Source organism: Psychrobacter sp. PG1, assembly GCF_014897815.1.
In the GTDB taxonomy this organism is placed as follows: Bacteria; Pseudomonadota; Gammaproteobacteria; order Pseudomonadales; family Moraxellaceae; genus Psychrobacter.
Window position 1 is genome coordinate 88691 of the sequence record NZ_JABUZG010000052.1, and the last position, 57671, is coordinate 146361.

At 42.6% G+C, this 57671-nt stretch carries 56 protein-coding genes and 1 pseudogene (2 of these 57 running past the window's edge); 23 read left to right on the forward strand and 34 right to left on the reverse strand.

The window, feature by feature from the left end; all coding sequences use genetic code 11:
- From INT03_RS15020 to INT03_RS05940, 7 genes are all read left to right on the forward strand, one after another.
- Positions 1–37, forward strand: partial view of an FMN-binding negative transcriptional regulator gene (locus tag INT03_RS15020; protein WP_193008123.1) — the end only. The gene continues 215 nt to the left of window position 1, outside the view; the window shows 37 of its 252 coding nt (coding positions 216–252); the start codon falls outside the window, past its left edge; it ends in the stop codon at positions 35–37.
- 125 nt (positions 38–162) lie between these two features.
- On the forward strand, positions 163–603 hold the full coding sequence (locus INT03_RS05915) for an RNA-binding S4 domain-containing protein (RefSeq protein ID WP_193008125.1): 441 nt from the start codon (positions 163–165) through the stop codon (positions 601–603).
- Between the two features lie 206 nt (positions 604–809).
- On the forward strand, positions 810–1307 hold the full coding sequence (locus tag INT03_RS05920; RefSeq protein ID WP_193008127.1) for a low molecular weight protein-tyrosine-phosphatase: 498 nt from the start codon (positions 810–812) through the stop codon (positions 1305–1307).
- 134 nt (positions 1308–1441) lie between these two features.
- Positions 1442–2548, forward strand: a complete 1107-nt coding sequence (gene murB, locus INT03_RS05925; RefSeq protein WP_193008231.1) for a UDP-N-acetylmuramate dehydrogenase — start codon at positions 1442–1444, stop codon at positions 2546–2548.
- Positions 2538–3311: a YdcF family protein gene (locus INT03_RS05930; RefSeq protein WP_193008128.1), complete on the forward strand. Its 774-nt coding sequence runs from the start codon at positions 2538–2540 to the stop codon at positions 3309–3311. Before murB ends, INT03_RS05930 begins: the two co-directional genes overlap by 11 nt.
- A 125-nt stretch (positions 3312–3436) precedes the next feature.
- Positions 3437–3733, forward strand: coding sequence for a cbb3-type cytochrome oxidase assembly protein CcoS (gene ccoS / locus INT03_RS05935; RefSeq protein WP_193008130.1), 297 nt, complete (start codon positions 3437–3439; stop codon positions 3731–3733).
- A gap of 208 nt (positions 3734–3941) precedes the next feature.
- Entirely contained in the window at positions 3942–4844 is a 903-nt protein-coding gene (locus tag INT03_RS05940; RefSeq protein ID WP_193008132.1) for a sulfite exporter TauE/SafE family protein, read from the forward strand.
- A gap of 149 nt (positions 4845–4993) precedes the next feature.
- On the opposite strand, the gene INT03_RS05945 is transcribed toward INT03_RS05940, so the two are convergent.
- Both INT03_RS05945 and INT03_RS05950 read right to left on the reverse strand, forming a co-directional pair.
- On the reverse strand, positions 4994–6148 hold the full coding sequence (locus INT03_RS05945; RefSeq protein WP_193008134.1) for a DEAD/DEAH box helicase: 1155 nt from the start codon (positions 6146–6148) through the stop codon (positions 4994–4996).
- Positions 6149–6440: 292 nt separating this feature from the next.
- Positions 6441–6656, reverse strand: coding sequence for a cold-shock protein (locus INT03_RS05950; RefSeq protein ID WP_011513806.1), 216 nt, complete (start codon positions 6654–6656; stop codon positions 6441–6443).
- Positions 6657–7133: 477 nt separating this feature from the next.
- Here INT03_RS05950 and aroQ point away from each other — a divergent pair, with 477 nt between their 5' ends.
- A complete protein-coding gene (aroQ, locus tag INT03_RS05955; protein ID WP_045446432.1) occupies positions 7134–7670 on the forward strand; it encodes a type II 3-dehydroquinate dehydratase in 537 nt (178 codons plus the stop codon).
- Positions 7671–7811: 141 nt separating this feature from the next.
- Complete coding sequence (locus INT03_RS05960) at positions 7812–9113, forward strand: ABC1 kinase family protein (protein ID WP_193008136.1); 1302 nt, start codon at positions 7812–7814, stop codon at positions 9111–9113.
- 48 nt (positions 9114–9161) lie between these two features.
- Here INT03_RS05960 and INT03_RS05965 read toward each other — a convergent pair whose 3' ends face one another.
- Positions 9162–9992 (reverse strand): ion transporter, encoded by an 831-nt coding sequence (locus INT03_RS05965; RefSeq protein WP_045446426.1) that lies wholly within the window; start codon positions 9990–9992, stop codon positions 9162–9164.
- A 400-nt stretch (positions 9993–10392) separates the two neighbouring features.
- Between INT03_RS05965 and INT03_RS05970 the strand changes: the two genes are divergently transcribed.
- Complete coding sequence (locus tag INT03_RS05970) at positions 10393–11142, forward strand: YebC/PmpR family DNA-binding transcriptional regulator (RefSeq protein WP_193008138.1); 750 nt, start codon at positions 10393–10395, stop codon at positions 11140–11142.
- Between the two features lie 101 nt (positions 11143–11243).
- Here the strand turns inward: INT03_RS05970 and INT03_RS05975 are convergent, their stop codons facing one another.
- Positions 11244–11816: a methylated-DNA--[protein]-cysteine S-methyltransferase gene (locus INT03_RS05975; RefSeq protein ID WP_193008140.1), complete on the reverse strand. Its 573-nt coding sequence runs from the start codon at positions 11814–11816 to the stop codon at positions 11244–11246.
- A gap of 65 nt (positions 11817–11881) precedes the next feature.
- Positions 11882–12928, reverse strand: coding sequence for a signal recognition particle-docking protein FtsY (gene ftsY / locus INT03_RS05980; RefSeq protein WP_413469112.1), 1047 nt, complete (start codon positions 12926–12928; stop codon positions 11882–11884).
- Between the two features lie 731 nt (positions 12929–13659).
- Between ftsY and INT03_RS05985 the strand changes: the two genes are divergently transcribed.
- The 3 genes from INT03_RS05985 to INT03_RS05995 all read left to right on the forward strand — a co-directional run bounded on the left by INT03_RS05985 (position 13660) and on the right by INT03_RS05995 (position 17037).
- The gene (locus INT03_RS05985) at positions 13660–13824 is read left to right on the forward strand and encodes a hypothetical protein (protein ID WP_193008142.1); all 165 of its coding nucleotides are present in this window, start codon (positions 13660–13662) and stop codon (positions 13822–13824) included.
- Positions 13825–13908: 84 nt separating this feature from the next.
- Entirely contained in the window at positions 13909–15420 is a 1512-nt protein-coding gene (locus INT03_RS05990) for a M16 family metallopeptidase (protein WP_193008144.1), read from the forward strand.
- Positions 15421–15489: 69 nt separating this feature from the next.
- A complete protein-coding gene (locus INT03_RS05995; protein ID WP_193008146.1) occupies positions 15490–17037 on the forward strand; it encodes a M16 family metallopeptidase in 1548 nt (515 codons plus the stop codon).
- A gap of 154 nt (positions 17038–17191) precedes the next feature.
- Here INT03_RS05995 and INT03_RS06000 read toward each other — a convergent pair whose 3' ends face one another.
- Positions 17192–17767: a hypothetical protein gene (locus INT03_RS06000; RefSeq protein ID WP_193008148.1), complete on the reverse strand. Its 576-nt coding sequence runs from the start codon at positions 17765–17767 to the stop codon at positions 17192–17194.
- Positions 17768–17950: 183 nt separating this feature from the next.
- Positions 17951–18895: a D-Ala-D-Ala carboxypeptidase family metallohydrolase gene (locus INT03_RS06005; protein ID WP_193008149.1), complete on the reverse strand. Its 945-nt coding sequence runs from the start codon at positions 18893–18895 to the stop codon at positions 17951–17953.
- Positions 18896–19158: 263 nt separating this feature from the next.
- Here INT03_RS06005 and rodA point away from each other — a divergent pair, with 263 nt between their 5' ends.
- Both rodA and INT03_RS15125 read left to right on the forward strand, forming a co-directional pair.
- Positions 19159–20301, forward strand: a complete 1143-nt coding sequence (gene rodA, locus INT03_RS06010; protein ID WP_055124925.1) for a rod shape-determining protein RodA — start codon at positions 19159–19161, stop codon at positions 20299–20301.
- Between the two features lie 1193 nt (positions 20302–21494).
- Positions 21495–21836, forward strand: a pseudogene (locus INT03_RS15125) (septal ring lytic transglycosylase RlpA family protein); the annotation flags it as partial.
- A gap of 182 nt (positions 21837–22018) precedes the next feature.
- Here INT03_RS15125 and radA read toward each other — a convergent pair.
- The 11 genes from radA to INT03_RS06070 all read right to left on the reverse strand — a co-directional run bounded on the left by radA (position 22019) and on the right by INT03_RS06070 (position 33221).
- On the reverse strand, positions 22019–23458 hold the full coding sequence (radA, locus tag INT03_RS06020; RefSeq protein ID WP_193008153.1) for a DNA repair protein RadA: 1440 nt from the start codon (positions 23456–23458) through the stop codon (positions 22019–22021).
- A gap of 358 nt (positions 23459–23816) precedes the next feature.
- Positions 23817–24596, reverse strand: coding sequence for an LPS export ABC transporter ATP-binding protein (gene lptB, locus INT03_RS06025; RefSeq protein WP_413469108.1), 780 nt, complete (start codon positions 24594–24596; stop codon positions 23817–23819).
- 79 nt (positions 24597–24675) lie between these two features.
- Complete coding sequence (gene lptA, locus INT03_RS06030; protein ID WP_413469109.1) at positions 24676–25254, reverse strand: lipopolysaccharide transport periplasmic protein LptA; 579 nt, start codon at positions 25252–25254, stop codon at positions 24676–24678.
- A 90-nt stretch (positions 25255–25344) separates the two neighbouring features.
- Complete coding sequence (gene lptC, locus INT03_RS06035; RefSeq protein ID WP_045446404.1) at positions 25345–25929, reverse strand: LPS export ABC transporter periplasmic protein LptC; 585 nt, start codon at positions 25927–25929, stop codon at positions 25345–25347.
- Positions 25926–26492, reverse strand: coding sequence for a KdsC family phosphatase (locus tag INT03_RS06040; protein ID WP_193008238.1), 567 nt, complete (start codon positions 26490–26492; stop codon positions 25926–25928). Before INT03_RS06040 ends, lptC begins: the two co-directional genes overlap by 4 nt.
- A 99-nt stretch (positions 26493–26591) precedes the next feature.
- The gene (locus INT03_RS06045; RefSeq protein ID WP_193008154.1) at positions 26592–27584 is read right to left on the reverse strand and encodes a KpsF/GutQ family sugar-phosphate isomerase; all 993 of its coding nucleotides are present in this window, start codon (positions 27582–27584) and stop codon (positions 26592–26594) included.
- Between the two features lie 215 nt (positions 27585–27799).
- Positions 27800–28333, reverse strand: coding sequence for an RNA chaperone Hfq (gene hfq, locus INT03_RS06050; RefSeq protein WP_193008159.1), 534 nt, complete (start codon positions 28331–28333; stop codon positions 27800–27802).
- 565 nt (positions 28334–28898) lie between these two features.
- On the reverse strand, positions 28899–30047 hold the full coding sequence (gene miaA, locus INT03_RS06055; protein ID WP_193008161.1) for a tRNA (adenosine(37)-N6)-dimethylallyltransferase MiaA: 1149 nt from the start codon (positions 30045–30047) through the stop codon (positions 28899–28901).
- A gap of 86 nt (positions 30048–30133) precedes the next feature.
- Positions 30134–31990, reverse strand: coding sequence for a DNA mismatch repair endonuclease MutL (gene mutL, locus INT03_RS06060; RefSeq protein WP_193008163.1), 1857 nt, complete (start codon positions 31988–31990; stop codon positions 30134–30136).
- A 90-nt stretch (positions 31991–32080) separates the two neighbouring features.
- A complete protein-coding gene (gene tsaE / locus INT03_RS06065) occupies positions 32081–32605 on the reverse strand; it encodes a tRNA (adenosine(37)-N6)-threonylcarbamoyltransferase complex ATPase subunit type 1 TsaE (protein ID WP_193008171.1) in 525 nt (174 codons plus the stop codon).
- Entirely contained in the window at positions 32598–33221 is a 624-nt protein-coding gene (locus INT03_RS06070) for a 6-pyruvoyl trahydropterin synthase family protein (RefSeq protein WP_045446397.1), read from the reverse strand. The genes tsaE and INT03_RS06070 overlap by 8 nt, the downstream gene beginning before the upstream one ends.
- A gap of 396 nt (positions 33222–33617) precedes the next feature.
- Between INT03_RS06070 and INT03_RS15025 the strand changes: the two genes are divergently transcribed.
- Positions 33618–33740, forward strand: a complete 123-nt coding sequence (locus INT03_RS15025; RefSeq protein WP_020443648.1) for a hypothetical protein — start codon at positions 33618–33620, stop codon at positions 33738–33740.
- Between the two features lie 88 nt (positions 33741–33828).
- Here INT03_RS15025 and INT03_RS06075 read toward each other — a convergent pair whose 3' ends face one another.
- From INT03_RS06075 to INT03_RS06090, 4 genes are all read right to left on the reverse strand, one after another.
- A complete protein-coding gene (locus INT03_RS06075) occupies positions 33829–34161 on the reverse strand; it encodes a YnfA family protein (RefSeq protein ID WP_055125033.1) in 333 nt (110 codons plus the stop codon).
- A 12-nt stretch (positions 34162–34173) separates the two neighbouring features.
- Positions 34174–34980, reverse strand: coding sequence for a PhzF family phenazine biosynthesis protein (locus INT03_RS06080; RefSeq protein WP_055124933.1), 807 nt, complete (start codon positions 34978–34980; stop codon positions 34174–34176).
- A 73-nt stretch (positions 34981–35053) separates the two neighbouring features.
- Positions 35054–35383 carry a DHCW motif cupin fold protein gene (locus INT03_RS06085; protein WP_055124934.1) on the reverse strand — a complete coding sequence of 110 codons (330 nt, stop codon included), beginning with the start codon at positions 35381–35383 and terminating at the stop codon, positions 35054–35056.
- A gap of 61 nt (positions 35384–35444) precedes the next feature.
- The gene (locus INT03_RS06090; RefSeq protein WP_055124935.1) at positions 35445–35906 is read right to left on the reverse strand and encodes a methyltransferase family protein; all 462 of its coding nucleotides are present in this window, start codon (positions 35904–35906) and stop codon (positions 35445–35447) included.
- A 326-nt stretch (positions 35907–36232) separates the two neighbouring features.
- On the opposite strand from INT03_RS06090, the gene htpX reads away from it, so the two are divergent.
- Positions 36233–37147, forward strand: a complete 915-nt coding sequence (htpX, locus tag INT03_RS06095) for a protease HtpX (RefSeq protein WP_055124936.1) — start codon at positions 36233–36235, stop codon at positions 37145–37147.
- Positions 37148–37490: 343 nt separating this feature from the next.
- Here the strand turns inward: htpX and INT03_RS06100 are convergent, their stop codons facing one another.
- The 3 genes from INT03_RS06100 to INT03_RS06110 all read right to left on the reverse strand — a co-directional run bounded on the left by INT03_RS06100 (position 37491) and on the right by INT03_RS06110 (position 40853).
- Positions 37491–37856 carry a hypothetical protein gene (locus INT03_RS06100; protein WP_193008173.1) on the reverse strand — a complete coding sequence of 122 codons (366 nt, stop codon included), beginning with the start codon at positions 37854–37856 and terminating at the stop codon, positions 37491–37493.
- A 198-nt stretch (positions 37857–38054) separates the two neighbouring features.
- Complete coding sequence (locus INT03_RS06105; protein WP_055124939.1) at positions 38055–39329, reverse strand: saccharopine dehydrogenase family protein; 1275 nt, start codon at positions 39327–39329, stop codon at positions 38055–38057.
- 285 nt (positions 39330–39614) lie between these two features.
- Positions 39615–40853, reverse strand: coding sequence for a carboxynorspermidine decarboxylase (locus INT03_RS06110; RefSeq protein ID WP_193008175.1), 1239 nt, complete (start codon positions 40851–40853; stop codon positions 39615–39617).
- 90 nt (positions 40854–40943) lie between these two features.
- On the opposite strand from INT03_RS06110, the gene INT03_RS06115 reads away from it, so the two are divergent.
- Complete coding sequence (locus tag INT03_RS06115; protein ID WP_193008177.1) at positions 40944–41609, forward strand: DUF924 family protein; 666 nt, start codon at positions 40944–40946, stop codon at positions 41607–41609.
- A gap of 287 nt (positions 41610–41896) precedes the next feature.
- Here the strand turns inward: INT03_RS06115 and INT03_RS06120 are convergent, their stop codons facing one another.
- From INT03_RS06120 to lpxB, 4 genes are all read right to left on the reverse strand, one after another.
- Positions 41897–43126, reverse strand: coding sequence for a CAP domain-containing protein (locus INT03_RS06120; RefSeq protein WP_193008179.1), 1230 nt, complete (start codon positions 43124–43126; stop codon positions 41897–41899).
- A 304-nt stretch (positions 43127–43430) separates the two neighbouring features.
- Complete coding sequence (locus INT03_RS06125) at positions 43431–43583, reverse strand: hypothetical protein (RefSeq protein WP_193008180.1); 153 nt, start codon at positions 43581–43583, stop codon at positions 43431–43433.
- Between the two features lie 94 nt (positions 43584–43677).
- On the reverse strand, positions 43678–44532 hold the full coding sequence (locus tag INT03_RS06130) for a ribonuclease HII (protein WP_193008182.1): 855 nt from the start codon (positions 44530–44532) through the stop codon (positions 43678–43680).
- A gap of 73 nt (positions 44533–44605) precedes the next feature.
- Positions 44606–45913, reverse strand: a complete 1308-nt coding sequence (gene lpxB / locus INT03_RS06135) for a lipid-A-disaccharide synthase (RefSeq protein ID WP_193008184.1) — start codon at positions 45911–45913, stop codon at positions 44606–44608.
- 427 nt (positions 45914–46340) lie between these two features.
- Here lpxB and INT03_RS06140 point away from each other — a divergent pair, with 427 nt between their 5' ends.
- Positions 46341–47423: a 3-deoxy-7-phosphoheptulonate synthase gene (locus INT03_RS06140; RefSeq protein WP_055124944.1), complete on the forward strand. Its 1083-nt coding sequence runs from the start codon at positions 46341–46343 to the stop codon at positions 47421–47423.
- Positions 47424–47580: 157 nt separating this feature from the next.
- Here INT03_RS06140 and pepN read toward each other — a convergent pair whose 3' ends face one another.
- Positions 47581–50181, reverse strand: a complete 2601-nt coding sequence (gene pepN, locus INT03_RS06145; RefSeq protein ID WP_226950180.1) for an aminopeptidase N — start codon at positions 50179–50181, stop codon at positions 47581–47583.
- Positions 50182–50576: 395 nt separating this feature from the next.
- Here pepN and INT03_RS06150 point away from each other — a divergent pair, with 395 nt between their 5' ends.
- From INT03_RS06150 to INT03_RS06160, 3 genes are all read left to right on the forward strand, one after another.
- A complete protein-coding gene (locus tag INT03_RS06150) occupies positions 50577–51173 on the forward strand; it encodes a DUF6231 family protein (protein WP_193008188.1) in 597 nt (198 codons plus the stop codon).
- Positions 51174–51329: 156 nt separating this feature from the next.
- Positions 51330–51848 (forward strand): peptidoglycan-associated lipoprotein Pal, encoded by a 519-nt coding sequence (pal, locus tag INT03_RS06155; RefSeq protein ID WP_109590035.1) that lies wholly within the window; start codon positions 51330–51332, stop codon positions 51846–51848.
- 121 nt (positions 51849–51969) lie between these two features.
- A complete protein-coding gene (locus tag INT03_RS06160; RefSeq protein ID WP_193008190.1) occupies positions 51970–52770 on the forward strand; it encodes a 4'-phosphopantetheinyl transferase family protein in 801 nt (266 codons plus the stop codon).
- A gap of 119 nt (positions 52771–52889) precedes the next feature.
- Here the strand turns inward: INT03_RS06160 and INT03_RS06165 are convergent, their stop codons facing one another.
- The gene (locus INT03_RS06165) at positions 52890–53756 is read right to left on the reverse strand and encodes a hypothetical protein (RefSeq protein WP_193008197.1); all 867 of its coding nucleotides are present in this window, start codon (positions 53754–53756) and stop codon (positions 52890–52892) included.
- Between the two features lie 627 nt (positions 53757–54383).
- On the opposite strand from INT03_RS06165, the gene INT03_RS06170 reads away from it, so the two are divergent.
- Positions 54384–55142, forward strand: a complete 759-nt coding sequence (locus INT03_RS06170) for an IclR family transcriptional regulator (RefSeq protein ID WP_045446365.1) — start codon at positions 54384–54386, stop codon at positions 55140–55142.
- 80 nt (positions 55143–55222) lie between these two features.
- On the opposite strand, the gene mmsB is transcribed toward INT03_RS06170, so the two are convergent.
- The 3 genes from mmsB to INT03_RS06185 all read right to left on the reverse strand — a co-directional run.
- Entirely contained in the window at positions 55223–56158 is a 936-nt protein-coding gene (gene mmsB / locus INT03_RS06175) for a 3-hydroxyisobutyrate dehydrogenase (protein ID WP_193008199.1), read from the reverse strand.
- A 123-nt stretch (positions 56159–56281) separates the two neighbouring features.
- On the reverse strand, positions 56282–57511 hold the full coding sequence (locus tag INT03_RS06180) for an enoyl-CoA hydratase/isomerase family protein (RefSeq protein WP_193008201.1): 1230 nt from the start codon (positions 57509–57511) through the stop codon (positions 56282–56284).
- 62 nt (positions 57512–57573) lie between these two features.
- Positions 57574–57671, reverse strand: the 3' portion of a protein-coding gene (locus INT03_RS06185; protein WP_193008203.1) for an enoyl-CoA hydratase. 685 nt of this gene lie beyond the right edge of the window; the window shows 98 of its 783 coding nt (coding positions 686–783); its start codon lies beyond the right edge, outside the window; it ends in the stop codon at positions 57574–57576.

Sequence of the window (57671 nt, forward strand, 5' to 3'; positions counted from 1 at the left end):
AATGGCGATGAAAGTTGCCAATCAGAATAATGGCTAAGACGAGACTTTCTCTCTTTACCATAAAAATCTATTTTTAAACATTTTGATAGCGCAGGGCTCTTTCAATTTGCAAAAAAGCCACCATTATTATTATCTTACTTTATGGATATCGATGAGGTTTTGATGAGTAAACACAACAAAAACCACAATCAGCCTAGCCATAGCCAACCTGATGTCGTGCGTATGCGTCTCGATAAGTGGTTGTGGGCAGCACGATTTTATCGGACACGTAATCTCGCCAAAGAAGCCATCGAAAGCGGACGGGTACATTATGCGGGTAGCCGCGTAAAGACCAGTAAAGAGATTATGATTGGCGATGAACTACAGATTCGTCAAGGCTCAGCCACTGCCATGACTGAAAAGACCGTCATCGTTGAAGCACTAACGGCGCAACGTGGTAATGCGCTCGCTGCTGAAGTCTTGTATTCAGAAACTGAAGAAAGCGAAGAGCGCCGCGCTTATCATGCTGAGCAGCGCAAACTTGCCAATCTTGCACGGCCTGATAATAAACCCAACAAAAAAGAGCGCCGTGACCTTCAACGCTTTAAGCACAAACAAGAATAAGCTGGTCAAAGCACGACCTTAGATTATAAATAATATCATCGAAAATTCGTGAACATATGACCGTATTGTTTAGCTTCTACTCTTGCCATTCAAGGCATTAACCGTTACGCTGACAGCCGATTTACTTAATTAATTGCATGCTAATAAAAGCCGCACTAACATGCCGGTCTCTTATAGCATGTTTTTTTGTTATACAAGGTCATATTATGCTGCTGAAAACCTGTACCCCGTCTTCTGTATTATTGGTTTGTTTGGGAAATATTTGCCGATCACCAACGGCTGAAGAAGTCTTTCGTCAGCAAGCAGCGATTGCTGGATTGTCAATCAAAGTAGATTCAGCAGGAACGAGTGACTCGCATATTGGTCATGCGCCCGACACTCGCTCGCAACGCCATGCAAAAGCGCATGGTTATAAAATCAATAAACTGGTCGCCCGCCAAGTCAGTGCCGATGATTTTCGTAATTTTGATTTAATTCTAGCGATGGATACACAGAATTTAGCTGATTTACAAGCCATCAAAGACAGCTTGATAGAGACAGAAGACAATTTGGCCAAGTTGGCTTTATTTAGTGAGGAAGATCCTACTTATGGCGGCGACGATGTGCCAGATCCTTATAAAGGCGATGGCGATGACTTTGAAGAGGTAATTGAGCGTATTGAGTCAAGCGCACAAGCGTGGATTGAAAGCTGGAAAGCTTGCTAACGCTAAAGCTAACTTTCTGCCACCTTTATGTCTTTCATCCTTTATAATAAACACTGTGTAATCCATTATCTATCTGCCACATGGGCTATGTTATGACCTCAGTTTCACGCTTGGATTCTAGTACTCAATTTGCCATGACCACTGATTTGCCAGCAGGCTTATTGGCCCGTGAATTAGTCGATTTGTCACATGGTAATACCATGGCCTTAGCCTGTGTCGCGGATACTGTCGTGACACTGACGGCTGAAGCACAGCTTGACGATTTTATGGCAAATTATACAAAAGACATAGCGCAAAATAAGCCATTATTTGTGTTGTCTGGCGGTAGTAATGTGTTATTGCCAGCGCATCTGAATGCTATCGTATTGCAGCCCCAAATGCGCGGTATCAGCCTAACCGCTCAGACAGATAGTTACGTCGATATCGCAGTAATGGCAGGCGAAAACTGGCATGACTTGGTGGTATATACGGTCAGTCAAGGTTGGTATGGGCTAGAAAATCTGGCACTAATCCCGGGGCTAACTGGTGCGGCACCCGTACAAAATATCGGTGCTTATGGTGTCCAACTAGAAGACTGCTTACAGTATGTACGAGCCTATCACTTACCCACTCAAACTTGGCATCATCTCACAGCCACGGACTGCGAGTTTGGCTATCGTGACAGCATTTTTAAACGTTCGCCTAATACCTGGCTAATCAGCTGTGTTGGATTCAGATTACATACCGATGCAACCAAAATCCTAGCCAGCTATGGTGATGTGCAAACCGTTGCACAACGCTATGCCGAGCAAGACGATCGTACGCAGCCAGTGCCTGCGGATATCATGCAAGCGATTATCGATATTCGTCGACAGAAACTCCCTAATCCCAAGCAACTGCCAAATTGTGGTAGCTTTTTTCAAAACCCCATTATTCCTCAATCGCACTTTATTGCTTTACAATCGACCTACCCTACTATCGTCGGCTACGCTATGCCTGATGCCATGGTAAAGGTTGTGGCAGGCTGGTTGATTGAACAGACAGGCTTAAAAGGTGGTGGTATTGCACCGATTTTCACCCATCAGCAGCAAGCCTTGGTGCTGACCAATCATGCCCCTTATCACGCCACTCAAGATGATGTAGCAGATGCCCAACGACATATCGTCGATACGGTCTATGAAAAATTTGCGATTCAGTTAGCGCGTGAGCCAGTTTGGGTAAATACTGATGGCTCTATTGGGTATGATGAGCATGTGGTCTAAGCGGCTATTATCTAAGCGACTATGGCGTTATTACCTGCGTTCAGCTGAGCGTATGATAAAGCTATTTCGTATTATTAATATTACCTTTTTACTTGGCTCAACGACTGTTATTTTAGTACTCATCAGCCTATTCACGCCGCTGTTCTCCCAAGCGATTGTTTATCTATTTACGCTTTTGCCATTGCCCAGCCTACCCTCTGCTGCCTTGAGTTCACCGCCTACCGCTTATGTGGTTTTAGGCGGCGGACTAACCAATGATCATGACAATCAGATTATTCTTAATAGCTACAGCCTCAACCGTGCCCGTACCGCTGCCAGCGCTTATCACGACTTACCCCTACCTATTGTACTAAGCGGTGCTGAAGCGCCGTGGCTCGGTCAATGGCTCATTGAGCATGGTATTGATGGGCTGATAAGTGAAAATGCCAGTATGAATACCTGCGAAAATGCGCGTTTTACCGCCAAACGTATTCCACTGCGTCATGTGTATCTCATTACTGACAGCTACCATATGGCACGTGCTCGTAGACAGTTTGCCTTAAACGGTATCAATAGCACACCACTTAGCGCCCCTTTACCAGTGAGCCGTAACTGGATGAAACCTGCGCAAAACTTAAGTCATTCTCGACGCGCTGTTTATGAAGTTGCCGCTTATTTACGCGATGTGATACGTCCTCAAATGAATTGTCGTCATGCCAACGACGTGACTTCACAGCAGCTGTTAACCCCTAGAGGTAACGCAGCAAAAAAACCTGACGAATAAAGTTCAATACAAACAGGTAGCCAGTTCAATATCTTTTGAGAACTTACCCTAATCACTACCGGTCATCCACTATACTTGTGATGAGTGTATAATAATAAAAGAAAATGCTATTTAAGAGAGTTACCATGCTCAGTATATTTTTGTTAATTCCATTAAGTCTCATGCTGTTTGTGGTTGCCATTTGGGCAGTACGCTATGCGGTCAAATCAAACCAGTTTGAAGATTTGGACAATGCATCACAGCGCATCATATTGGATGATCGCCAAGAGCGACGGCAAACCATACAGGCTCATGATTACTCAACGCCTATTTCGCAAAATGACGATACCACGGTGACTGATATAGTCGCTGATGATAAGGTGATCCATCCTGATATAGAGTCAATTGATCATGCTGACCTTGATAAACATCCAAAAATCTAGCATTGAGCCACCTTATCTATAGTACAAGCTATTGAAAGTGTGAATATATGGCAACCGAGCGCAAATAGTACGACTTAGTACATTGAACGAGGTGGATGCCGTAACCACTTATCAAGGCTTGTACTATCTGCGCAACCTACTGTTAAGTATTGGTTAAATGCCGATTGTATGCGTAGGTTTGCTTTTCATTTTTTAGGAGAATCGCCCCATGACCACCGCTTTACTTATTGCGGCACTACTGATGGGATTTTTTGGTTCACCGCATTGCTTAGGCATGTGTGGCGGTCTGGTGACAGCATTTGGGCTATCGATGAAAGACGTCAGCCCTACCAAACGCCGTGCTCTTGTGGCAACTTATCATTTAGGGCGTTTGACCAGTTACGCATTTTTAGGTTTGATGGCAGGCCTGATTGGCACCACTGTGCTAGAACCCTTAATGAAAGGTAATAGTACGCCACGTATCTTGCTAGGCTTGGTGTTAGTATTCGTCGGCGTGACCATGCTTGGCGCACCATTTTTAAAAAATCTTGAGCGTTTTGGTATGCGATTTTGGCAATATCTCAGCCCACTTCGTCAAAAAGTATTTCCACTCAATACCTTTCCGCGAGCATTAACGGCTGGACTGCTTTGGGGATTTTTGCCTTGCGGATTGGTTTACGGTGCATTATTGATTGCAGTAGTCGCTCACAATCCACTAAGCGGTGCAGCACTCATGTTTGTGTTTGGCTTAGGAACCGTACCGATGCTAGTCGCCACGCACGAAACCGTTGGCTGGTTGCGTGACAAGATTGGACGTTTTCGCTTGAGACAGCTTAATGGCGCTGTCATGGTATTATCTGGCTTAGCCGTTGTGTTTGTCCCTATAGCAATGTCTAGCATGCATGGGGGCCATGATATGTCCAATATGCAAGGCGATCATATGCAAATGAGCGATCCACAAATGACGGATATGCCGATGGATACAAATATGGATTACAGCAGCCATCATATGATGCCAACTGATAACAGCACACACCCCCAAGGTATGGATCATAGTATGCATGATATGAGTGATGGCGCGATCAACATGAACCACGATGAACATTCTGAAATGATGGAACAAGCTCAATAGAATCATCGATAATAGATATTGTTAAAATATAAAATCATTTAACATCAAAATCTGCCATATAAAAAAGCCCTTAACATCAATCATGACGTTGAGGGCTTTTATGATTCCGACAGCTGTACACTATAGTAGAACTGATGGCTTATAAATCACTATTCTTGCCACTGCTCAAGGGTAAACTTAGTATCTAAATGCTTCTCTAGCGCTGGTATATTAAAAGCATCATCTTCACTCACAAAACTAATGCTGATGCCTGTTTGTCCAGCACGACCCGTACGGCCAATACGATGCACGTAATCATCTGGCTGATCAGGCAAGGTATAATTAACCACGTGGCTAACATCATCGACATGGATACCGCGTCCTGCGACATCAGTTGCCACCAAGACAGAAGCATGACCATCTTTAAAACGCTGTAAATACTTTTCGCGTTTTTGTTGAATAACATCGCCTGACAACATCACAATTTTATGCGCTTGACGCAGCTTATGATAGAGACGCTTGACTTGGTCTTTACGATTGGCAAAGACAATCACTTTATCCACTGCCGTATCACTGATGATACGCTGCAACGCTTCTAATTTTTGATCTTCTGTCAGTAAATAAAAGTGCTGATCGACCAACTCACTGGTTTTATGTTCTGGCTCGATTTCAACAAACTGCGGCTCATGCAACCAGCGATAGGCTAGATTCATCACATCTTGGTTAAAGGTGGCAGAAAACAGTAAGCTTTGACGGTCTGTATTGACTGGCATCCGACCGACCAAACGCTTGATGTCTGGGATAAAACCCATATCTAGCATGCGATCTGCTTCATCTAACACCAGTACTTCCACTCGATCTAAATAAACCATGCCCTTATTGGCAAGATCAATCAGACGACCAGGTGTCGCGACCAAAATATCGACATATTGACGCTCAAGCTCATGCTGCTGAGTCTCATAATTGGTGCCACCCATAATACAAACGCTGTGTAGCGAAGTATATTTGGTCAAAGCGATACAATCATCAAATATTTGCTGAGCAAGCTCGCGAGTGGGCGCCATAACAACGGCACGTGGCTCACCCAAATAACGCTCTTCATCATTGGTAAAAGGACGTTTAAGCAAGGCTTCCATAATAGTCAATAGAAAGGTTGCCGTCTTGCCAGTACCCGTCTGCGCCTGTCCAATAGCATCTTGATTTGCCAGCGTATGCGGTAATATTTGTGCTTGGATGGGCGTTAATGCCGTAAAACCTAGATCGCTTACGGCACGTAAGGTCGGTGCTGAAAGTGGCAAATCAGTAAACGTGGTAAAATTACTCAAAAAAATATCCTTTTAAATTAATCACTTGTTCATTACTAATAATAAGTAGACTCATGATAAATAAGCTCATGATAACCCGTTATATTGCTGTCTAAATTAAGCAGCAACAATAATATGAAATCTATATATAGCTGACTGAGATACGGGCATAAAAAAAGCCAAGCCTAACGCTTAATCCCACCAAACATGCTGATTTTGACTCAACATGGGTAAGATAAAACGGGCTTGACTCAGTAGTATATCAGTAGTGTCTACAGACATTATAGCTAAACCGCTCTAATGACTGGATAGATTACTCTTCTACTTTTCTGACTTCTTCAGCTTGAAGGCCTTTATCACCTTCTACCACACTGAATTCGACTTTTTCGCCATCTTTTAGAGAACGATAGCCATCACCTTGAATCGCGCGGAAATGGACAAAAATATCTTCTCCGCTGTCACGTTGAATGAAGCCAAAGCCTTTTGAGTCATTAAACCACTTAACGATACCTTGCTCACGAGCTGACATAATATTGCTTCCTAAAAAAGTCCGCTTAGCCCCAAATTCCTTTGCAACATTGCATATAAACGGGATCTAAGATGATGAGATCAAAAACTTAAGAGTACTATAATCACTACTATCACCTACATACCGCATCTATAGCAAATAATGGTATGTAGCAACACAGTGAGTATTTACAAACATAACGACTGTCTTACTAATTGCTCTACTTCGGCAGTAGCAACAAACTTGCAATAATTATTGCATAAAAAATATCATAGCACGGGTTTTTAGCAACATAAAGACTTTTAACATGATTTTTTGGCTTTAGCTTTATTTTTCATGTAATTTTTTTATAACCTCGCCATCAAGCTGTTATCATAAAGAGAAAGGTTTGATTAAACTGTGCAATTTTACGCTTATGCCATTTCATGCTTATACAGTATCTAAACCTTATAACAAATAATAAATCCTCAACCTCGTTCCATCGTTATAGAGACCATTATGACCTCTCCTTCTCAGTCTATACCAACCGTCACGCCTTCGAAGCAAAATGCCGATAAAACACTCACTCATAAGTTATTGCTGGTTAATGGGGTCAATTTGAATTTATTGGGTAAGCGCGAACCTGAGATTTATGGTCATACGACACTAGCAGATATCGAGGAACGTCTGATCGCACGTGCAGCTCAGCACGGTATTGAATTGATATGTATACAATCCAATCATGAAGGTAAGCTGATAGATGACATCCAATATCATGGACTTTTAGCAGATACAGCACTGCAAGTAGATGCCATTATCATTAACCCCGCCGCCTTTACTCATACCTCGGTTGCATTACGTGATGCGCTCTTAGCCACACAAAAACCGTTTATAGAGGTACACTTATCCAATGTGCATGCACGCGAACCTTTTCGCCATCATTCTTATCTAAGCGATGTCGCCGTCGGTGTTATTTGTGGTTTGGGGCATCTGGGTTATCAAATGGCATTGTCCTACTGGCTTGATAGCCTCTACTCTGTCACAATCAGCGATTAATGCTTAATTCTTAATCCTGATAACCGAAAACCATGAATTGTATAACTATGCTTTATCAATAGCACACGAGTTAAACAGCAATTGTTTGACTAAAATACTAAAATTATGGCTGAGCAAACAACCCACTATATGGTGATATGAATGGCAAAATCGTCTGGAAAGCGCTTTATGAAATTGGCTGGCATGACAGCAAGCATTGCCGGCAAAGCAGCTAAAAACTCATTTAAGCACCTCTCAAGTGACGAAGAAAAACGTTTGCAAGCACGCTCAGAGCTGATGCAAGATGTGGGCATTCAGATAGCCGAAACGTTGGGTGAAATGAAAGGCGCGGTGATGAAGGTCGGGCAAATTGCCTCGCAATATAAAGACGTGTTCCCACCAGAAGTGGCGACAGCATTAGAAAAGCTGCAAAAAGATGCGCCGCCCATGCCGTATGCGCAGATACGTGCACAAATCGAGCGCGAGCTTAAAGCGCCTGTTGCAGAATTATTTAGCGAATTTGAAGAAACACCGTTTGCGGCGGCTTCCATCGGTCAAGTGCATAAAGCCGTTTTGCCATCTGGTCAAAAAGTGGTGGTTAAAGTTCAATATCCTGATGTCGATGAAAACTGTGATAGTGACCTCAAACAAGTACGCATGGCACTAAAAATCGCGGGTGTGCTCAATATGAGCAAACAGTTGCAAGAGCAACTATTCAACGAGATTCGCCAAAGTTTACATGATGAATTGGACTATATTAAAGAAGCGCATAACTTACGAGTTTTTGGCGCATTTCATGCAGAAGACAAAGGTCTTATTATTCCTAAAGTCATTAGCAGCCACTCTTCTAAACGGATTTTAACCCTAACAGAAGAGATGGGAGAAACCCTAACCGTCGCGGCGACTTGGGACAATGAGATCAAACAAGACATAGCCAAGCGTCTGTTCCACTTTACCGCAGGACAACTATTTGGCTTATACCGTATGCACTGTGACCCACATCCTGGCAACTTTGCCTTTCGCAAAGATGGCAGTGTGGTGGCTTATGATTTTGGCGGCATTCGTAGCTATAGTGACAGCGAAGTTCAATTGTTCCGCCGTTTTGCCAAGCATGCCATTAAAGGAGATGTGACTGCCCTTGAGCAGGATCTCATCGCTCTTGATATTCGCCGTGATGACGATAAAAATATCCCCGGAGAGTTTTATGAGAAATGGCTATCCATTGGGCTAAAGCCTCTGTCTATTCAACCTTATCAACAAGGCGCTTTTGATTTTGGTCAAAGTCAGGTTCATCACGAAGTCATTGCTCAAATGCGGACGTCGTTGAAGTACTTTGGTCAATTCCAACCTTCCGCAACCACCATGATGCTAGATCGCACAGTGTCAGGACAATACTGGAACTTGGTCAACCTCGGTGTTGAGATTGACTTATCACCACTCGTTAGTGAATACATTGATGTATAACGATATAAAATATAAATATTTACGAAAGCAGACAGCGCACAAACACTACTAAATATGCAAAGCGTGTCCACAACGATCACAGAATTCTGCTGCAATGGCATGACCGAACTTGCCACAATTAGGACAGGTGACGGGATTGAGTTGCGGACGCATATTACGTGCCAGCTCAGAAGTAAAAATCCCCGTTGGCACTGCAATGATCGAATAACCCGTAATCATGACCATACTCGCAATCGCTTGACCTAGCGGTGTTTTGGGTGACATATCACCGTAACCGACCGTGGTCATGGTGACGACTGCCCAGTAGATAGACAGCGGAATACTGGTAAAGCCATTTTCAGGACCTTCTACCACGTAAATAATCGAGCCGAAAATCGTGACCAATAATACCAGCGACAAAAAGAATACCGTGATTTTTTGCTGACTGGTTTTAAGCGCCGACGCCAAAAATCCCGCTTGCTGCATATAAGCTTTGAGCTTGAGTACGCGAAACACACGTAAAATACGCAAAACCCGTATCACTAATAGATACTGTACCCCCACAAACATGAGGCTTAGGTAACTTGGCAGCACAGACAATAAATCGACTACCCCAAAAAAACTAAAGACGTAACGCACGCGGTTAGGCGCTGAAAACAACCTGAGCGCATACTCTATCGTGAATAAAATGGTAAAAAACCATTCAGCATAAAAGAATATAGTGCCATATTGCAGGCGCATGTATAGCACACTGTCCAGCATGACCACAGCCACACTGGTCAAAATCGCAATCAATAATACAATATCAAAAAGTTTACCCAAACGGGTATCTGTGCCTTCAATAATAATATGAATGCGGTTACGCAGGTGGGTAATGGCTTCAGCCGTCGGTTGCTTCATATAGTCAGTAGTATCGAGTCAGTAGCGATATAAAATAATGGCTTGATGGCAACCAATGATTTAAAATACGCTGGATAAGGCCAAGTTAGTCAAAATAGATAAAATTGGTTTATAATATTGTTCACAGGTCACATGTGAATACAATCACTAAGTTGCCACAGTGTAGCAAAAAAGCACTCTCAACAAAATACAAATCGTTAACGTGTCGGTAGCTCTGTTACTTCAAAGAGATAGCGCAAGCTATATCATAGAAACAGGTGATCTGAGGTGTGTCATCATGCAGATTGAAAAATCTTAAAATGTATAAATACTCTTATTCATGACACACTCATAGTGAAAGATTGTTATTAAATACTTGTTTTAAGCACAATAAATAATACGCAAAACTTAAGGATGTTATATGGCAGGCCATTCAAAATGGGCAAATATTAAACACCGTAAAGCCCGTCAGGATGCGGTAAAAGGTAAAGTATTCACTAAAATTATTCGTGAAATTGTCTCTGCTGCCAAGCAAGGTGATCCTGACCCTAACAAGAATCCGCGCCTACGTGCTGTCATTGAAAAAGCCCTATCTGTCAATATGACACGAGATACCATCAACCGTGCAGTAGCTCGTGGTACAGGCGGTGATGACAATGACAATATGGACGAAGTAAGCTATGAAGGCTATGGCATCGGCGGCGTTGCCGTACTTGTCGAAACCTTGACTGACAATCTTAACCGAACAGTCAGTGAAGTACGCCACGCCTTTACCAAAAATGAAGGCAATCTGGGTACTACTGGCTCGGTCGCTTATCTATTTAATAAGCGCGGTGAAATCATCTTTAATGATACAAGCCTAGAAGATGAAGTCATGCTAGTGGCATTAGATGCAGGCGCGCTTGATATCGAGAATGATGGTGAAAGCTTGCTCGTCATCACTGAATGGGAAAATTTCGGTCACGTCAAAGATGCGCTTAATGCTGCAGGTTTGGTCTCTGACAATGCTGAAGTGACCATGGCACCGTCTACCAGTGCTGAAATAGACAATGTCGATGACGCACTAAAAGTCATGAAAATGATTGATATGTTAGAAGATATCGATGATGTGCAAGAGGTTTATAGCAATGTGAACTTCTCAGATGCGGTAATGACCCAACTTGAGCAATAGTTTTATCCCGCAACCCTTTATGTCTCACACATCAAAAAGCCAAACGTTTTAAATGTTTGGCTTTTTTTGTTTAGTATTATGTGACGAGCGCTTCGCTCCTACTAAGTTTTGCAAGTGACACCTTCGAGAGCTAGCAAGTATGTTTTCTTATCCAGTCCACCTGTATAGCCACCAAGCTTACCATCGCTAGCAATGACCCGATGACACGGAACGATAATACTAAAAGGGTTTTTACTATTAGCATTAGCAACCGCGCGAAACCCTTTGGGACTATCGACATTTTGTGCCAGGGTCGCATAGCTTATTGTTTCGCCATAGCTAATATCTTGTAATGCTTGCCAAACTCGTTGCTGAAACTTGGTTCCTAAGCTGATATCTAATGGCAAATCGAATTCCTGACGATCACCTTTAAAATACGATTTTAATTGCGCTATAGTCTCTATGAGTAGCGCTTGGGCAGGCTCATTTTCGCTTAGGCTGTCCTCATTGATAAACGTAAAGCTCTGATCGACAAGCCCATAGTGTTTCTTAAGTTTGGGAATAGATTTTGAGCTATGCCAAGAGTCACCTGCTAGCAGCCAATTGACTTCTACCAGCTTAGGGCTACTATGCTCATTGACACTCGCAATTAACGTTAGCTGGTGTGCGCCAAAAGCGGCTGTGGTGACTATCATGATGCTTCCTTTCAAATGATGATATTTTCAAAAATCGTTCATCGACTAAAACAACCTATCGAGCGCTACTCTTTATCATCGGTCTCAAATAAGGCGGCGACAAATTGTTTTGGACTAAAGGCACGTAAATCATCAATCGACTCACCGACACCAATATAACGAATAGGAACATCCGTCGTTTCAGCGATATTGAACACCACACCACCCTTCGCCGTACCGTCTAATTTGGTGATGGTAATACCGGTTAATGGTACGACCTTGTTAAAGAGTTCTACTTGATTAATCGCATTTTGGCCCGTGCCAGCATCGAGGACAATCATACCTTCGTGCGGTGCGCTTGGATCAGCTTTACGCATGACGCGTACCACTTTTTCAAGCTCTGCCATCAGGTGGGTTTTATTTTGCAAGCGCCCAGCCGTATCAGCGATTAACACATCGATATTTTTTGCTTTGGCAGACTGCATCGCATCAAAGATAACAGAAGCACTATCAGAGCCGTGACCTTGAGCGACGACTGGAATGTTATTACGCTCACCCCAAATTTGTAGCTGTTCAGTAGCAGCGGCACGGAAGGTATCGCCAGCAGCCAGCATAACGGATTTACCTTCGCCTTGTAGACGCTTGGCAAGTTTACCAATCGTCGTGGTTTTACCGACACCGTTGACACCCACAACTAAAATCACAAAAGGTTTTTTGCTGGTATCAATAATGAGTGGTGCGACTTTTGGCGTTAAGATATCAACCAGTTCAGTTTGCAACGCTTTATATAATGAATGCGCATAAATCAAATCGCCACGGTCTGTCTGCTCGGTCAGACTTTTGATAATACGATTGGTCGCATTGACACCGATATCGGCGACCAGCAGTTGATCTTCGACTTCTTCCAATAGCTCATCATCAATCTCTTTGCCACCGATCAAAATACTGACCATACCTTCGGCAAGATTTTTACGCGACTTACTTAGCCCCGTTTTCATGCGGTTAAACCAGCTGCCTTTTTTCTTGTTTTCTTGCAGCTCTGTAGATTCGATTTCTGGTTGAGTGGTCACTTGTACCGCACTACTCGCAGGACTGACATTTGGGCTATCGCCAAGTTGCTCTTGTAGTGGCATGGTTGGGGCAGTAGAAATAGTGCTAAGCTTAGTATCAATATTTTTATTATTATCGTTATCAGTTGAGGAAGCGCTTATAAAGCTTTCAGAGGCGTTTTTAGACGTGCTTTGCTCTTCTGTCCTCACAATTGGCGCACCCAAAGCAATGTTTTGTGCCGCATCAGCACTTGAGACATCTTTGTTTATTGTGCTGTCTTTTTTCTGATCTTCGATGCTTTGATCATTGGGCGCTTGGATAGAGCCTGCATCTTCTTTCTCATCGATAATGGGCACAGATTGCGAAGGCAGACTGGGTAAGGTAATATCATCGTCATCTAAGTCATCAAGATTGCCATCGAGATTAATGATTACACGACTGCTATTATTGGAGTTATTCATAAGCTTGCCCTAAAAGTTATCACGGTCAATTATTTGATTATTTTAAATGGGTTGGTATGTCGTCATGTTTTTGTCATGGATCATGACCTACGACAGTCAATTTTTAGCCTAGTTTATCATAATTCGAGTTGTGCTCAGACCTTACCATCATAGCCTATCGTCAATTTTTGCAAATCTGGCAAGTCATACCATCCCTTTAGAAAGTTTCGCTTAAGATTTGGCAACAAAAATCTGACCTTACACATGCTAAACTTCGCCTACTCTACCAGAGTTTATTGTAGAACAAGCCTTATTCCAAAGCTTACCAATTACTTCACTATCGCTCACTCAACCCTCATTTTTAGGAATTATCTATGCCATCACTATCTAATACTGACAAAACGTACGGAAACAAAGCAATCAGCATCAGCGCAGCTTTATTAGTAGCAACACTGGTACTATCCGCGACAGGCTGTAATACCACCCAAGAATTTAAGCCAACAGCCAGTGTGATGGTTGGGGCACATAAATCTTTATAAAACCTGCTACCTATCGCTAGTATTGAGAGTGTTCTAACCACTGATCAATTTACAAGTTGCCATTTTATATAAGTAGAATATACCATGCCACTGCCTTTATCACCGTCGCACTTACCTGCCGCCTCTCTACGTCTTGCCTGTGCCTTAGCAATAGCAACGACTCTTGCTGCTTGCCAAACCAGTACTATCAGCACCAACACATTGTCGACTGCTCAGAAGCCAGTCATTGAAAATACCTTGGGTAAAGATGAGCTAAACACAGCTAAATCAGGTCAAAACATTCAGCCCTCATCAGCATTGACCATGGATATGTCAGGTCGACACGAATATCAATTAGAAAACGGTCTAAAGGTAGTGGTAAAAGAAGACCATCGCGCACCTGTGGTAATGACTCAAATCTGGTATCGAGTTGGGTCAGCAGATGAGCCACTGGATAAAGGGGGCATCTCGCATTTGCTTGAGCATATGATGTTTAAAGGCACTACTAACGTTTCGAGCGACGACTATGAGCGCTTGATTGCTAAATTTGGCGGCGTCAATAATGCGTTTACCAGCTACGACTATACGGGCTATTACGAGCTATTCCCTGCCAACCGTTTTCCTTTGGCATTAGAGCTAGAAGCGGATCGTATGAAAAACCTACTTTTTAATGAGCAGGAATTTACCAAAGAGCACCAAGTGGTCATGGAGGAGCGCCGCCAACGCACTGATGATAATCCACTTGCTAAGGCTTATGAGTCATTTCGCTTATTGGCACTCCCGAATAGTCCAAAAGGCGAATCCGTTATTGGTCCGATGGATGAGCTTGAATCCATTACCCTTACAGATTTAAAAGACTGGTATAAAACATGGTACGCACCAAACAATGCAACGTTAGTCATCGTTGGCGACGTTAAGCCGCAAGAAGTGTTGGCTCAAGTCAAACGTTACTTTGGTGAGCTAACACCAAGCGATCTACCTAAACGTCCTGCCGTCAGTCAAAAAGGCTTCCGTGGCTATCAGCAAGTCGACTCCGAGCAAGCCGTACAAGTGCCAGTATTGTTAATGGGTTATAACGTACCCAGTCTCGTCACTGCTGGTGCAGCTAATGAAAAACAAGCTTATGCGCTCTCACTGGCTCAAGATGTATTAGACGGTGGTCTCTCTGCGCGCCTTGAGAGTCGATTGATACGCGAGCAAGGTTTACTTACCACAGTGGGCACTTCATATGACTTGCTAGATCGTGGCGATGGACTGTTTTTGATACAAGCGACTCCACGTGAAGGTGTCAGCTTAGAGCAAGCACAACAAGCCATTATGGCTGAAATAGAAAAGCTAAAAACCGATCCCATCGCCGCCGATGAAATCGAGCGTGCCAAAACCAATACGGTCACAGGGCTCGTCTATGCGCAAGACAGTATGGAAGGTCAGGCGCAGATGATTGGCTCCTTACAGTCTATCGGTCTTGACGATACGCTGCTTGCCAAATTGCCCACCAAACTCGATAGCGTGGCGATTGCTGACATAGAAGCTGCTAGCAAAAAGTATTTGGTAAAGGACAATTTAACAGTGATGCATGTCATCCCACCTAAAGACCAAGCAGCGACAGAGAAATAATCGCGTCGTGTTAGCTCTTTATTCGATACAAGCGCCAATCATAAAGACCTTATTTATAAGAAGAAAACCATGACTCAAAATAGTGATTTGTTGCAAAATAGAAAAAAAGCATGCAGCTCAATACCATCAGCAACCGCCACCATGCAAAAACTGTCGCATCTTAGTCTTTGCATCTTGCTAGGTCTAACAACGTTGACAGCACAAGCAAACACAACAGGTGCTGAAGAATATCGTGGCTCTGCGGCCGTGGATACCAGCGCACCGATTGCCGCATTATCAAAGCTAACCAGCCTTGACGATGATAAACCGTTAACCGTTACTATCCCAACAATTCAGCAGTTCAAAACCAAGGCAGGCGTTCCCGTACGTTTTGTACAAACAACAGCCTTACCTATTGTCGATATCGACTTGCGTTTTAACGCTGGTAGCGCCCGTGATGGCAGTATTAGTAGCACAGGCTTTGGTATTGCTAATATGACTGCCACTATGTTGACACAAGGCTCTAAACGCTTAGACGAAAATGAATTTACTCGCGCTGTCGAAACCTTGGGCATCAATCTAAACAGTAGTGCTTATAAAGACATGTTTATTGTCTCGCTACGTAGCTTATCTGATGATAAGCATCTACTTCCAGCCGTTGATTTAATGACTCAGATGCTCAGCGAACCTGCCTTTGACGACAGCATCCTAGCACGTAATAAAGCACGATTATTGGTTGGTTTACAGCAGCAAAAACAAGATCCCAACAGCCTTGCTAGCATTGCATTTAGCGAAGCATTGTATGGCGAGCATCCTTACGCCCATCCATCAGCGGGTACGCTTGAAAGCGTTCCTACTATCGAAAAGCAACAACTGATAGATTTCAAAAACCGCTATTTGGTCGCAGCAAATGCCTCTGTTGCCATCACTGGTAATCTAACCTTAGAACAGGCAAAAAAACTGGCGGAAGATATCACTAGCAAATTACCGAAGGGTCAGCCTGCAACTGAGCTGCCTGAACCAAAACCACTGAGCCAAGCCAAGCACATTCATATTCCCTTTCCAAGTACTCAAACCACCGTACTCATGGGACAATTGGGAGATAAGCGCGCCACCGATCCCCAGTCTCAGCAGAAGCAAACCAACTTTGCGGTTGGTAATGAGGTACTTGCAGGCGGTGATTTTAATGCGCGACTCATGACTGAGATTAGACAAAACTTGGGCTACACTTATGGCATATCAGGCTCTATGAATCCCATGCTGGCACGAGGACCGTACCAAATCGGTTTTTCAACGCGTAATGACAAGGCGCGCGCGGCCATTGATGCCAGCTTAGCCGTTATCAATGACACTTTAGAAAAAGGAATTACCAGCACTGAGATGCGCTTAACGACGGACAATCTTAAGAATAGCTTTCCGATGGGTTTTGCGAGCAATGCAGGAATTAATGGCTTACTTGGGATGATGAATTTTTATCAATTACCAAACAGCTATCTGACTGATTATGTCAAACGTGTTGATCAAGTAAAGCTATCAGAAGTCAATCAAACCATGCAAGATACCCTTAAACCTGATGATTTCCTGATTGTCACCGTTGGACAAGAGGATCCTTGGAAAGATAAAAAGACCAATAAATAGCCGCACAAAGAAATGCTGGGCAACACTATTTAGTATTGCCCAGCATTTCTTTATAGGTTGGCACTCTTTATGAGTGGTAATAAATTATGAGTAGCACTGTTTATGAGTGGTACTAAAAGTCGATAATGGGTTGTCCATACAAAAAATAATGCTCTTAACCAGAAATAGTCACTGCCACGTCATACATGAAATTTTCAGGCTTATAAGTTGCACCATTATAGGTCAATCGAATCACGTGCTTGTCATAAGAGTCTACTTGATAATCACCATTGGCGAAATCATGCAGGGCTGGCACTATTAGTAGCGCTTCAATTTGACTGTCGTTAATGCTAACCGAGATTTGCTGACCACTGCGTGGGTATAAAAAATAATCACAATGATTATTCACCATCACTTCTGCAGTACGCTCAACGACCTGACTGCCTATTTCTTCTTGTATGAGTTTTGGACAGATATCTGAGCGCTTTGAAGCCAGCCGAGCGTAAGAGTTCTTGATATTATCTTCAATATCTTCAACGTCCTGTAAGTTTCTATCAGGATCAGTAGCAGAATCTTCGGCTGTTAGAGAGCCTTGTTCAGAAAACGTTTCTGGGCTACAAGCACTGATCAATAAAAGAGATAGCAAGACCGAACCAAACAAAGCCATATACGTGTTATTTGATTGCAAAAACGCTTTTTTTGGCTTATCAGACTTATGTGTTTTCACCATGGTTGAATACCGCTTCTTCATAAATCCTACTTACAATAGACGCTATGTTATTTCATAAACTAAATGATCATTAACCATAGTTTTGTAATGCTAAACTATTTATCATTTAGCGCTGCCTTTCATCAGTATTATTATAGCGCTTTTACTCTAACTTAATTAGCTCTGGCTCATATTTATTTGATTTTTTGATAGATCATAGATGACTTAATAGCGGCACGAAGATGAGCTGCTGGCGTGATTGAAGCCCCATTTACGGTAACCATCCGTGTCTAGATGTATCGCACCCGTAGCATATAGCCCTAAACCAAAATTATGAGATTGCCCCTGATATTGCCAAAACTGGCATAAGCCATCTTGCATCGTACTGAGCCGCCATAAGTTATCTTCATACTCTGGCACCCAGATGTCGATAGCACTGGCATTCATATGCTTGCTACTATCGGCACCGCCTGCACAGTCATTAAGACCAGGACTGCGATATACCGAGCGTATTTCACTACTGATGGGTAGAATTCCTTGATGCTTCAATTCGCCGTACAAGCGTAATGTTGGGACGATATTTGCCCATAATTCTTGCGGTGGTAACTGATAAGGCTCATAACCACATTTGCTCCAGCTTCGCGCTGTTGTGAGCAACTGCGACATAGGCGGTACATTTTGTGCGCCTACCCGCGAATTTAGGTAGCGTTGAAAATCTGCTACTTGCCTAGCACGGTAGCTATTGCTATTCAACCACGCGTTAAAATCCATACTAATAGAATCAGTATAAGTACTATTGTAAGTATTATTCGCAGTGCTGTAGCTGTTATTACTGTAAGTTGTATTATAAGCAGGCGCGCGCCGATTGACATTCATGCGCTTATTTTCTTCAATAGACAGACTGTCATCGAAATCAAAATCACGCTGCTTTTGAGCAATCAATCCTTGCATGCTATCGCCACTCAGCATGGTAACGCCAGAATTATAGCTTGTAGTATTCGTCGAAGGTCTGATGTGAGCATTACTGCTACTACCCTGACGTACTTGGATACGGCGTTCACTATTGTCGCTGATAATAGCGGCATGAACAGAGATGCTACTGGCACACATGAGTAGTGCAAGCATAGGCTTGTGAATCTGCCTATAAGAATATTTTTTTGTATTGGTCATTGCAACAAGCTACCGCTAAAAACGTTTTATCGATACTATCAAATTTTCAGCAAGCAAGCTAAACTATCGCCTCTAATCAGAGGCGTGTTATTGGTAATTAACACTTATCCTTATAATTTTTATAATTATGTGACTTTATTTCTTATGTGTTACTTTATCTACGATATTTTACTTGCATAGATATAAATATGGTGCGATTACCTTTAAATGTTGATTTGATTTGAAACTTCCCTCTTACCTCAATTGCCAGACACACTTTGCCTATGTCTTCTAATCCGCAATACCGTTTTTCACGTCAGAGCCATCATTTAGGCCAAGGTCATGCACCATCGTTATGGCAGCGTATACATATCGATCCATGGTTGACCCTCCTCTTATTGACGGTTTGCTGCATTGGTTTGACAATTTTATATAGTGCGGCTGGTCAAGATGTCGGTATGGTATTACGTCAAATGGTCAGCTATGGTGTGGCCTTTACGGTTATGTTTATCATGGCACAGATACCGCCTAGCCTTTATCGCACTTTTACACCCATCTTCTATGTAATGGGATTAATTTTATTGGTATTGGTCGATATCATCGGTGAAGTACGTATGGGTGCTCAGCGCTGGATTAATTTACCAGGGTTTGGCAGTGTGCAACCCTCAGAATTTATGAAACTTGGGATGCCAATGATGTGTGCTTGGTTTTTATCCAAGCGTGATCTACCGCCCTCTCTATCTAGCATCGTCATTACCTTAGCCTTAATCATCGTCCCTGTATTATTAATTGCAAAAGAACCTGATCTTGGGACGTCGCTATTGGTGGCAGCCAGTGGTATTTTTGTGCTTTTTTTGGCAGGGTTGTCTTGGCGATTGATTTCAGCTGCCGCCATATTAGCGATACCGCTTATTGCGATTGCTTGGAATTTTCTATTACATGATTATCAGCGTACCCGTGTCTTAACACTGCTAAATCCTGAAGCTGATGTACAAGGGGCTGGGTGGAATATCATTCAGTCAAAAACCGCTATCGGTGCGGGTGGGCTCACTGGTAAGGGCTATTTAGAAGGCACGCAGTCGCATTTACATTTTTTACCAGAGGGTCATACTGATTTTATTATCGCGGCTTTTTCAGAAGAGTTTGGCTTGTTGGGCGTGATTTTATTAATGTTCATTTATTCCTGTTTGCTCCTGCGCGCCTTATACATCGCTTTCACCCATCCTGATGTATACAGTAGATTACTAGCGGGTGCAATTGCCATGTCTTTCTTTGTTTATGTATTCGTTAATGTGGGTATGGTTGGTGGTATTCTACCCGTCGTCGGCGTTCCTCTGCCCTTCATTAGCTATGGCGGTACTGCGATCGTCACTTTGATGGCAGGATTTGGACTACTTATGTCCATTCACACTCACAAGCCCAGTTGATGCACAGTTACTAGTGATTCTCTAATGAACATTCAAACTTTACCTTAATGCTATTCATGTTAAAAATCAAAAAATACAGGCTATATAAAAGTCGTAAGGCGGATGAACCAGCCAATTAAAGTCTTCATTTAGAGTGTTGTCACATGCAAAATGGTCGAAAATAAATATAAATCAACAACAAATTAAGAGTTTCTAACAAATTTTATTGTTTCATCATTTTATGGCAAGTCCTATAACTTGCCATAAAAATCCTCCTATCTACTTTTAATAATAAATACAAGCCATTGATTTAATTGAAATAATTAAAAATACCCTCATATTTCTTCTCATTAAAACACTTCGTTGCCAATTGGTACTGATAGATTTTAATCCTTGTTTTTTACAAATAATTGCGTTAACCTCGTTTTACTGTACTTTGATACATAACCCGTACATAGCTACTAATAAACTTTGCATTTAATTATATTTTGGTTGTAGCTCGGACGTATAGTTAGCGAATTGTAGATTCCAAGCTTTCAAATACACTACTTAATTAACGGTTTAATAACAAAGACACACGCAATACCTTCTAAAACCTTTATTAATTTAGCAATGTTAGAAAGCTTGTAAATAGCACATATAGCGGACTCGGTACTCAACCTTTGTATTCGGATTGGGTGTTATACTAATATCGTTAGCTGTCATTTGAGCGTTTCATAAGTATCTTTGGTCGTATTATCCTGACCCGCTTATGATAATAAAATGAAAAATTACCATACCTTAAAATCTATAAAAGCCATGTTTAATATCAATAATTATATGAAAAAAATATTGATGATGCGGCTTTAGAGTTTGTGACGCTGTTAGATTGGTCTAACATTGCCACGCTCAGTCTAGAACTATTAGAGTTAGATTTTAAAGTATAAGTTATAGAGGTATCTATGAATAAGCGTTTATCTGGTTTACTTACCATGTCAGCAGTATTGTTTGCGGGCTCCGCAGTTGCTACTAATGCAAATGCTGTAGAAGCAAAAAGCTCTCTTGCGATGATTTCACAAGATAACGCCTCCCATATCGATCGTGTACTTGGTGAGCTTAGCCGTCAGCATGATGGCGCATCAAGTTTGGTGAAGTCAGCACGCCAACCAACTTCATTGGCACTTAGCAGCTCGCTGTTAGCCAGTGACACCTCTCAACTGACCAATGATGAAGATGTATTAGAGCGTCTGACAGCTGTAGCCTCTAACTCGGTCAGTAAATTTAAGCAAACAGGCCTAGCCTCTTGGTATGGTCGTAAATTCCATGGTCGTAAAACAGCTAGTGGCGAAACATTCGATATGAATGGTTTGACAGCGGCGCATCGTTCACTACCATTGAATTGCTATGTTAAAGTCACGAATAAGACTAATGGTAAAAGCGTCGTGGTAAAAGTGAATGATCGTGGTCCATTCCATGGTAACCGTGTGCTAGATTTGTCTTATGGTGCTGCCAAAAAACTCGGTATTACGGGTAAAGGTGTGGGTAATGTTGCTATTGAGCGCGTTTCAGGACCATAATTCTAAAAAAACAGTCTATTTGCATTAAACCATAAAAAAAACCATAAAAAGCGCCTAACACATCAGTGTTAGGCGCTTTTTTGTAGTTTCAGTTTATTGTATCCATTAGGCTACAGATAAAGCTGTAGCGCTTAGCAATGACTTATAAAATAACCATAATCAAAATGATTAACCCTTACACCTTATAGTTCAAATGCACTCTCAATGGCATCATCGAGACGTTCAACGGCAATCACATTGATGCCTTTAAATTGAGGAGCATCCTTAGCAGGCGCATTGGCTTTTGGAATAATGGCATACTTAAACCCATGTTTCATCGCTTCCTTTAAACGTTCTTGACCGTTCGGTACAGGACGGATTTCACCCGACAATCCCACTTCACCAAATACAGCCAATGATGATGGCAAGGCTTTTTCTTTAATACTTGAGGCACAAGCCAACAATACTGCTAAGTCAGATCCCGTCTCTATGACCTTGACACCACCGACGACGTTGACATACACATCTTGTCCGCTGGTATGAATACCGCCATGACGATGCATGACGGCCAGCAGCATGGACAGGCGCTGAAAATCCAATCCTAATGCCATTCGTCTAGGTGAGCCTTGCGAATCATCGACTAACGCTTGTACCTCCACCAACAAGGGTCGTGTGCCTTCGCGGCTGACCATGACAACAGATCCAGCAACGGGTTTGTCATAGCGACTCAAAAATATCGCTGATGGATTGGCGACCTCTTTCAGTCCCATATCTGTCATACCAAAAATACCTAATTCGTTAACGGCACCGAAGCGGTTTTTGACGGCACGAATCATCCGAAAGCGTGAGTCTGATTGACCTTCAAAATATAAAACCGTATCAACCATGTGTTCAAGAACGCGCGGCCCTGCGAGCGTGCCTTCCTTGGTTACATGACCCACTAAAAATAGCGCGGTGCCAGTCTGTTTGGCGTAGCGAGTCAAGATGGCCGCAGACTCTCGAATTTGACTGACGCCGCCAGGTGCAGAATTGATTGCATCCGTATAAATGGTTTGAATAGAGTCAATAATAGCGATGGCAGGCTGCTCTTGAGTCAAGGCGGCACAAATAGTTTCTACATTGGTTTCGGCCAGTACGCGTAATCTATCAGCCGGTAAATCTAAGCGCCTAGCGCGCATAGCAACCTGTGCCAATGATTCTTCACCAGTCACATACAAGGCGCTACCTGCCAATGAGTCGGCACGTGCCATATTAGTCGCAGTTTGCAGCAAAATCGTCGATTTACCGATACCAGGATCACCGCCGATTAAAACGACTGAACCAGCAACCAATCCACCACCAAGTACACGATCAAACTCACTAATACCAGTTGGTAAGCGTGTGTCTAGCGTTACGCTCACGGCATTAAGCGGCATGACCGCACTATGCGTACCCGAATAATTTCCTGCTGGTGCACCACCTGATTCACGAGATGCTGATCGATTTGCTGCTGGTTTAGAAACGTTTTTATTGTGATGCGGCATGCTCACATTTGGTGCTTCGACCAAGCTATTCCATTCACCGCAATCAGTACATTGCCCTGCCCACTTGCCAAAATGCGCGCCGCAGTGCTGACAGACATAACTACTCTTATTTTTTGCCATAACGTATGAACCTTATTCAAGTGTCCAATCAAGATTAATTGATAAAATATCGTGACGCTCTGATAAGCGTTAATTTGAGAATGATCTTTGAGATAAATTAGCCATCAGTATGATGGACTAAATCTTATAGAAGAGGTGATGCTAAATATGATGAATAGCTAGATATAGGAAAAGTAGCAAGCGCTGTCTTGAGAACTTAATGGAAATTATAAGTCTAACAGACAGCGTAAATAGTAGCGCGAAAAACACGTTAAGATATTAGGTGTGTATTGAACATTTAAAAATACGCAGAGCTAATCGATGCGCATTTGGCAAAAAAATGTATTCGAGACAAGTCCAATGCTCAACACATCCTCATTTATACGTGAAAGTCTTTACCCAAATAAACGGCTTTCACCAATTCATTTTCTAACACTTCACTAGAAGTACCCTCAGCAATAATAGCACCTTCTGAGACGATATAAGCTTTCTCACAAATAGCCAAGGTATCGCGAACGTTATGATCGGTAATCAAAACACCAATACCACGATTTTTGAGGGTCAAAATAACGTCTTTGATATCACCAACAGAGATAGGATCCACGCCTGCAAATGGCTCATCTAATAAAATGAACTTTGGGTCAGCCGCCAATGCACGGGCAATTTCACAGCGACGACGCTCACCACCTGATACGCTCATGCCTAATGATTTTCGTACATGCTCTAGATGGAATTCACCGATTAGTTTTTCCAGCTCTTGCTTTTGCTCGCTTTTACTCAATTCTTTACGAGTTTCTAAAATAGCCAAGATGTTGTCTTCGATAGACAATTTACGAAAGATAGACGCCTCTTGTGGTAAGTAACCAATTCCTGCACGCGCACGCTCATGCATGGCATATTTAGACAGATCCATTTTTCCTAAAGTGACACGGCCTTTATCCATATTGACCAACCCTACCACCATATAAAAGCTGGTTGTCTTCCCTGCACCATTTGGACCTAATAAACCAACGACCTGCCCTTGTTCTACGGAGAAAGAGACATCTTTCACAACCCAGCGCTTTCCATAGCGTTTGCCTAGATTTTGCATTGATAGTCGCGTCGCAGGTGCTGCGTTATCGTTGGTTGCCAAAGGGTTTGTATTTTTATTATCACTCATAACTTACTCATACGGTTGCAGAATTCAAGCACTAATACACTAAGGGGTGTTGATACAGTTACATTAACCATTCAGCTTTTTAGCGGATGCTACTTTGGCTACTATTACTACTGGGCGGAAACACCAACTCTACGCGCTGATTACCGCCAGCAGTTGCTTCAACATCACCAGCTTTTAGGCTATAACGAATGACATTACCCGCAAAACTTGCGCCATTTTGAACCAACTTAGCATTACCCGTCAAAGTAACAATACCAGTGACCGCATTATAATCAATCTTATTGGCTTGACCTTTCGCCAGCCCTTTTTCTTGTGTGACTACCTGTTGCATGGTTGCAGGGCGTCCGGTCGCTACTGCCGAGTTGATACTGCGACCCTGTGATAGGTTAACCGTGATGTTATCAGCGGTCATTTTAAACGTACCTTGAGTGATAATGACACTACCCGAATAGCTGGTAACGCCTGTACGCTCACTATAGGTCGCTTTATCTGCCAATAGTTTGATTTCTTGATTGGCATCTGATGGCAGCGCATGACTGTAAAGTGGCAGTGCCAGCAGCATAACCGTTGGCAGCACATGTAATTGACGCAAGCGGCACGATGTTAGATTGAAGCGTGCTAATGATGAGCGTAAAGTAGGCAAAAATTTAGATGTCATAAAAATCACTCGTTTTATAATGGGTAGTAGGATTTGCAAACTTTATGCTAGCTGCTATTTTTATTACATAGTCAATAAGAGTTACTGCGATCAAAACAATGCTTTGTCTTGGCGTTCAGCTGGAGTAAAAGCGACAGCCACTTGACCAAACTCATATTCACCGGTCTCAAGGTTGGCGGTCATGCTAGAAGCTTCAAACCGATTCATGCCTTGTTCAATCTTGACAGGCGCGTCACTATATACTTGCCCTGATTTGGTATTGCCTTTAAGGATACTACCTGTCACCTTTATCGGTTCAATATCTGGCGCGTCTTTATTGCCTTCACTAACCAGTGAAAAGCCCCCTGACAAGCTGAGTTCACCCGTCTGCTGACTGATAGCAGCACTACCCGCTTCAATACGATAACGCTGCTCTGCCGATGGCTCCCAATTCATAGTGATGCCTGACATCTCGTCTAAATTGGTCTCTGGATTGTGCGTCAATGTTTTGGCAGTCAGCTCATACTCAGTTTCGCCTTTCTCATTAGTCTGTACCGCTTTGATATCTGTTGCTTCATAATCAACATCGGTCGCTTCCATACTAACTGGCGGCGCTATCTCTCCTTGCTGTTGAAAAAACCAACCTGCAATACCAGCGATAATCAAGGCAAGAACTATTAAAACACGAGTATTCACGACAAATCATCCTGAGTTTTTGCTGCATCAAGCGTATAGTGCGCGATGAAGTCTTGATAGTGTCCATGACCTTTCAAAATGAGGTCACATACTTCACGTACAGCGCCAGTGCCACCTGCTCGGGTGGTGACCATGTCACTGCGATTAATGACTTCAGCATGCGCATTGGGCACTGTTGCAGCAAATCCAACGGTCTGCATCGCTTTAATGTCTGGTAAATCATCGCCCATATAAGCGCAATCAGCAGCCGTAATATTGAGGGCTGGATCAAGTATGGTTAGCAGCTCATTTAAAGCAACCAGCTTATCATCACGACCTTGCACCACATAATTAACGCCCATTTCCGCGGCGCGCTTATCTACCATAGCACTGCTACGACCTGTAATAATAGCCGTCAAAATGCCATAACGTGCTAACGACTTAACGCCTACGCCATCATGGACAGAAAAGGCCTTGGTCTCGATACCATTGGCATCATAGATAATTTGACCGTTTGATAAAATACCATCGACATCCATTATCAACAGCTTTACTTGTCCGGCTTTTTTGATTAAGTCTTGCATCATATCCCTCTTTCTTAAGGCTATTTTTTACATTTTATTGTTATAAATCGATACTGTGTGAATCTATACTGTATGAACCGATATCTTTATTAATTCTATTTATTTTACACCGGCTTGTAGCAAATCATGTACCGTAATAATTGCTTCTAAACGATCTTGGTCGTCAATAATTAGCAACTGGCTAATACCATTTTCATTCATCACACTGAGCGCATCTGATGCGCGCATGGTCTTGCTAATGTGCCGTGGATTACTAACCATTACTTCACCCATCGGCGTTTGCAAATCGATGCCTTTTTCTAGACCACGGCGTAGGTCACCATCTGTGAATACCCCAACCACCTTATCATTATCATCGGTCACCACCGTCATTCCTAAGCGCCCAGCAGACATAGTAAAAAGCGCTTCTTGCAGTGGCGCTTGCTGATGAATGAGTGGTAAATCTTCCGACTTAGTATGCATTAAATCTTCAACTCGCGTTAGCAGCTGACGACCTAATGCGCCTGCTGGATGCGATAATGCGAAATCCTCTGAGGTAAAGTTGCGCGCATGGACTAAGACAACGGCCAATGCATCGCCAAGCGCTAAAGTCGCCGTGGTACTGGAAGTAGGAGCAAGATTAAGTGGACAAGCCTCTTGCGATTTACCGAGCGTCAATACAATGTTCGCGGCACGAGGCAACATACCGCGCTTATCACGGCTAATACTAATCAGTGGAATATTTAGGTGTTTGACCACTGGCAGCAGCATCTTAATCTCATCGGACTCACCAGAGTTAGAGATAGCAAGCAGTACATCACCTTTTACCAACATGCCTAAATCGCCATGCCCAGCTTCACCAGGATGCATAAAAAAGGCTGGCGTGCCAGTAGAGGCAAACGTCGCCGCTATTTTACGCCCAATCAATCCTGACTTACCCATACCAGTGACCACGACTCGACCCTTACAAGCTAAAATAATATCGCATGCTTGTGCAAACCTATCGTCTATCTGCTCTGTTAGTAAAGCCAATGCCGATATCTCAGTGTTAATCGCTTCGATAGCCTTACTAATAAACTGCTCATGGGTTAGATTGATTTGGGTATTACTCATGGATTCGCTCTATTTTATAATGAATCAATACTGTATTTTACTATACTATGCCCAATATTAATAATAATCTACGAAACCAATCGCTAACAGCGCGGCACGTCATTTTAGACCATTATTATACGTTTATTTATACAAAAAAAACCCACTATAAAAAGCAGGTTTTGATCGGATAAATCACGTATTAGTAATGCACCTTCGATAATGAATCTTGCTCTCTAACCATTGTTATCATTAGATCCATCGTTTGGCTTTTCCTCAAAACCCGTATTTTCTGCTGGGTTTTCGAAACCACGGTCTTGACCAAAACCGCCACGCTCAAAGCCACGCTCCTGGCTCTGACCAAAGCTACCACGTTCAAAACCACGATCTTGGCCTTGGCTAAAGCCGCCACGATTAAAACCACTGCGATTAGACGCAAAGCCGCGCTCTTCAAAGCCACCTGTGCTAGCAGGATTACTACCGCGTTCAAACCCACCACCTTGATAACCTGCTGGAGCAGCGCTTTGCGGTTGAGTGCTCGTACCTGTCGTTGTCGTACTGCTACGTGGATTACGTGCCGGCACGACGGTTGAGATAGCGTGTTTGTATACCATTTGACTGACAGTGTTTTTGAGCAATACCACGTACTGATCAAATGATTCAATCTGACCTTGCAGCTTGATACCATTGACCAAAAAAATAGAGACAGGAATGCGATCTTTGCGCAGCGAGTTCAAAAACGGATCTTGTAAAGTTTGTCCTTTTGACATGAGAGCTCTCCTAAATATTATTAATTATGTTTTAGTGCCAACTATTTTAAGTTTTAATTTAATTATAATGGCTAACGGCAGATACAATAATAAATTTTCTTTATAAAACGTATCTAAATAAACGCTACTTATTCTTAAGTGATTCCACTTTATCGCGAATACATTATTATTGTAAATAATTAAGTAACTAGTTGTTTCATTAGTTATTTTTATCAACAAACGTCAATTAATATTGATTAAAAACACAGTTAGGCTAATATTACACCTACTATTTTGATGAATTTAAATTATAACAGCTATCTACGATATAATTTGATACTAATTGTCATTACTTTCTAATAGTTGCATAGAGCTTTTTGCAATACTATAATTTTAGTACACCATATTGTATTTATAAGGTATTCACTCATACCATATTTTGGGGCGATAGTGGTTTTGCTATAACTGATGGCTCTAAGGCGTGGCGTGTCCTCATTTCCATCGATTAACCTCTAAATGGGCTAACAATGGCTAAATTTTGTCACCATTTTTAAAATAAGGACACGCCCTAGTATCATTGAGAGATTTAATACAAATAATCTCTTGCCTGCGCCATGGTGGTGAATGCTTTTACCATCATATTGCGGTCTATAGAATATCCTTCCTCGCTAGAGGTATCGGCTGCTATCGCCCCATCCATGGAAGTACTAGGCAATTGCATGACTTTGCGTAACCATGTGTACTGACGTTTTGCCAATTGTCTTGTCGCATATAATGCCTTATTTTGCATTTGCTGACAAGCAAGTGCCTCGGTCGCACCATCAGATAAGCTTGATTGACCTGAAGACTGGAGTACTTCAAAAGCACTGTAAAATTGCGCGTTGTCTAGATGCGGCTGTTCAAATACTGGGTGATCGATGTGTACTAGGTATTCTAGTACTTGTCGATAACCAACGCAGCGCATGGATGGTAGATTTGGTGTTAAAGGATAGCGCTCCAGCAGACCAATGACCTCAGTCACCAACCCGTCATTCCACATGATATCTAAACGTTGCTCGATACGTGTATGCAACCATGGACGATCAGGCATGACTGTCAATGCGTGCCATTGCTGATTGGGATTATTTGCCAATGCCTGCTTGGGCTTTCGCTGCCAGTCACTTATAGGAATATCAGTTTGCAGATAAACTTCAACTGCTCGGGTAATACGCTGAGTATCAGTCGCATTAAGGCGCTCATGGCTGATCGGATCTATCTCACCTAAATAGTCGTAAAGCGCACTAATGCCTTTATCTTGCCGCCACTGCTCCACACGTGCGCGAACACTATCATCACTGTCAGGTACTGGAGATAGCCCGTCTAGCAGCGCCATGTAATACATCATAGTACCGCCAACCAACAACGGTATTTTGCCATTCTCGTGACAGCTATCAATCAAACCGGCAACGTCATGCACAAATTCGGCGACGCTATAGCTCTGCATAGGATCGATAATATCAACCAAATGATGTGGATAACGCGCCAACTCAATAGCGGTTGGTTTTGCCGTACCGATATTCATATCACGATAAATCAGCGCTGAATCTACTGAAATTAGCTCATAACGCCCTGTATCATATAACTCATAAGCCAGTGCAGTCTTGCCACTTGCTGTCGGCGCCATCAAACACACCACGCTATTATCCGCTAAATTGGCGTTTAGGCGATAAGATGAGCTGTCAGATGAAAGTTGCATAGTCTTGCCTTTATTAATGATATTAGTAGCAATAAATAAACTTGAGCGGTGTCATCGCTAAAACTTGCTTATTATATTTTTTGTCGTTATAGCTGTCTTGACTCAGGCGCAGATAATAGCATCAATGTTGCTAGTTGATTACCATCTATCGCTTTAATCGCATGCTGGGTCAGTAACGCGTCGACATCACCCAAGAACACCATCAAGTCTTGCTTTGACATTTGCATGCTCACGGCAGCAAGTTGTTGATTAATGTCATTTGCACTGTGCAACCATTGATCTTTTTTACCTGCCCTATTACTAAGTAAACTTGACTCAAATAATGAACGCATCTTTGATTGCCAATTCTCTGCACCGATCAATACACATTGGCTTTGATGATAAAACAATAACCAAGGCAGTGCTTTATTCTCAATATATGTCGTGCCAACAGATTTGGTTAATGCCTCATTTAAATGAGTAACAACATCTAGGCAATAAGGCAAAGATACCGAATGTATTGCGACATCGTTAGCGATACCTCTGGTGTTTTGACTTATTTTCTCAGAAACACTTGGTATGTTTAAGGTTTGAGGCGAATACCTATTTTCTGACAACTGATAGGGTTGTTTGGGCGATTTTACCTGATGGCTTTTGCTTGAATGAATGGTCGTTGATGTGTTTGGCATTACAGTAGCGAATGCATTATCGATAGACAAATTACTATCTACTATCTGACTATTACCTAGTATTTGAATAGTAGCATTAGCATTAGCATTAGGAGATCTGATCGTCTCTGTAGTCACTACCGTCTTAAGTTTTGTCCGAATCGCATGGCTTACATGCGCCATAATATTATTGATCGGACTTATTTTAATACGCTGTTTAGATGGATGCACATTGATATTGAGCCACTGAGTGGGCAAATCAAAATAAAGCGCATAGCCAATTCCTACCAACTGAGCAGTTTGGGCAAGTTGGCGTAGCTGATTGCTTATCAATGCTTCTTTGACCAGTCTTCCATTCACATAGATTAACTTTGGTAAGGTATCCTGCGAATCAGTGATAGGCCATAACCAACCATTAACGCTCGCTTGATCGCCAAAGCTATTATTGGCATACTCTCTGGATGGCTGCATTAAACTGGTGAGGTCTATCGCTATTTCTAACGCCTTCTTGGTTAACGACAACCCAGTCGCTTGCTCAAGACGTGATAATGGCAAAGGATTGCCATTATTATTGCCATTAGCATTTGTAGAAACGGCACTTAAAGACTTTGAATTCGAAAGCCTTGTAGCTGAAGACATCGTACTTAAAGACATCGCATTTGAAGAAAGTGACAACCGTTTTTTATTATCATGAAACAGCGTCAGCGCCACATCTGCTCGCGCCAAAGCCACTTCGCGCACAATCGTTTCGATATGACCGAACTCCGTCGCAATAGATTTCAAATTGCCACGGCGTGCTGGTACATTAAAATATAAATCCTTAACCGTAATGGTCGTACCACGATGATGCACAACTGGCATAAGCTTTGGCGCATCATCTAACACACCCGCGACTTGCAACTGGCGACCGATGCCACTGTCATCATGGCTACTGGTTAAAGTCAGCCGAGATACTGCCGCCGTCGCTGCTAGTGCTTCCCCGCGAAAACCCAACGTCGTAATACCGTGTAAGTTAGCGACATCCGCGACTTTACTGGTTGCATGACGGGTAATTGCCATGACCATATCATCGGGATGAATGCCCACGCCATTGTCGACCACTTCAATCATACCCATGCCGCCTTGAGTAATATGTATCTCAATATTGGTCGCACCAGCGTCAATGGCATTTTCTAGCAGCTCTTTGACTACGGCTGCTGGGCGTGTCACTACCTCACCCGCTGCCAATTGATTTATGAGCAGCGGCGATAGTTTTTTGATGCGAGTATAAGAATGATTGTCTGGGATTTGCGGCATTAAGAGGTATCGTTGTTTTACGTGATGATAAGTAGTACTGGCAGATATTGATGACTTATATTAAGGTCTGTTGAACATTCAAATATATAATTAAATCTTAACAGAGGATAAATCCAAGCCTTGCGCTTGTCCAGCCTTCGATAGCCGCAGCTTAACTTGACGCAACTCGCTATCCTTGTCAGTACTAGTAGCTTGCGTCATATCAATAAACAAGGTGGGCGTCGGTAAATAGCTGTCTGCGCGGCTTGCCCATTCGATGATAACCAACGCGTTTGGCTCATCCAGATATTCATCAAAACCGATAAAAGACAGCTCTTCTGGGTCTTGCAGACGATACAAATCCGCGTGATAAACTGGCTTGATTGAGCCGTCTGTTTGCTCGATGCTATAAGGCTCAACCAAGGTATAAGTTGGGCTTTTGACGGCACCTACATGCCCGAGCGCCTGCAACCAATAGCGAGTCAGAGTCGTTTTACCTGCCCCTAAATCACCTGCCAACCAGACACTACCTGTCAAGGGTAAAGCTGCCAATTGCGCAGCCAAACGTTGAGTATCAGCTTCTGTATACAGTGTCAGCGTCTTAGCGTTTTTGTCCTCTGTTGTACTATTAGGCATCAGGCTTACCTACCTGCACTTGCGTCTGTACCTGCATAGTCACCGTTGGGTTAATAAAGCTTTCACCGCGGATCAATTTGGCATATAGCTCAGGGTCGTGCCACTCGGCACTGACTTGATCGCTAAACTCAAACGCTTCTAAATGAAGCTTACCCATTTGCTCATTCGCCACATCATCAGCAAAGCACTGCGCGTAACCGGTAGCGGTTTCGTGTGCAATCACCGAATAAACGCTGACATCAGATTCACCGTTTTGCATTTGGGTTTGTTTTAAAATTTCTTGCGCCCAAAAGAATATCACGCGTGAAAACTGCTCTGCCGATGGCGATACTGGCAAGCTTATCCAGCGCGCACTGAATTTTTTACAGGCAGCGACATACTCAGGGTCGTCTTTATTCCAAAAACAAATCGCATGATCAAAGCTATCGATAATGTCCTTGATAGACGATTTTAATAAGCCAAAATCATAGACCATTTGTCCGTGATCCAAGCGCTTAGCCTCAAGAATCAGTTCAATCTGATAACTATGACCATGGATAGAGTGTTTGCAGCGCTCAGAGCTACAATTACGCACAATATGTGCATTTTCAAATTTAAAAAGTTTACGGATACGCATAACAATCAACCAAAACAGTAAGCATTTTTATGCTAAATATGAATATTATAAAAGTTTGCCGCGACAACTTATCGGCTTGTGGCTTATTATAGCAAATCGTGATGACTCCGTAAGTAAGCACTTATTAATAGCAGTATTGACTAAATAAATCCATGGCATCGAAAATCTACTTATACAACCCATTTATCAGACAAATTTTTAGAAGTAGCATTAAACAAGGGATGAATACAGGATTGACTCGAATCGTAGGTGAATTGTGCTAGTGCTATCTATTGCGACACCTTAAGCATATACTCATTGCAGTACGCACTATTTGCGTCATCAGCATTAATCTAACCTTCCAGCTATTTACACTGGCTTAAAAGGTATTACGGCTTATCTCAAGAGGAAAAAACCATGAGTAAAGGTCAAGACAGTAAAAAGAATGTAAAAAAGAAACCGCTATTAACGGCAAAAGAGAAAAAAGCCGCCAAACAATCTAAGAAAGACGACAACGGCAGTATCTTAGGTAAACATTAATATTTAGTGCATCATTGTGCCATTTAAAAAATGCCAATCGAACCTCACGGTTTGATTGGCATTTTTTATGCTAGGTGCGGTCTTTATGCTAAGCACCGCGCGGCGCAAACATAATAATTGCCATGCCTAATAACGCAACCGCAGAACCTACTATATCCCACGTGGTCGGCCTGATACCATTCACCGTCCACAACCATAAAATAGCCATCGAAATATACACGCCGCCATAAGCCGCGTAGACTCTACCAGCTGCGGCAGGATGTAAAGACAACAGCCAAACGAAAGCGACCAAGCTTAGTACGCCAGGGACAAGCAGCCAAATAGACTTACCTTCTCGCAGCCATAGATAAGGCAAATAGCAGCCCGCAATCTCTGCTAATGCGGTCAGCGCAAACAGTCCAACGGTTTTTAATTCAGTCAAAACCATCTACTCCTAAACGGTGATAAAACCTGTCATATACTGTACGGCATTGCCAGAAATCATTACTCTGTCACCTGCGACGACACAGTCTAAAATACCGCCTCGTTTTGATGCTTGATAAGCGACCAAGTGATTTTTACCCAAACGCTCAGCCCATAATGGTGCTAAAGCAGTATGAGCCGAACCCGTCACTGGGTCTTCATCGCCACCATTGGCTGGCCAAAAATAACGTGAAATAAAATCATAGTTTTTGTAGTCAGCAGACTTAGCCTGACAAGTCACCACCACATCTAAAGGCGCAAGCTGTTTTAGCTGCTCGTTATCACGCGCTACTGTTAATACGTCGGACTCAGCATTATAAATCACAAAATAGGCTTGAGCATTTTTATAGACTTCAATGGGTGCAATAGATAGTCCTGCAAGCAAGCTATCAGGGATACTGTCAACTTTCTCAGGCTTAGTATTAGGAAAGTCCATTTGTATTTTGCTATCGTCTGTTTGCACAATGGTCAATATACCAACCGCTTTGGCTGAAAACTTAATACAGTCTAAATGAGGGTTTTTGTTAAATAACACAAAGGCTGACGCCAAGGTTGCATGCCCGCAAAATGCAATCTCAGTGAATGGTGAAAACCAGCGGATATGATAAATGCCTTTATCATCAAGAACCATAAAAGCTGTCTCGGATAAGTTGTTTTCAAAAGCAATAGACTGCATCAAATCATCAGTGAGCCAGTTATCAGTGATAACAACTGCCGCTGAATTTCCTTTAAAAACGGTATCAGTGAAAGCATCGATGACATTAATTTCTAGTTGCATTTTATGTTCTCGCTTTATTTTTATAGATCTATGGTTTTATAGCTTTATGAATTTTATGGTGTTACTGGCAATATCAATCAACAATAAATAGCTTAGCGCCTATCTTCGTTGACGAACGATGTGCAATCGTATTGTCCGCCACTTGATAAGTCATGCCCGCTGTTAAGGTGAAAGTACGACCATCTTTTAGTTCGGTGTTCAGCTCGCCCTCAACACAGAATAAAATATGTCCTTTATCGCACCAGTGATCGGCAAGGTAGCCTGCGGAGTACTCAACCATATGCACATTGATATTGTTAAATTCGCAAGTCTTCCAATACCCCGTGCCCGTTTCACCTTTATTTTCTACCGCTTCTACTGTCGTCCAATCGGTAATAGCAAAAGGTATATTTTTCATTTCCATAATGTCATCTCCCTGATTTTATTGTTCATTCATTTATCATAAAATCTTTACTTACTATACCTCAAATCCAGCGCCGCACTTTATTTAGATAATCCTGATAAGTTTTGCCGAATTTTCGTGCCATCATCTGCTCTTCTGGCTGGATTTGAAAGCGCGTCATATAAAGTATAAAAATAGGCAATAATACAAACGCCAGAAAGTGAGAAAGATAGAACGCCCAGCCTAATAGTATAAGCACCAAGCCAACATACATCGGATTGCGGCTATACTGATATACGCCGCTGGTCACTAAACTAGAGACCTTCTCTAACGCTTGCGGATTGGGCGTGGTCTGAGCTATTCTAAATTGAGTCACACCCATAATACCTAAGCTCAGCCCTATCACACCCAAACACCCTGCCAGTGTAGTTGAGCCGTTGAGTGAGAACGTCAAAGTAGGAAGCATTTTAGAGACGCCATACATAGCAGCGGCGGTAATAATAACTTGAGCGACTGGAGGGACTTTAAGTGCTAGAGCGTTCATGATTAGACCTTATAGCGCGTTAAATGACAAACCTGAACAATGAGTGCTCATGATACCTGCTAACTATTTTCGTTTTAATTGTTTACTTTTAGCCCTTTACTATTTAAACCGTCAAAAAATAATTATTCTTACCTTTTAGATGGCTTTATCATTTATTTTTATTCTTTGCTCGCTAACCATATCACTGTATTTATACGGTTAACGGGGATTGTTATTTATCAAAATAACGCCATTTATGTAAAGTAAAAACATATATAAAAATATAATACCTCATAGAGGATTATGTCTTAAAGTTGTCTTTAAATTTAAATGAGGAAACTGGCATCATGATGCGTATTGGATTGTTCTTATTGACCAACTTAGCGGTGATTGTGGTATTTAGCATCGTGTTTGGTATTTTATCCAGATTCTTTGGGATTGGTGGCGTACATGGTGCGGGCGGGTTAAATTACACCAGTCTTGCCATTATGTGCGGCGTATACGGCATGGTTGGTTCGATGGTATCACTATTTATCTCGAAGTGGATGGCCAAAAGATCAACGGGAACGGTGGTTATTGAAACGCCAAGCAATGCCACTGAAAAATGGCTTGTAGATACGGTCGCTAGACAAGCGCGAGCGGTAAATATTGGCATGCCAGAAGTAGGAATTTTTAATAATTCTCAGCCAAACGCGTTTGCCACAGGCTGGAATAAAAACAAAGCGTTGGTCGCTGTTTCATCTGGCTTACTGCAAAGCATGACACCCGATGAAGTAGAAGCGGTATTGGCGCATGAAATTGGTCACGTGGCAAACGGTGATATGGTCACGCTGGCGCTCATCCAAGGGGTGGTAAACGCCTTTGTGATGTTCTTTGCGCGTATTATTGGTAGCTTCGTCGATCGGACGGTGTTTAAAAATACCAGTGATAGCCCAGGTATTGGTTACTTCATCACGAGTATTGTGATGGATATTTTGCTTGGATTTTTGGCGTCTGCCATCGTAATGTGGTTCTCGCGTCTACGCGAATTCCGTGCCGATCAGATGGGTGCAAAGCTTGCTAGCAAAGACAAAATGATTAGTGCGCTTGATGCTTTACGTCCTTCCGAGCAGCGTCCCGATCAAATGCCTGAGAGCATGAAAGCATTTGCTATTTCATCAGGACAATCTACGGGCTTTAGTATCGCAAACCTTTTCCGCTCACATCCAACGCTTGATGACCGTATTGCGGCGTTGAGAAATTATAACCCTAGTGAGGGGTGATAGAAGACTCTTGAAATGCTAAGGGCATAATTTGTAGATTGAATTGACCGTCTATGGATTATGCCTTAGCTTTTGATTAAAGCATAGAAAGACCTAGTTAAGCGAATATAAGTCAGTTGTAATTGAGGAACCATTAAATGAATATAGTTGATTCAATCTAAAAGAGATAAAAAGCAACCGAATGTGTATGTCATAACTCAAGAGGAGGTTAATGCTGTAACTCCTTTTTAGTCGATTGACTAAACTTCTTTATTCAAAGGAGCCAATTTATTAGAACTAATTCAAAGATAATAAGCTGGACAAGACGTCCAACTTATAGAACCTCTATTATGATATATTGCTTTCAATCACGGAAAAATGCCGCTTTTCTATAAGCATCATCAGAAGCTTGTGCCTCACATTGTTCACAATACTCAGTTATATTTTGATAGTACTCTACAAGCTGATCTTCATCTAAAATATTAGGACATTCTGTTGGTGCTTCTTCACATTCATGATTGTAACCAGGACACTGAACATCTTCGATTAAGTGTCTAATACAGTTATTAAAATGATATTTTTGTGGGTCTGATAATTTATCAAACCCATTAATAACAGCAAATTTTGCAATTCCAATAACAACATCTTTATCTGCATTATTATCAGCAGCAGCTTCTTCAATAATTTCTACATTATTGTTAATAATCTCTTCTAGAGCTTGTAAGTTCATAAAATCCATCCTTATTTATGTAATTTAGAAATTCGATTATCTACTAATATTTTAACTATGTGCAAGTAAGTAATCGTAGTGTGTATATAGCGGATAGCAGGATTGGCTCCCCTACCTCCTCGTAAAATTAAAGTAAAAACTCAGACATAAAAAAAGCCTATCTATAAAAGATAGGCTTTTCTAAATCGAACTTATTATTTAAATATCAAACGCTAACGCTCTGTCGCCTTCGCTATCTTTGATACGCGTTGGCAAACCAATCTTATTCAATAGATTGATAAATGGCTTGGCATCCAACTCTTCGACGTTGACCATCTTGCCAGCATCCCACTCACCAGTTGCGACCAGAATCGCAGCAGCGACGGGTGGTACGCCTGCGGTATAAGAGATACCTTGGCTACCAACTTCGTTATAAGCGTCTTTATGATCTGAGATATTGTAAATAAATACCTCGCTATCGACGCCGTTGATTTTGCCTTTGACTTTGTCACCGATGCAGGTCTTGCCCGTATAGTTCGGTGCAAGAGAGCTTGGGTCTGGCAGTACCGCTTTGACCACTTTTAACGGAATTACTTCTTGCCCTTCAGCAGTCATCACTGGCTGCTCAGAGAGTAGACCCAAACTTTGTAGCACAGTGAATACATTAATATAATGCTCACCAAATCCCATCCAAAAACGGATATTTGGTACGTCTAAATTGGCGGATAACGAATGCACTTCATCATGACCACTTAAATAACTGTTTTGCACGCCAACCACTGGTAAATCGTCAGTACGCTTCACTTCGAACATTTTATTAGACTGCCACTTGCTGTCCTGCCAAGAGTAGACCGTACCGGTAAATTCACGGAAGTTAATCTCAGGATCGAAGTTAGTAGCGAAGTATTTACCGTGGCTGCCAGCATTGATATCAATGATATCGATATCCGTCACCGAACCTGCATCCATCATGTCATAGCCAAGACGCGCATAGGCGTTGACCATACCGGGGTCAAATCCAGCCCCTAAAATCGCCGTGACATTATTGTCCGCACAGCGCTGTTTGCGCTGCCATTCGTAATTGTCATACCATGGCGGCGTCTCGCAAATCTTGCGTGGATCTTCGTGAATGGCAGTATCGATATAAGCAACACCTGTCTCGATACAAGCTTCCAATACCGTCATATTGATAAATGCCGAACCGACATTGATGACGATTTGGATACCCGACTCTTGAATCAACTGTATCAGCGCTTGAGTATCCATAGCATCCACTTGGTGCGTATGCAATACGGCAGGCTGCTTGAAGCTATTTTTATCTTTCACGCTTTGGGCGATGGCATCACATTTATCTTGCGTGCGCGAGGCAATATGAATCTCGCCAAGGATATCGTTATGCATCGCACATTTATGCGCGACCACTTGAGCGACACCGCCGGCTCCGATGATGAGTACGTCTTTTTTGCTAGATTTGGCTTGTTGGTTTGTGTTCAATGAACAATCCTCCTTTGTGTCTCTGTCGATACCATCGATAGTGGCGAGTCAAAACAGAAACGAGTGAATGATATGCGTGAATTAAAAAGGAAGACCGAGGAAAACCCACGCACCCGTCGGGCAAAGCACCATTTGATTGTTGGCTTTTGCCCGTGGCGATTATAACAATTTTTATGAAGACATCGGTAAAAATAATGTATAAAAAACAGACGAGTTAAAGTCATTCAAAAACACACTTAAGTCTTTGTTTTCTAAAATTCAAATCAATTTATCGACACAACTAAACTAAGACAAGCTGGCTTTGTAATCTTGATAATCAAAATTGCGCTGCACATCTATACTGCCATCTAGACGACGAATCACAATTGCTGGCATATTAACACCATTGAACCAGTTCTTTTTCACCATGGTATAACCTGCGGCATTACCAAACGCAATCTTATCACCTATTGTTAGGTTATTTGGCAAGGCATACTCACCAAAGATATCGCCCGCCAAACAAGAACGACCATAAATAATGGTATTATCAGCTGACTTAGCGTTCTCGCTGATGGGGGCGATATTGGTAGGGTCGATATCAAGAGAGGCAATATTCATTAAATCACTATTAACAGCCGCTATCGGCGCTGACTCACGGTAAATTAACAAATCAAGCATGTGCGCTTCAATGGATGAATCTACTACAGCGAGATTTTTTTCATTGTGCATAGTATCTAAGACGGTCGTGACCAATGACCCAGCACCATGGATACTTGCCTCACCCGGTTCAAGATAAACTTGCACCCCATATTTTTCACTAAAGCCTTTTAACCTGTCAGCCAGTTTTTCTAGTGGATAATCAGGCGCGATAAAGTGAATACCACCGCCCAAACTCACCCACTCAAGCTGCGCTAAAATATCACCAAATCTGTCTTCGATATCTGCCAAGCTGGCACTAAAGGCTTCAAAGCTGTCATTTTCGCAGTTGTTATGAATCATTACCCCAGTAATGTCATCAAGTACCGCTGAAATCTTGTTTTTATCATGTTCACCCAAACGGCTAAAAGGACGCGCAGGATCAGCGATGATAAACGATGAATTACTGGTCTTTGGGTTCAATCGTAAACCGACAGGAATGTTTTTAGAACGCGCTTGTGACCCAAATGTATTGAGTTGCGAGATAGAGTTAAAGATAATTTTATCAGCATAGCTCAATACTTCATCGATCTCATCAGCACTATAGGCGACGCTGTAAGCATGAGTTTCTTTTTTATTATCACTGTCTTTACCTTTACCAAAAGTCTCGTAGCCAAGTCTAACTTCATTGAGTGACGATGACGTTGTGCCGTGCAAATAAGGCTGCATCACATCAAACACGCCCCAAGTTGCAAAGCATTTGAGCGCGAGCAAGGCCTTTGCGCCTGATAGCTCGCACAGCCGCGAGATAATCTGCATATTGGCAACGATTGCCGCTTCATCGAGCAAATAATAAGGCGTGGGCGGTAGAGATGATTGGGTAATGTTTAGCGAAGTTTTTGCATTCATAAGAGGTTACCTAATAGCTGCTGTTGGCATCATGACAGACATAAATATTTGCGCTATAGTAGACTAAATTCATCATAATTAGAATATCTTATGTCACTATCAACCGATTATTCCACTGCTACTAGCCAAGCTTATTCATCGCAGCTCGACCCAAAAAATATTCATTTAGAACATCTTGATGCTAATGCGCGTACAGTACTGGAGTTTTGGTTCGACAAAGACAATGAGCAATATTGGTTTGCGCAAAATGATGCTTTTGATAAGCAGATAAAGGATAAATTCGGTGACATCTGGCATGCGGCAAAGCAAGGTGAATACGTGACATGGCGTATCGCCAACGCACCAACCGATAGCAATAGCTCCATCACGGCGTTGGCAGGCAGACTAGCAGAAATTATTGTCTTAGATCAGTTTTCGCGTAATTTGTGCCGCGGGCAAGCAGGCGCTTTTGCACAAGATAGTATGGCTATCGCATTGGCACAAGAGGCTATTGGACAACCACACTTTGATACGTTACCGACTGAATGGCGCAAGTTTATCATCATGCCATTTATGCACTCTGAATCATTGATGATCCATAAGCGCTACTTACCATTGTTTGAAAAATTACATGATGACAATACGCTGGATTTCGAAAATCGTCATAAAGATATCATTGAGCAATTCGGTCGCTATCCGCATCGCAATGACATTTTAGATCGCGAGTCAACGGATGAAGAAGAAGCCTTCTTGCAACAACCGAACTCGTCGTTTTAGCGCTTATATATCTATATAATTGATTGCAATATGGTTTATTGTAATATAGTTACTTCAACTCAAAAGAAGTGTGAAGTACAAGGCAACCAAGTATAGGCATATATAATATTTCAAGCGAGAGGAACGCCGAACTCTTTTATAGTGCAATGGCTTGACTATCATAATAAAGCAAGGGCTGAATCAGATAACTGGTTCAGCCCTTGCTTTATTCTACTTACTCTTTAGATATTTTCGTCCAGATTGGTGCTTTTATTCAGATTAAGAACACGTCTTAGTTCACTTAATTATTAGTTCACTATCCCTGTCGTAAAGGTAAAGCTCTCACGCTCGATAGTTTTATTATCCACTAAAATATCAAAGCTGACACGGTAGTCACTGTTGCCATGTAAACCACAGTTTTTGCCTTTTTTACTGGCAATCTGGCAGCTTTTTAAATTATCAGTGATTGGTAATATAAAAGCTTCGTTTGCTGGTAAAGCATTTGCCGTATTTTTATAGGGATCTTGGCGATAGTCTAGCAGCTCAATCGGTACATTGATATTTCGCTGGATATCATGGAATGTCACATTGCTGATATCAATCGTTTGAGCGGATGGCATATTGATATAAATAGGTTGTCCGATAGGATCCACTCGCAAGTCACGCCCTGTATGCTTGACAGGATCTGGCGTCTCATTATATAGTGCGGTTACTGTATCCGTCACGCCTTCACATGGATAAGTGAATACGCCTTTAACCGTATTATCTTTAGTCGCTTGGGTCGCTGCTGCATGGTTGACCAATACATAACCTTGGTTGTTCTCCGCCTCTTTATTGTATGGCTTATAGATAACCACGCCAGTACCCGTCACGCTTGCACTAGGCATCATTAATGAACGCAAATGGTAAGGCGCTGCCAGCAAGGACTTTGCCATCGAGCCTGCCACAACATCCGAGCGAATAAGATTGCCTGCTGAACTATAGTGGATAGATTGGGCGATATTTTCAGTCACACCATATCGTACATTTGGGTAATTTGCGTTTGATAAGCGATCGGTAAAACTGAGCCCACCAAAAAATGGATTATTGTTACTGGTAACGCCAGAAATATCTGCAATCTTATTTTCGTAATGCGCACTGAATGCGGTCGGTGAGCTATTGGCAAAGACGTATTTAATATAACTTGCATGTTTAATGGCAACATCATCAAGCACGGTATCAACAGATAAGCCGCTCAGACCACAGCTGGTACGTGCCAAACTGAACTTATTGTTGGCAATTAATGCAGCCTTTACCTCATTAGTAGCAGTAGTGCTATCAGGTTGGTCGCCAACATCATCGCTTGAATTGTCGCTTGTATTATTATTGGGCTGATCGTTTGGCTCGATAGCAGGTGGGTTCGGGCTTGGCGCATTGGTATTAGAGCTGCTATCAGAGCCACCACCGCCCCCACCACAAGCCGTTATAAATACTGTCAAAAAAAGCACTGCAGCAAGATTTTTTTGTGGCGTACTGATTAATAGCGTACTGAGCGTCATTTTTTATCCTATAGAATAGTAGCACGTATATAAGTCAATAAAAGCTAGCGTTAAGTATGCGGACATAAGCTAAGTAGACTTAAGCTGCTAGGGCGTGTTGAACATTCACAAATGGGCACTGCTGATAGCTAAAATTGTTCCAGACAAGGCGCAAGTCGACGATAATGTTAATACCTTAGCTAGAATTGCAACGCAGTATGGGGCAGTTTTAGTATCAGCCCCGATATTAACAGAAGGGGACAGGACTCTTTTTTGCCGCTTCATTGTTAAAAAGAGACGCTTAGAATGACTAAACTTACTATTTTTAACGTCGAATCGCCTGCAAAATAGCCTCTGTCAGTGCCATGGTCGAATGTTCGACACGCCCTAACATCACAGTATTGAATTTATTTGTAATGGCATTGTAATACAGTCCAAAAATTTTTACTTGGTGTTTGTTGAAGACTGATACGTTCATTACGGACTGTCTTATTTTTAGCCATGACTATTTTTGCTTAGGCTATTTTAAAGAAGCACGCTCAGTTTAACGTTTATTTTTAAGTGATTTGTTCTTAAGTGGCTTTCTCTAATGACTTTCTGACTGGTGCAAAACTACGTCTATGCGCAGATAATACGCCGTATTTTTCGATCGCCTCCATGTGTGCACGTGTTGGATAGCCTTTATGTTTGGCGATACCGTATTCTGGATGCTTGGCATCAAGCGCATACATGGCTTTGTCACGACTGACTTTAGCCAATATACTGGCGGCAGCAATGCTGGTATGACGCGCATCGCCCTTTACCCACGCTTGGCAATCGATAGTCGATTTTTCTATACCCAGTTCAGCGAGCATTGCCTCATTTAATTCAGGGCAGCGATTACCATCGAACAAAACTTCGACCTGCCTCATAGAGTTGACAAGATGATGAGCAATGGCTTTTAACAATACTTCGGTACATAAGCGCATACCGAGCATCGTCGCTTGCAAGATATTGACTTGATCGATGACCGCTGCTGGGATCTCGGCGACAACATAACCAATAGCATGCTGTTGAACCAATGGATAAAGTCGGTCACGCTTCTTTTCACTCAGCTGCTTGGAGTCGGTCAAGATAGATAATGGCGTGTCCTTTAATGGCTGCATCTCAATCAATCCTGACCAGGTTTTAGGCAATATCGCAGCAGCCACATTGACGCTACCGAGTAACGGCCCACGTCCTGCCTCATCAACGCCCATTTGTAGCGTTGACTGCTGTAAGCCTTGCTCCACCTTGATCGGATACTGAACAAGTAGCTCACCAATATCTACCTGACCCGATAAACGAATAGGCTCAACCAGCTGTAGATATTGACCTTTGATATCAATTTGCTCAATACTTACTTCGATCGGGGTGACAGAGTTGTGGGTTTGGTACTGGTTACTCATAGGGGCGCGGTATCTTTGTTATTAGGTATCATTGTAATTAATAGAAGAAGAAATGATCGCAATCAATAATGGCTTAAATCCGATGTTTCGCTTGGATAAACCATTGCTCAATCACACTATTAGCAGGATCATGATTACTCTGCTGTTGTAATAAGTGCTTGGTGGCGACGATATCTTTTAATTGCTCAGCATAGGCACGCGGTTGTAGTAGCCGCATGACCGTACGACAGATATTGTCGCCACTCGCCTGCTCTTGGATCAACTCAGGAACGATTGCAGTATCAGCCAAAATATTGGGCAGCGCCACATAAGGCACTTTGACTAAGCGTTTGGCAATCTGATAGGTGAGCTTATTTAATTGATAAACCACCACCATCGGTCGCTCTAATAGCATCGCCTCTAGCGTTGCAGTGCCAGATGCCAGCATTACAATATCTGAGGCTGCCATCGCTTGCTGACTAAAGGCTGGCTGGCTATCATCATAAACTACAACGATGGCAGCACGCAGTTGCTCTGAGCGCTGATCAATAACATCTTGGACGATGTATTGGTGATTCTGGTCGACGGTCGGAATGATAAAGCACAGCTTGGGGTCAAGCAATATCAACTTTTGAATACCATCCAGCATCAATGGCAAAATAGCAGTGATTTCACCGCGCCGAGAGCCTGGCATTACACAAATAAGCTGGCTGACATCGTCAAATCGTTCAATAAAAAACTGCTGCAAGCCATCGTTGTGCCAAACCAGCTCACTACGGCGCTGATTGATCGGTGTCTCTAATAATGTTTGATCGATCGTACGCAACAGTGGATGACCAACACATATTGCTGGATGATTATGGCGCTCATAAACGGACAGCTCAAAGGGGAACAAACACAACACAAGGTCGGTCGCTGCTTTAATATTATGAATACGTGACTCACGCCATGCCCAAATAGAAGGGCTGACATACTGCACGCAGAATACGCCTTGCGGTTTTAATTTTTTAGCCACTCTAAGATTAAAATCAGGCGCATCAATGCCGATAAACCAATCAATATCAGCGGCTTTAAATGCACTCAGTAATTCACGGCGAGCTTTAAGCAAGTCAGGCAATTGCGCCATAACTTCTACCAAACCCATCACCGCTAAACGCTCTAACGGAAAAATGCTGTGTAGCCCTTGCGCTTGCATTTTTGTACCACCGACGCCGACCCACACAATATCACCACGTAGATTATTCATCTGCTGCATGAAGTCTGCGCCCAAGCTATCCCCTGACACCTCACCTGCGACGATACCGATGACCAATGGCACAGTCTGTAATTCAGCACTTCGAATTTCAGTCTCTGTTTGGTCTATAAAGTTATGATATTGATCAGGCGTAGCAGAATCTGTCATGACAAGCTCTCGATATTAAAAAATACAATAAATGCATATAAAATAAATGAATGATTATTATAAAATACGACGCATAAAATCTGCGCGAAAGCTCTGTGATACCTAAGCATTCGCCATACTCACTATTTTATCGTCATACCTTTTATATTGTCATCATACGTGACGATGATACAAATAGCTAAATTAGCTGATAAAAGCCAGAAATGACCACTTAACGGGTTAATTCGTTTTTCTATACGGACAGATAAATGGAGTAACAATCTTGCTTGTTGAAGCGCTCATATACGATTGGCGCTGAACAAGTATAACTAAGTTTTGGTTTCCTCATTCCAGTTATCAGTCAATTAACTGCGCGACTGCCCTTGTCAACCAACACTTTTGTCCGCATAATGAAACTCCCTATAAATCAGCTAGACGATATATAACCATGACAACATCAGTTACCCATAATGCAGATATTGACGACGTGAATATTGAAAAGTTCATTCCTTTGATCACTCCCGCTGAGCTAAAAACTGAGCTACCTTTATCAGATGCAGCCTATAAAACCGTATTAAACGGTCGTAATACCATCCAAAACATCTTGGACGGTAAAGACAAGCGCCTCTTTGTGGTCATCGGCCCCTGCTCTATTCATGATATCAAAGCCGCTCACGAATATGCCGATCGATTGGCCATATTAGCAAAAGAAATCGAAGATAGCGTGTTTGTGGTGATGCGCGTATATTTTGAAAAGCCACGCACAACCGTTGGCTGGAAAGGCATGATTAATGACCCTGATATGAACGACAGCTTCGATATCGAAAAAGGTCTGCGTACTGCCCGTAAGCTACTGCTCGATTTGAATGAAAAAGGTCTGCCTTGCGCCACCGAAGCATTAGACCCAAATACCCCGCAGTACATGCAGGATTTGATCAGCTGGTCAGCGATTGGCGCACGTACCACTGAGAGCCAAACGCATCGTGAAATGAGTTCAGGCTTATCGTGCCCAGTAGGCTTCAAGAATGGAACAGACGGCGGCATGACAGTCGCTGTTAACGCAATGCAAGCCGTAAAAGAAGGTCATAGCTTCTTGGGTTTATCAGCAGATGGCAAAGTCTCAATCATCAAGTCTAAAGGCAATCCTTACGCGCACGTGGTACTCCGCGGTGGTAACGGCAAGCCCAACTATGACGAAACTGCGGTTGCACAAGTGGAAAACGAGCTGGCAAAAGGCAAAACCAATAGCAAGATTATGATTGACTCAAGCCATGCCAACTCAGGTAAAGACCCATATCTACAGCCGATGGTTATCCAAAACGTTGCTGAACAAATTCAAAACGGCAATAAATCTATCATCGGTATGATGATTGAGAGCCATCTAAAGGGCGGCAATCAGAAACTGACCGCTGACTTAAGCCAGCTTGAATATGGCAAGTCTATCACTGACGGTTGCTTAGATTGGGATAGTACGGTCACTGCCTTACATAACCTACGTGATATGGTCAAAGACGTTTTGCCGAATCGTTAATTTTTAATCTTTAATAACGATTGCCCATAAACACAGATTATTAAGTTTTTTAAGCATTATTAAGCGTTTAATAAAAAAGCCCGTCCGATATTATTATCGGACGGGCTTTTTCTTATAAAATAATTTAGTTTATTGTTATAGAGTCATTTAATTTACCCTACTCGCTCGCTGATCCTAAAACACTGTTTAGACTTTCAAGTACGTGCTTAGAAGAAGCCTGCTTTTGCAACTCAATCAACCGCTCATGCGCCATTTGACGACGTGGCTCAGCCAAGGTATTCCAACGCGCTAGCACTTGCAATAAACGCGACGCCAAAACAGGATTGGCATCATCCAACTTTTTAATCACACCAATATAAAGCTCTAACCCTTCTGCCGTCCATAAAGCCGTTGGCTGCGAGGTGAAGGCACTGACCACTGAGCGTACACGATTGGGCGTATTCCAATCAAAATCTGCGTGAGCAATCAAGGATTGGATAGTATCAGCGGTCACAGTATCAGCAGACGCTTGCACACTAAACCATAAATCGATGACCAAATCATTATTTTGGAAGCGATTATAAAAGTCTGCTAAATACTTATCAGCATTTAGCAGTTGATGATTGACCATCGCTTTCAACGCACCGAAACGCTCCGTCATACAGCTTGCATCATCATACTGCTGCTGCGCCCATTCATCTGCGCCATCGACATTTGCGGTCAGCGCCATATCGAGCACCACATTACGCAAGGCACGGGTGCCACGAGCCTCGGCACTATCTTCATAAGACTGCATAGGTAGCTGCTCATAAAGCTCAGCCCATTGATCTTTTAGCGCCTCTGCAAGCGGCTGATACAAGTCGTCGCGCTGCGCTTTCACCAATGCTGGATCGTAATCTTTATGAATAGCAGACGCCAGCTCTTGCGCTGATGGAATATCAAGCAAGCGGGCAGCCAACATCGCATCCTCAGCCGCGAGCACAGGCAATGTCTGCGCTAGTGCTTGCAGATAGATATCAGGACTGCTCTTCTCGCCTTGACCTTGCAGCAAGATACGATTGACCAGCATCTGCGTCACTTGCCAGCGGTCAAAACCATTGATTTCATGTTTGAGCAAAAATGCCAAATCTGCATCTTGATAATCATAATTGAGCTGTACTGGCGCACTAAAATCACGTAGCAAGGATACTACAGGCTCACTCGCTATATTTTCGAAGGTAAAGGTTTGCGTGGCTTGATCGAGTAGCAGCATACGCTCAGCCACAATGTCACCAGTGTCTTTATCAAATAGCGCAGTCGCTACCGGAATAGGCAAAGGTTTTGGCGCAGCAAAGCCACTGACATGACGGGTTTGCTGACTTAACGTAATCGTCAGTGTCTGCGCTGCATGGTCATAATGTTGATGACCAGACACCATTGGTGTGCCCGGCTGACGATACCAGTCGATAAAGCTTTCAATCTTGCTATCCGTGATGCTAAGCGCTGACAAAAAGTCCTCAACCGTGACTGCTTGCCCATCATAACGACGGAAATACTCATCCGTGCCTTTACGAAAATTCTCGGCTCCTAACGTATTGGCAATCATGCGCACGATTTCAGCGCCTTTCTCATAAACAGTCGTCGTATAAAAATTATTAATCTCGACAAAACTCTCAGGGCGTACCGGGTGTGCCAGTGGTCCTGCATCCTCCGCAAACTGATGAGCACGCAAGGTCGCCACATCGTCGATACGCTGTACGGCACTCGACTGCTGATCCGCTGAGAATGATTGATCGCGGTAAACAGTAAAACCTTCTTTTAAGCACAATTGAAACCAATCACGGCAAGTGATGCGATTGCCTGTCCAGTTATGAAAATACTCATGGGCAATGATGGCTTTCACACTAAAGCTACGCGCATCCGTTGTCGTTTCAGGACTGGATAACACACAAGCAGTATTAAAAATATTTAGACCTTTGTTTTCCATTGCGCCCATATTAAATTGACTCACGGCAACAATCATATAGCGATCTAAATCGTAGGCGCGACCATAATTGACCTCATCCCATTTCATCGAATCTTTCAACGCTTGCATACCGACATCACATTTATCGATGTCAGCGGACTTTGCGTATATTTCCAGCAACACCTCACGACCTTCGCTGGTGGTATAAGAATCCTTTAATACGTCTAAATCAGCGACAACACAGGCAAATAGATAGCTTGGCTTATTGGTTGGATCATGCCATATCGCATAATGACGGTCTGGGGCATCTACCACCTCACCCGCTTCGACCAAGTTACCATTGGCTAATAGTGTTGGATAACGCTTATCCGCCTCAAGACGCGTGGTAAATATCGCCAGCACATCGGGGCGGTCTGGATAAAAGGTGATTTTACGAAAACCTTCCGGCTCGCACTGAGTGACAAACATCGTCTCATCACCACTGCCCGCCATATAGAACCCTTCAAGTGCAGTATTGGTCTGCGGACAGATGCGTACTTGAATCTCTAAAACAACCGCATCAGGTGCATTAGCAATCGTCAACGTGCCTGCTTGTTGTTGATAATCCTCAGCCGTCAATGGCTTACCATTCATCGTAATGGCGATCAGCTCCAACTCTTCACCGAATAATACGAGATCTCCTGCTGTTTGACGTACCATCTTCAGAGTGCTGTCTACCTGTGCATGATTTTCGAACAGTTTAATATCTAAATCAACCGTTTCCACATCAAAGCTAGGTTTCTGGTAATCTTTTAAATTAATTTTACTTGGTGCATGCGGTGGCACATCTGGCATATCAGGATTAATGATTTGAGCATCAGTTTCAGCAATAGACATGGGTATTCCTATTATTATTTAGGGCAAAAAATATATACGGCAAAAAGCATGATAATTTAGGTTAAGGCAGGTCATCAATTAGTATAATTTTATGATCATTAAGATGATAATGGTATCTTGCTACATTGACCTAAACTGCCAAATTTCAAGAGCAGATCGCAATTTTATTATGTTCATCGTCCCTGATACTTATCAAAATGCGATAGCAATGAGAGAGTCGATATATCAAAAGAATGAGAGAGTCGACATATTAAAAGAGCAGCATAATCAGCATCAATCACCCATTGGATAATCGCGATTAAAATGATTTAATAGGGTCACTGATGACCAACACTCGATAAACGGCCTATTATATGATAAAGCAAACTGACAGTCGTTCAGACATTACGTTACCATTACTGATAGATTACGTTGAGGCTCTTTTGCCCTCACTAACCATACAAGAGAACGCATCCACAATCATTGAATCTACTGATAATGACACTGAGTTGCTGTGGGTCGTCCCAAACCAAAATGCGCGGTTAGCATTAAAGACATTGCTAAAAAATACCCGCTCACCACAAATATCGACACTATTAGAGCTCAATCAACGACAATTACCTGAACGTTATGAGCTCGCCTGTTTTTGGTTACCCGCACTCTCACCCGAATTGCTGCAGCAGTATATTCCGCTACTCATGCGCTATCGAGATCTTTATGCGGCACACCTGCTCATCGCCCTTAATGACACCCTAGATCTAAAAGCTTATGGCTTTACCCCATTTGATATCTTGCATGAGCCATCTTTAGAGATGAATACTACTGACAAATCAGAGCAGCCTTTATCTGTAAAGTCATCAGCGTCCGCTAGACTTTGGCAGTTCAATTTATATGATTATAAACAGCTGCCAAATTGGTTAAATGCGGATTATTGGGCCAATCCTGAAAATTGGGGCAAGCACCGCTGGTAGTAGATCTCATATCTATCTGTAAATTCTAGCATTATTTACAGTAATACTACTTACATAAAGTAACATTTAGTATATGATAGATAGCAATTGCCTAAGTTTTATCGTAAGCAGTTCAAAAAAAACAATTTTAATTAATTAAAATTTTAGGAGCTCATTATGTCAACCAGTTTTTCTAAGATCGCAGTCCTCGCTGTATTATCAAGCGCTGTGGCACTAACCACAGGTTGTGCGACCAAACGTGCTACTTCTGAAGTCGTGGTTGCCCCACTAGGTATCCCAGGTGGTCAAGTTGGATACACTGGCGCAGTCATCGTAGATAACTCAAGCGCGGTTATTATGGGCGCAGAAAACCTACAGGCAGTTGTTTACTTTGCTTTTGATAGCAGCGAAATTACTTCACAAGCAGCGAGCATTCTTAATCAACATGCCAGCTTGCTCAACTCAAATCCAGCAGCCAGCGTTGTTATCGCAGGTAATACTGATGAACGCGGTAGCCGTGAATACAACATGGCACTAGGTGAGCGCCGTGCTGCTGCTGCACGTGATTACCTTGCTACTCAAGGCGTCGCAGTAAACAATATCCGCATCATCAGTTATGGTGAAGAGCGCCCTGCTGCCGCTGGTAATACTGAAGAAGCTTACGCACTAAATCGCCGTGCTGAATTGTCTTACTAACACCAGTAAAACCAATCACAGTCGATAAAGCTCAACATATTTTATAATTGAAAGCCCAGCAATAATATATCGCTGGGCTTTTTGCATGTTACTAAGCGAACCAATCCAATAGATGTAATTAATGATGCCAAGCTCTATCTTAAACCTGACCCATGTACAATATACCCAGCTCGATCCTGCAACGTGGTGCGCCACTGCACAAGTAAGCGAGTGTTCATCCCTCAACTTTAAAAGACTGTGGGATGAATTACTGTGGTCATCCGCGAACAATATATCACAGGTAGATTTTCAGAAAATTTACGAGCTTAATTGGCATTACTGCCTGTCACCAGTAAGTTTATCAATGCGTGAAATGGCGCAGCATCAACGTCACATACAACGTAAAGGCGTTCGATTATTGCTACAACAATTACTGGATGAGCTAAAGTTGCGCGATACTTTGGATGAGTCAAATTTCCCGTACCGGCTTAGCAGCAGTGAATATTACGTATGCTTTAGTCATACAGGCAGCAAGAATCATGATATTAATCAAAATACCGTTCAGACAATCAATACATCATTGAACAGTAAAGTAACCGTGGTCATTAGTCGTCACCGTCCCATTGGTATTGATATTGAAACCAATCATGTAGCATGGCGCGTGGCACAGCGGTTTTATTCTGAGCATGAGATGGCTGCTTTACAAGCACTGTCCCCACTTCAGCGTAAGATTATCGCTAAATTACTGTGGCAAATAAAAGAAAGTTTTATCAAAATTCATCAATACAAACTGGTACAAGGGTTAGGAATAGATTACTCCTACCTGATTGCTGATTTGATTCATGCTATTAGAGAACCGTCATATTTAATGGTCATAGCAGACATTAAGTCCGATTACCGTATCGCGGTATTGTCAGCGCAACAAACCATCGTTATTTTCTAGATTGTTTGTACATATGATTTATTCTAACAACTGCCCTTTCACAGACAAAAAAAACGACCCTAAAAAGGATCGTTTTTTCTTACTCTTCTTCTAATAACAGTACTTAAACTGTGATTAGATTAGAAACGGTAAGTTGCACCAAGCTTAACAATTGGCATCCACTCAAGATAATCTTTATCTTCAAGCTCACGCTCAGCAAGTTTAGCAACTTGACCAGCATTTAAGCCTGAATCTACACCACCTGGAGTAACACCATTATCAATATTCACATTTCTTTCTGGGTCAACTGCATTTACAGTCGCGTTAGTTTTACCCATATAGGCTGCGCCGATTTCGCCGAATACACCCCAGTTGTTACCGATGTTAGGACGGAAACCGATAGTACCATAAGGTGCTAGTTTGTTACGGTGTTCCATAGTACCTTGTAAAGAACCTACACCGTTTTCGCCATCAGCAACAAACGTTCTATCGTTAATTTTGTATACGCCGCCATCTGGATTAGCAGTTACGTCGATATCGTTGTCAGGTACGATGATACCAGCACCCATTGTGAACCAGTTACCAGTAGGGCGTAATTGCACACCTAGGTATGGGTTGCTGAAGTCAGAATCAACGTCATAGTTTACGTCATTTGCGTCAAAATCACCGCCGAATAGGTCAGCAACATCGCCACCTGCCCAACCAGCTTGTAGTTCAGTTTTCTCATTTAGTGACCAACCGATGTTAGCACCGTAACCTAGTGTACCAACTTCAGCGCTAACAGAAGCTGGGTTGATAGCAGTTTGGAAGAAAGTCTTAGTACCACCAACAACAGCACCAGTAGTGTTGCGAACGATACCAGCGTCAGCTTCATATGCAACAGCAACAGGCTCAGCTTCGTAAACAACTGCATCGTTACCATCAACAACGATAACAGGTTCAGCAGCTAGTGCAGCAGTTGACGCTAAAACGGCAGCAGAAATTGCTGTTAATTTAATAAGTCTCATAAATACTCTCCTAAAGTGTGGAATAAGTCGCCCATAAAAAATGACAATTTAGCTTTTCTTAAATCGATCATTTTGTTGAGCAGATTAAAACAATTTTGGCCGGAAAAGTCACCCCTCTAGGAGCGCTTTTTATTTGCCGTTATGTAAAGATTGCATAGATATTGTAATAATTACTACACCAATCCGCAAAACTTCGACTTTCTGTTACACAATGCTCTTAAAGTAACTCAACAGCGCAAACATGAATATTGGTTAGCTTAATCTTCATGTAAGGATATTACAAAATATGTCATTATAATGACCTACCTCTTTATTCAACTCAATGACAGTTATATAGCTTATTACTACAGTTTGTTGTATTTTGTGAGTTGGTGTAGTAATTATTGCTTTTAGAAAACTTTTCAGAAAAAAGTATTGGTATCAGTTTTCAATATTGTATGACTGTGTGACGTTAGCATTAATACATTTAGTATTGGCATATAAAGTAACTAGATCTTGTCTAGGCTTGATATTATGCTAAATTAGAGGTTAGGGAAAATGTGTCGCAAGGCTGCGTATTTACTGTTATCTGTTAATGCCTTGTTGTATTTCCTACTGTATTCTTTTTATTCTTATTGAGCCACTCATATGCCTAAAGTATCGTCGATTACCCGTGTGTTAGAGATTATCGAGGCGGTGTCCTATGCCTCAAAACCGCTCTCGCCACTTGAGCTATCGCAAGAGCTTGATATTCCAAAGCCGACCATTCATCGATTGATTCAAAATCTGCTCGATGAAGGGTTTGTGACTGTGGATATTGGCGGCGGTATTATACCGGGCAAGCGGGTACGCAACTTGGGTGTTGAGCTGTGGCAGCAGCGATTGTTCTTTAATGAGCGACAAATGATTTTGCAAAAGCTGGTTGATGAGCTAAAAGAGACCTGCGGGATCGGTGTGCCTTATCAGATGAATATGATCTATACCAACCGTGCAAATACGACCTTGCCGATACAGATTTATTTGCCAGTGGGCGCAAAGTCGCCAATGTGGTGTACAGCGACTGGTAAGCTGTATTTGAGCCAGTTGCCGCGCACAAGCCGCGACAAAATTCTGCAAAACCTGTCGTTGGATAAGTTTACCAAAAATACGATTACCGATATCGATGCGCTAAACGCTGAGCTTGATCGTATCGCTGAAACAGGTATTGGTATCGATAATGAAGAGTTTATCTCTGAGATGGTGGCAATCGCCGTACCGATACGGGATAGAAAGTCGCGCTACCTTGCCTCGCTGTATCTTCATGCACCGACCATAAGAGTGTCTTTAGATGATCTCTTAACCCATGTCCCACGACTGCAAAAAGCAGCGAAAGATATTCAGTCTCTCGTCTATGACCTACCCAGCTAGGTGATGCAATATAAGTAAAAAAAAGGTCTGCATTAAGATAATAATGCAGACCTTTTTTTAGTTATGCTTTTTTTAATATCTTAAGTCAATACTGAGCTGTCATGTCGCGCCATAATGCTCGAAAAATCTTTGTCGCCATTCTCGACGGTATGCGCAGCATAAAGCTCAGTCGCTTTAGCGCCCATTGGCGTTTCTACATGAGTATCTTCAGCGGTCTGCATGGCAAGGTTAAGGTCTTTTTGCATTAGCTTACTCATAAAGCCGCCTTGATAGCCATTGCTAGAGGGGACATTTCCCATCACTTGCGGATAAGGATTATAGACTTCTAGCGTCCAGTTACGACCTGAACTTTGTAGCATGATATCAGATAGAACTTTTGGATCGAGACCATTTTTGACGCCCAGATTAATCGCTTCGGCCGTTCCTGCCATCAAAATTCCAAGCAGCATATTATTACAGATTTTTGCGACCTGTCCTGCGCCATGCTCGCCTGCATGGAAGATGTTTTTGCCCATCACAGCCAGTATCGGCTCAGCTTTGGCAAAGGCATCAGTGCTGCCACCAACAATAAAGGTTAACGTACCAGCGATAGCACCACCCGTACCACCAGAGACTGGAGCATCTAAGAAGTCTATGCCAAGCTTACTTGCCGCCTCTGCCACCAACCTTGCATCAGCCGCTGCAATAGTACTACTATCAATGACCAAGGTGTCTTTTGGTAAATTCGCCAGCAGACCACTATCTCCAAGATAGACAGAATGGACGTGCTTGCCAGCGGGCAACATGCTGATAACTACTTGGGCATGACGTGCAGCATCTTTAGGACTGTCTGCTACACTGGCACCTGCTTGCTGTAAGCGCTGAGTCGCATCCTCAGACAAATCATAAACCGAGAGCGGGTAACCTGCTTTTAACAAATTCTCTGCCATTGGTGCGCCCATATTACCAAGCCCAATAAAAGCAATATTTGGCTTAGTAGTATCGTTATCGGTAGCATTTAGATCCTTTGTATTCATCTCATCATTCCTTGATGGTTAGTATTAATCATGCGCGCAGGCGTTGCTACACATATAGCTGTAAACTATTTAATTGAGTGTAATTTTAATTTGATGTCTATATTGAATTGATAAATTTAACTTTTAACGCACAGACTGACTGCCTAAAGCCTCATCACCCAACCAATCGCCTAACGGATGCTCACCTTTAGCATAAGGATTCACAAAGTGCTGCTGTATGTACGCCTGCCCTTCGCTACTCAAGCAGTCTGCTAGTGAGCGTGACCACTGTGGATTACGGTCTTTATCAATTAATAGCGCACGTACGCCTTCTCTAAAGTCAGGATTAGCGGCACAATTTACGGCTACATTGGCTTCTAAATACAGAACTTGCTCTATCGATAAGTCAGTGACTTTATAATAAAGCGCATAAGTTAAAGCAGCGGTAACTGGGCAGCCATGGCGATAAGTATCTACTGCTCGCTGCGTCCAGCTATCATTTGCAAACTCTGTATCTATTTTTGCGAGTGCCGCATCACTTTGTAATAAAGCATCGATATCACCCAGTCCGCCGCTGTTCATCAACTGCTGAATAGATTGCCAATGGATTGCCAATTTACTAGCAGGCAACTCAGCAATTGGTTGCGCTGCAAGCACACGGCTAACGATACTATGAGCACTATTGTTATCGCATTTATCCGTACGACTAGCGGCAACCTGCCAATCACTCTGTTTTAAACTTTGTATGACGGCATCATAGTCACTACTGGCGACGGCATACTCTGCAAGATTGGCTAATAGCGCATCATTGCCATTACACATCGCGCCCGTCAACCCTAAGAACAAGCCCGTCTTAGCTGGCATACGCTGCAAAAACCAACTGCCAGAAGCATCAGGGAACAGCCCAATAGTCACTTCTGGCATGGCAAAGCGCGTGCGCTCTGTGACCAAGCGGTGACTACAACCTGCCATCAAGCCCATGCCGCCACCCATAATAATGCCGTCACCCCAGAGTATTAGTGGTTTGGAATAAAAGTGCATCTGCCGATAAAGACAATATTCATGACCAAAAAATTCTGTCGCATAAGGATTCGGTAGCGGTGCATCACTAGACATACTGTCATAAAGCTTGCGAATATCACCGCCAGCACAAAATGCCTTATCGCCTGCGCCTTTTAATAGTAATGCTACCACTTGCTCATCACCTTGCCACTGCTTTAGTTGTTGCGATAACAATTGACACATCTCAACGCTAAGGGCATTAAGAGATTTGGGCGTGTTTAACGTCATTATTCCAATCAGGTGACCACAATCTGTCGGCTCGGTGCTGAATAGTACCGGCGCGTCTGATGTGCCTTCTATAGCTACTGTCATAAAGGTGACCTACAAATATCAAAAGAAAAAAAATAGTATCATTAAGTTTGGTTATATAGCGTTTATTTATTTTGCCAAACGGGCTTACGCTTCTCTAAAAATGCTTGCACGCCTTCACGCTGATCTTTGGTATCAAATAATTTAACAAAGGCTTCACGCT

Bases quoted from the DNA above. Each gene is read 5' to 3' on its own strand.
- INT03_RS05915 (WP_193008125.1), top strand. From the start codon at position 163: ATGAGTAAACACAACAAAAACCACAATCAGCCTAGCCATAGCCAACCT.
- INT03_RS05920 (WP_193008127.1), top strand. From the start codon at position 810: ATGCTGCTGAAAACCTGTACCCCGTCTTCTGTATTATTGGTTTGTTTG.
- murB (WP_193008231.1), top strand. From the start codon at position 1,442: ATGACCACTGATTTGCCAGCAGGCTTATTGGCCCGTGAATTAGTCGAT.
- INT03_RS05930 (WP_193008128.1), top strand. From the start codon at position 2,538: ATGTGGTCTAAGCGGCTATTATCTAAGCGACTATGGCGTTATTACCTG.
- ccoS (WP_193008130.1), top strand. From the start codon at position 3,437: ATGCTCAGTATATTTTTGTTAATTCCATTAAGTCTCATGCTGTTTGTG.
- INT03_RS05940 (WP_193008132.1), top strand. From the start codon at position 3,942: ATGACCACCGCTTTACTTATTGCGGCACTACTGATGGGATTTTTTGGT.
- INT03_RS05950 (WP_011513806.1), bottom strand. From the start codon at position 6,656: ATGTCAGCTCGTGAGCAAGGTATCGTTAAGTGGTTTAATGACTCAAAA.
- aroQ (WP_045446432.1), top strand. From the start codon at position 7,134: ATGACCTCTCCTTCTCAGTCTATACCAACCGTCACGCCTTCGAAGCAA.
- INT03_RS05960 (WP_193008136.1), top strand. From the start codon at position 7,812: ATGGCAAAATCGTCTGGAAAGCGCTTTATGAAATTGGCTGGCATGACA.
- INT03_RS05965 (WP_045446426.1), bottom strand. From the start codon at position 9,992: ATGAAGCAACCGACGGCTGAAGCCATTACCCACCTGCGTAACCGCATT.
- INT03_RS05970 (WP_193008138.1), top strand. From the start codon at position 10,393: ATGGCAGGCCATTCAAAATGGGCAAATATTAAACACCGTAAAGCCCGT.
- INT03_RS05975 (WP_193008140.1), bottom strand. From the start codon at position 11,816: ATGATAGTCACCACAGCCGCTTTTGGCGCACACCAGCTAACGTTAATT.
- ftsY (WP_413469112.1), bottom strand. From the start codon at position 12,928: ATGCCACTACAAGAGCAACTTGGCGATAGCCCAAATGTCAGTCCTGCG.
- INT03_RS05985 (WP_193008142.1), top strand. From the start codon at position 13,660: ATGCCATCACTATCTAATACTGACAAAACGTACGGAAACAAAGCAATC.
- INT03_RS05990 (WP_193008144.1), top strand. From the start codon at position 13,909: ATGCCACTGCCTTTATCACCGTCGCACTTACCTGCCGCCTCTCTACGT.
- INT03_RS05995 (WP_193008146.1), top strand. From the start codon at position 15,490: ATGACTCAAAATAGTGATTTGTTGCAAAATAGAAAAAAAGCATGCAGC.
- INT03_RS06000 (WP_193008148.1), bottom strand. From the start codon at position 17,767: ATGAAGAAGCGGTATTCAACCATGGTGAAAACACATAAGTCTGATAAG.
- INT03_RS06005 (WP_193008149.1), bottom strand. From the start codon at position 18,895: ATGACCAATACAAAAAAATATTCTTATAGGCAGATTCACAAGCCTATG.
- rodA (WP_055124925.1), top strand. From the start codon at position 19,159: ATGTCTTCTAATCCGCAATACCGTTTTTCACGTCAGAGCCATCATTTA.
- radA (WP_193008153.1), bottom strand. From the start codon at position 23,458: ATGGCAAAAAATAAGAGTAGTTATGTCTGTCAGCACTGCGGCGCGCAT.
- lptB (WP_413469108.1), bottom strand. From the start codon at position 24,596: ATGAGTGATAATAAAAATACAAACCCTTTGGCAACCAACGATAACGCA.
- lptA (WP_413469109.1), bottom strand. From the start codon at position 25,254: ATGACATCTAAATTTTTGCCTACTTTACGCTCATCATTAGCACGCTTC.
- INT03_RS06040 (WP_193008238.1), bottom strand. From the start codon at position 26,492: ATGCAAGACTTAATCAAAAAAGCCGGACAAGTAAAGCTGTTGATAATG.
- INT03_RS06045 (WP_193008154.1), bottom strand. From the start codon at position 27,584: ATGAGTAATACCCAAATCAATCTAACCCATGAGCAGTTTATTAGTAAG.
- hfq (WP_193008159.1), bottom strand. From the start codon at position 28,333: ATGTCAAAAGGACAAACTTTACAAGATCCGTTTTTGAACTCGCTGCGC.
- miaA (WP_193008161.1), bottom strand. From the start codon at position 30,047: ATGCAACTTTCATCTGACAGCTCATCTTATCGCCTAAACGCCAATTTA.
- mutL (WP_193008163.1), bottom strand. From the start codon at position 31,990: ATGCCGCAAATCCCAGACAATCATTCTTATACTCGCATCAAAAAACTA.
- tsaE (WP_193008171.1), bottom strand. From the start codon at position 32,605: ATGCCTAATAGTACAACAGAGGACAAAAACGCTAAGACGCTGACACTG.
- INT03_RS06070 (WP_045446397.1), bottom strand. From the start codon at position 33,221: ATGCGTATCCGTAAACTTTTTAAATTTGAAAATGCACATATTGTGCGT.
- INT03_RS15025 (WP_020443648.1), top strand. From the start codon at position 33,618: ATGAGTAAAGGTCAAGACAGTAAAAAGAATGTAAAAAAGAAACCGCTA.
- INT03_RS06080 (WP_055124933.1), bottom strand. From the start codon at position 34,980: ATGCAACTAGAAATTAATGTCATCGATGCTTTCACTGATACCGTTTTT.
- INT03_RS06085 (WP_055124934.1), bottom strand. From the start codon at position 35,383: ATGGAAATGAAAAATATACCTTTTGCTATTACCGATTGGACGACAGTA.
- INT03_RS06090 (WP_055124935.1), bottom strand. From the start codon at position 35,906: ATGAACGCTCTAGCACTTAAAGTCCCTCCAGTCGCTCAAGTTATTATT.
- htpX (WP_055124936.1), top strand. From the start codon at position 36,233: ATGATGCGTATTGGATTGTTCTTATTGACCAACTTAGCGGTGATTGTG.
- INT03_RS06100 (WP_193008173.1), bottom strand. From the start codon at position 37,856: ATGAACTTACAAGCTCTAGAAGAGATTATTAACAATAATGTAGAAATT.
- INT03_RS06110 (WP_193008175.1), bottom strand. From the start codon at position 40,853: ATGAATGCAAAAACTTCGCTAAACATTACCCAATCATCTCTACCGCCC.
- INT03_RS06115 (WP_193008177.1), top strand. From the start codon at position 40,944: ATGTCACTATCAACCGATTATTCCACTGCTACTAGCCAAGCTTATTCA.
- INT03_RS06120 (WP_193008179.1), bottom strand. From the start codon at position 43,126: ATGACGCTCAGTACGCTATTAATCAGTACGCCACAAAAAAATCTTGCT.
- INT03_RS06125 (WP_193008180.1), bottom strand. From the start codon at position 43,583: ATGAACGTATCAGTCTTCAACAAACACCAAGTAAAAATTTTTGGACTG.
- INT03_RS06130 (WP_193008182.1), bottom strand. From the start codon at position 44,532: ATGAGTAACCAGTACCAAACCCACAACTCTGTCACCCCGATCGAAGTA.
- lpxB (WP_193008184.1), bottom strand. From the start codon at position 45,913: ATGACAGATTCTGCTACGCCTGATCAATATCATAACTTTATAGACCAA.
- INT03_RS06140 (WP_055124944.1), top strand. From the start codon at position 46,341: ATGACAACATCAGTTACCCATAATGCAGATATTGACGACGTGAATATT.
- pepN (WP_226950180.1), bottom strand. From the start codon at position 50,181: ATGCCAGATGTGCCACCGCATGCACCAAGTAAAATTAATTTAAAAGAT.
- INT03_RS06150 (WP_193008188.1), top strand. From the start codon at position 50,577: ATGATAAAGCAAACTGACAGTCGTTCAGACATTACGTTACCATTACTG.
- pal (WP_109590035.1), top strand. From the start codon at position 51,330: ATGTCAACCAGTTTTTCTAAGATCGCAGTCCTCGCTGTATTATCAAGC.
- INT03_RS06160 (WP_193008190.1), top strand. From the start codon at position 51,970: ATGATGCCAAGCTCTATCTTAAACCTGACCCATGTACAATATACCCAG.
- INT03_RS06165 (WP_193008197.1), bottom strand. From the start codon at position 53,756: ATGAGACTTATTAAATTAACAGCAATTTCTGCTGCCGTTTTAGCGTCA.
- INT03_RS06170 (WP_045446365.1), top strand. From the start codon at position 54,384: ATGCCTAAAGTATCGTCGATTACCCGTGTGTTAGAGATTATCGAGGCG.
- mmsB (WP_193008199.1), bottom strand. From the start codon at position 56,158: ATGAATACAAAGGATCTAAATGCTACCGATAACGATACTACTAAGCCA.
- INT03_RS06180 (WP_193008201.1), bottom strand. From the start codon at position 57,511: ATGACAGTAGCTATAGAAGGCACATCAGACGCGCCGGTACTATTCAGC.